This is a genomic window from Silvimonas sp. JCM 19000, assembly GCF_054652575.1.
The window spans coordinates 1-57,671 of sequence record NZ_BAAIHC010000009.1 but is presented as its reverse complement, the minus strand read 5'-3'; the positions used below and the strand labels follow the sequence as shown (position 1 = coordinate 57,671).

The following is a 57,671-nucleotide window of genomic DNA, read 5'->3' as shown; positions in this document are numbered from 1 at the left end:
TCTGACCACATGGCAGGCGGCGGGCAAAGGCAAGCTGGATGGCTGGGCCGTGGATGCACGCGGCACGCTGGCGTTGATATTGGTGCTGGACCAGTTCAGCCGCAATCTGCAACGCGGCAGCGCCGCCACCTATGCGCATGACGCCAGCGCCTTGCAGTGGGCGCTGCATGCCATTGCCCAAGGATGGGATCAGCAATTGCCGCTGTTGCAACGCGCCTTTTTATATCTGCCGCTGGAACATGCCGAAGACGTCGCCCTGCAACGTCAGGCGCTGGAATTGTTTACGCCCTATCGCGATGTAGCCGGGCTGGAAAACTTCTATACCTCGGCCGTTACGCATTGCGATGTGGTCACGCGCTTTGGCCGCTTTCCGCATCGCAACGCGCTCTTCGGCCGCAGCAGCACGCCAGAAGAACTGGCGTATCTGGCCGCAAACCCGCGCGGCTATTAACGGGCCGCCACCATCAATCGATGGCCAGGCCGCGTTGTTCGGCTTGCTGATGGCGCTGCTGTTCCTGCATCACCACCGCGCCCAGCTCGCGTTTCAGTTCGTTAAAACCGGCCGAGCTGCTATCGCGCGGGCGTGGCAAAGCGATGGGCAGATCCAGCTTGATAGTGCCGGGGCGATAAGTCAGCACCACCACGCGATCAGCCAGATAAATCGCCTCATCGATGCTGTGCGTGACAAACAGCACCGTCTTTTGCCATTGCGCCTGGATTTGCAGCAACTCGTCTTGCAGGCTGCGCCGCGTTAACGCATCCAGCGCGCCAAACGGTTCGTCCATCAACAGGATGGGTGAATCCAGCGCCAGAATGCGCGCGATGGCCACGCGCTGGCGCATGCCGCCGGACAGATCCTTGGGATAGCGCAGGCGGAATTCGCTCAGGCCCAGCGTCTGCAGCAAGCGCTCGACCGTGGCGGTGCGCTCGGCGACGGGCGTATGGCGAATCTTGAGGCCAAAGCCGATGTTGTCCTCCACCGTCATCCACGGAAACAAAGCGTATTCCTGAAACACCATGCCGCGATCCGGCCCCGCGCCTTGCACCGGCTGGCCCGCCACGCTGATGCGGCCGGACGTGGGCGGCGCAAACCCGGCCACGGCATTAAGCAGCGTTGATTTGCCGCAGCCCGACGGCCCCAGCAGACAGACAAACTGGCCCGGCGCGATGCTGAGATCTATACCTTGCAGTGCCACCACTTGCTGCGCGCCTTGGCCAAACACCTTGTGCACACCGGCGATGTCGATCTGGGCGGCGCTCATGCGTCGTTCTCCTGGCCACGATGCCACCGCAGCAGATGATTGTTGAGCGCGGCCATCACCATATCGATGGCCAGGCCGAGCAAACCGATGCTGAGCATGCCGGCGATGATTTTGTCGGACCAGAAATACTCGCGCGCTTCCAGAATGCGAAAACCGAGGCCGTTATTCACCGCGATCATCTCGGACACGATCACCACAATAAACGCCGTGCCCATGCCGATACGCGCGCCCGCCAGGATATACGGCATCGCGGCGGGCAACATCACCTGGGTAAACAGCACGCGTTGATTGGCGCCCAGGTTGAGCGCGGCGCGGATATAGATGCTGTCGACATTGCGCACACCCGCAATCGTATTCATCAACACCGGGAAAAACGCGCCCAATGCGATCAGGAAAATCGCGGGCGGATTGCCGAGGCCAAACCAGAGGATGGACAGCGGAATCCAGGCAATCGGCGGAATCGGCCGCAGCACTTGCAGCAGTGGATTAAACCACTCGTACACGCGCTGGCTGGCGCCCATCAGCAAACCCAGCGGCAAAGCCAGCACCGCGCCGATGGCAAAGCCCGCCAGCACGCGGCCCAGACTGCCCCAGGCATCGTGCACCAACTCGCCCGACAGCAACCACGTCAGCCGCGACTGGCTGGGGTCGTACGGATCGGGCGGCAACGCATACACCCACCAGCGTTGCAACACCTGCCACGGCGATGGCAATACCTGCGGATTTAGCCAGCCCAGCAGGGCCGCGCCTTGCCACGCCACCAGCAACGTCACCGGCAACCATAAACCGCGCAACAGCGTGCGCGTGGACCACCGCCGCGCCGCCACGGTTATTGCACGCCTGCGGCTTTGCGCGCGTCGTTGAGCAAATCCAGCTTGACCCAATCCTTGGCCACGGGCGGTTTGGCCATGCGGCCGACGCCATACTTGACCATCAAATCAGTGGTGGTCTGGATGTGCTCGATGGTCAGGTCATACGAAAACGGCGAATTGCCGATCGCATCCTGATAGTCATCCGAGGTGATCTGGCCCTTGAACATGCTGGTGCGCACATAGTTTTCGGCCAGCTTGGGGTCGTCGATAAACAACTTGGTCGATTGCACAAAACAGCGCATCAGTTTTTGCGCCAGCGCGTGATTGTTGTAGAGCTTTTCGGTCATCACCAGCGTGCGCACCGGCTCGCCCATCGGCGTGTCATACGGTTTGAGGACTTCCGTGCCGAAGCCTTTATTGAGCGCTTGCGATGCTTGCGGCTCGGATTGCGCCATCGCATCGATCTGCTTTTGCATCAAGGCCTGGTTGAGATCGGCAAACGGCAAATACACGATCAGCACATCCTTGCCCGGCTTGTCCGACCATGTCAGATTGACCTTGGCCAGTTCGGCCAGCAGCAACAATTCCTGCGCCCCACCGCGCGCCACGCCCACCTTCTTGCCTTTGAAGTCGGCCATCTTTTTGATATTGCTACCCTGCGCCGCCACAATCCGCGCCCCACCCTTGGCAAACCCCGCCACCGCATAAATCGGCACCCCACTGGCGCGCCCGGCAATCGCCGCATCGGCCGCGCTGGCGGCCACATCGATCTCACCCGCGGTAATGGCCGGCATGATATCGAGGCCCTTGGCAAACATGCGCTCCTCTACCTTGATGCCACACTTGGGCGCCAGCTCTTTCAGATAAGAAATCGCACCGTAATGCGCGAATTTGAGATTGCCGAGACGGATGGTGTCATCGTCGGCACAGGCATGCGCGGCGACCAGCGCCAGCGTGAGGCAGAGACAGTGGAACGGTGTTTTCATTTTTTGGCTTCTCGAGGTGCGGATGTAATTACCTTAGAAGCCGGGACGGAAAAGACAATGCCGGGATTGAGCCGGATAGTTTCAGGAGCGTACGAAAAAGTGGGATGGCGCGGGTGAAAGGCGCAGGGGCGTTCTGCTTGATGGCTTTGGGGGGTGGGACTGGGCGTCCCCGTCTAGACCCACCCTATGAGACCGCGAAACACGATGCCGCTGTTCATTGTCACGGCCCAGCATCCACGCCCACCCGATGTTGCGCAGCAACGAGGCCAGCAATCGTGGCTATGCCAAGCCATTTCCTGAGCGCGCGAAGGTAGGAGACCAGCTTTACCGGGCTCCGACTGAGCGTCGCGTCCGCGGAGCGGCAGCTATGCAACCCAAAGGATTTGCTTGAGGCTTTTGACCTACCCCCCGCATTGCGGGAGCTAAGGGGCGGCCTCTTTGGTTACTTTCTCGGCTGTAGGAGAAAGTGACGTGCTCCCGGGCACCCCCGGGTATCAAAAATGCGCCGCAGGCTAAGCGGTAAAGGTTTCAGGTCCGGCAAAGCCGGACCAACCCACCCGCTGAAAACCAAGTCAGCAAACCAAGGCTATCGATCGCGCAGGGTATGCAGATCGCGGTGGCGTAGCGGATGGCTTTGGATGGTGGGTCTAGACCCACCCTATGCGCGCGAAGGTAGGAGACCAGCCCTATCGGGCTCCGACTGAGCGTCGCGTCCGCGGAGCGGCAGCTGAGCCATAGAAGTGCAAGACGGTCCGTTGCGGTTTTTGACCTACCGGGCCCCCTGGCGAGCGAAGGATTCGCGAGTGGGGTCGCCTTTCTTTTGCTTACTTTTCTTTGGCGAAGCAAAGAAAAGTAAGGTGCTCCCGGGCACCCCCGGGTATCAAAACATGCGCCGCAGGCTCAAGCGGTTAAAGGGTTACCCCATCCAAGGCGCCCCCCCCAACCCACGCGCCGCAGGCCAATCAATGCACCTGATTCCCCGGCGCAATCGTCGTCGCCCCACCCGCAAACAACTGCGCCACATCCACCGCATCAAAGCCATATTCCTTGCCGCAGAACTCGCAAGTCACTTCCACCTTGCCGCGCTCCTCGATCACGCCCTCAACCTCTTCATGACCAACCATCTTCAACATGCCACCCACGCGTTCACGCGAACACGTGCAGGCAAAGCGCGGCGTCTGCGGGTCAAACACGCGCACCAGTTCCTGGTTGAACAGCCGGTACAACACATCGCGCGGGGCCAGGCCCAGCAATTCTTCACGCGTAATGGTCTCGGACAATTTCTGGATCCGGTCCCAGGCATCGGCATCGCCCTTGCCCGCCGGCATCTTCTGCACCAGCAGACCGGCCGCGCCACTGTTCTGGCTGGCCAACCAGATGCGCGTTTCCAGCTGCTCCGAATTACGCATGTAGTGCTCGATGATCTCGGCCACCGTCTGGCCCGGCTGATACGCCACGATGCCCTGATACGGCTCGCCTTCATCCGGGTCCAGCGTCATCACAAACTTGCCCTCGCCCAGCAGATCGGCCAGCGTGCCTTCCGGCACTTCGCCATCCCAACGAGCGGTGGCGCGCATGGTCATTTCGCTGGTGCACTCCACCACGATCAGTTTGACCGGGCCGCTGCCATGCAACTGCATGATCAAGGTGCCTTCAAACTTGAGCGTGGCCGACAGCAAGGATGCCGCTGCCATCAGCTCGCCTATCACCTTTTGCAGCACCGGCGGATAAGCATGGCGGTCGAGCACTTCGTGCAGGGTGTCGTGCAGTTGCACCAGTTCGCCGCGCACCGGGGCATCGTCAAATACAAAGCGTTCAAGAATATCTTGCATGGGTCTGATCCTGCGTTGCGTCAGCGCTTGGCGGCGCTGGTGGTGTAAAGCGTCATGGGCAGTGACGAATTGATGTCAAACACGCAACCGGCTTCCACGCCGGCGCGGGCGATATCTGCCGCGCTCAGTTTCGGATTGTCGTATACGGCCTGCATCGCGCCGAGGGCATAATCGGCGCCACTGCCGATGGCCCAGAAACGTTCGTATTCATAGACTTCGCGCAGACTGTAGACGCCAAAAATCCCGTTGGGATTGGCCAGCAAAGCGGTGATCTGGCTGGATTCATACGGGTCGTCTTCTTCTTCATCCGGCTTCATGAAAAATTCTTCTTTGAGCTTGGGATGCAACTTGCGAAAGCTCTCAAAGATGGCCGGACGGCTGCCAAAGCCCAGTTTGGGGTTTTTCTTGAGCGCGGCCTGCAACACCAGGTCATGCGCTGCACTGCCCGAAATCGAAAAATAACCGCCATGCGATTCAAAAATCTTGTCCCAGCGCGCATCCATGCTGGCCGCCAGGCGCGTATCGCCAAAGGTCGACTGGCTGTCGGCCGCGATGGCAATCTCGTTTTTTTTGCGTACTACCACCACCGTGGTCATGCAGTTTCCTTGATCAATTCAATCAGCCGTTGCAGCGCGCGCTGCACGGTCTGGGTACGGATGGCACTGCGGTCGCCGCCAAACAACTGGCGCTCGGTAAAGATGCCGTGCGGGCAGGCCCATGCCAGCCAGACGGTGCCGACCGGTTTCTCGGCACTCCCGCCCCCGGGCCCGGCGATGCCGGACACCGCCACTGCCCATTGCGCCTGCGCCGCCTCGGCCGCGCCTTGCGCCATCGCCGCCACCACGGGTTCACTCACCGCGCCCAGCGTCTGCAAAAATTCAGGCGGCACCGCCAACATATCGACCTTGGCCTGATTGGCGTAGGTAACAAACCCGCGCTCAAACCAGGTACTGGAGCCAGCCACTTCGGTAATCGCGCCGGCAATCAAGCCGCCGGTACACGATTCGGCCGTGGTCACCTGATGGCCGCGCGCAGCCAGCAACTGCCCCACCTGAGTGGCCAGCGTCAAAGTCAGCGTATCGGCATCAGCCAGCGCAGTGCTCGGGATAGACATGGTTCTCTTCATGTAAAAACCGGCCGTTGCCGGCCGGACTGCGTGTTGCTGCTGTTGAATTCAATCTACTTCAAGCGGGGCGGAAGGCACGCGCAAAAAGTGTTCGCGATAAAACTTGAGTTCGTCGATCGACTCGTGAATATCGGCCAGCGCAGTATGTTTGCCCTGCTTTTTAAACTGGCGATGAATCTCGGGCTGCCAGCGTTTGCACAGCTCTTTCAGCGTCGAGACATCCAGATTGCGGTAGTGGAACCAGGTTTCAAGCTCGGGCATCCAGCGCGCCATAAAGCGGCGGTCCTGACAGATGCTGTTGCCACACATGGGCGAAGCGCGTTGCGGCACCCACTCGGCCAGAAATTCCATGGCGGCTTTCTGCACATCGTCCACGCTCTGGGTGGAGGCTTTAACGCGGTCGATCAGGCCGGAGCGGCCGTGCGTGCCTTTGTTCCAGTCGTCCATGGCGTCGAGCACGGCGTCATCCTGATGCACGGCCCAGGCCGGGCTTTCGGCCACCACGTTGAGATGCCCGTCAGTGATGACCAGCGCCAGTTCGATGATGCGGTCATTTTGCGGGTCGAGGCCGGTCATTTCCATGTCCAGCCAGATAAGGTGATTCTGGTCTTGCGCCATTTGATAAGGCTCCTGCGCACACGCATTAAGTTTGTCAGCTCCGCATTATATGCCACGGGGGCTGGCGCGCGACGGCGGCGCGGCGACGGGCATGGCGCGGCGGCGCGCGCCAGAATCAGGCTCGGCTCAATTACGCGAAATCCGACAGCGGCACCGGTGGGCGTCCGCTAGCGACCGCGCGCGGCGCGGCCGTAGCATCGAGCACACCACCCCTTATCCCTGCCCACCCGACGTGATCCGCAACCCGGGCACGTCGCTCCACGGAGTTCATCACTATGAAGATACGCAGTCTGCTCGCCTCCGCACTGATCGGCGCTGTTGCCAGCGCCCGCTCCATGACGCCGATGGCCGCGCTTGCCGCCGCCCGCCTGTTGGGGCGCAACACACCGGGCAAACTGGCTTTGCTGGACCATCCGGTTTTTAAATACGGCGCGTTGGCGATGGGCGCGGGCGAACTGGCGGGCGACAAAATGAAATCCGCGCCTGATCGTACGGTGTTCCTCGGCTTGCTGGCCCGGGTTGCCAGTGCCGGGATCGCGGGTGCGGCGCTGGCCCCCAAAGGGCAGGAAAAAGAAGGCGCGGCCATCGCCGTCGCCACTGCGGTGCCGCTGGCGTATGCCACGCTGGATGGTCGCAAAAAGGCCATGGAACATATCGGCCAGACCCAAAGCGGCCTGATCGAAGATGTGCTGATCGTGGCCGCGGGCATTGCCGTGGTGGCGCTGGCTACACGTGCCCGAGCCGATTAAGCCTTGCTGACCCGCTACCCCGTCCGCCCGGCCAGCTTTGCGCTGACGCCGGGCGCGGGTGCTTTACCCTATACTCTGCACTTCTCCGCAATGACCGCTGCAGAATATCCCGTATGACTTCCCATCAGTTTTCCGCCCTGTTTGTGTTTGCGCTGGTGGCCAGCGTGCTGCTGCAATTGTGGTTAGCGCTGCGCCAGATCAACCATGTGCGCCGCCATCGCAATGCCGTGCCGGAGGCGTTTGCCGCCAATATCTCGCTGGCTTCGCATCAACGCGCCGCCGATTACACCGTGGTGAAAAGCCGTTTTGGCATGATCAACACCGTGTTCGAAGCCATGGTGTTGTTGGCATTCACCTTGGGCGGCGGTATCGATGCGTTGATGCGGCTGACCGAAGGCTGGTTTGGCCCCGGCATTCTGGCGGGCGTGGCGATGATTGCCTTGCTGGGCCTGATCCAGTTGATCATCGGCCTGCCGTTTTCGTGGCACAGCACCTTCAGCATTGAAGAGCGCTTTGGCTTTAATCAGATGTCGAAAAAGCTGTTTATCAGCGACACCGTGCGCCAGAGTCTGCTGATGGCCGTGATCGGCCTGCCGTTTGTGGCGCTGGTGCTCTGGCTGATGGGGCGCATGGGCAGCTATTGGTGGGCTTATGTCTGGGTGGCCACGGTCGCGTTCATGTTTTTCATCATGTGGGTGTTCCCGACCTGGATTGCCCCGCTGTTCAACAAGTTTGAACCGCTGGCGGACGAAAGCCTGCGCCAGCGCATCGAAGCCTTGTTGCAACGTTGCGGCTTTGTCTCGAACGGGATTTTCACCATGGATGGCTCCAAACGCTCCAGCCATGGCAACGCGTATTTCACCGGCATGGGCAACAACAAGCGCATCGTGTTTTTCGATACGCTGATCCAGCGCCTGGATGGTGATGAAATCGAAGCCGTGCTGGCGCACGAACTGGGGCATTTCAAGCGCAACCACATCGTCAAATCACGCATCTGGTCGTTTGGCTTGATGGCCGTGCTGTTGTTTGTACTGGGCCAGTTATTGCCCGCCGCATGGTTCTATCAAGGCCTGGGGGTACAGACGGCCAATACCGCCACCGCATTGACGCTATTCTTTATGGTGCTGCCGGTGTTCACCTTTTTGTTTGCACCGCTGGGTTCGTATATGTCGCGCAAACACGAATATGAAGCCGATGCCTTTGCTGCCCAGCAAGCCTCTGCCACCGATCTGATCCGCGCACTGGTCAAGCTGTATCGCGACAACGCATCGACGCTGACGCCCGACCCTTTGCACAGCGTGTATTACGATAGCCATCCCCCTGCCAGCTTGCGCGTTGCCGCGCTCAAACAGCAGGCTTGATCCCCGCATAAACAGGAGCCGCCCATGTCTGCCCTCAGTAAAGAGCACTGCCAGAACGATGCCTTGAAACTGGATACGACCGCAGCGGCCGCCCTGATCGAGCAATTACACGGCTGGAAGCAGGTTGAAGCCAGTCTGCAAAAAAGCTGGGATTTCAAGAATTTTTACCAGACGATGGCATTCGTAAATGCCGTCGCCTTTATTGCCGATACCGAAGATCACCATCCCGACATGAGCGTCAGCTACAACCACTGTGCGCTGGTGTGGTCGACGCATTCGGCTGGTGGCCTTACCCGTAACGATTTTATTTGTGCAGCCCGAGTTGATGCCCTGTTTGATTAAAACCATGCCCTCCCCCCTCCGCCCAGGCCAGGCCCGATGAGCCAGACCGCCCGTATCGTTGCCAGCCACGGCCGTAGTTATATGGTCGAACTGCCCGACCGCAGCCGCCTGAACGCCAGCGCCCGCGGCAAGAAATCTGATTTTGCTTGCGGCGATCTGGTGCAGATCAAGCCACTGAACGCCGAGCAGGCCGTCATCGAAAAAGCCCTGCCGCGCAAAACCTTGCTGTACCGCTCGGACCAATGGCGCTCCAAGATCATCGCCGCCAATGTCACGCAGATTGCGATTGTGGTGGCGCCAGTGCCCAGCTATCTGGATGAGCTGATCGGGCGCGCGCTGATTGCCGCCGAGGCCGAAGACATCGAACCGCTGATCGTGCTGAACAAATGTGATCTACCCCAGGCCGCCGCTGCGCGCGAAGCGCTGCGCTATTACGAAGCCTTGGGTTACCCGCTGTTGGCGCTGTCCGCCAAGGCGGATGTGGCACCGCTGCGCGAACGCTTGCAAGGGCATATCTCGGTGCTGGTGGGGCAATCGGGCATGGGTAAATCCACGCTGCTGAATGCACTGGTGCCCGAGGCCAATGCGCGCGTCAACGATATTTCGGAAGCGCTCGATTCGGGCAAGCACACCACCACCCATGCCACTTTCTACCATCTGGATGATCAGGTGGCAGGCACGGCGCTGATCGATTCGCCCGGCCTGCAGTCATTTGGCCTGGCCCACGTCAAAGAAGAACAATTGCCGGGTTTGATGCCGGATTTCCGCCCCCTGCAAGGCCAATGCCGGTTTCATAACTGCCGCCATCGCCAGGAGCCGTCCTGCGCGCTCAAGGCTGCGGTCGAGACGGGCAAGGTGCCTGCGTCGCGGCTGCAATTGCTGCATCGCCTGCAAGACGAACTGGCCCAGATCGATACTTATTAAGAGGCGACGGACCATCGCATGCCACTGTACTATTCTGGTCTTGAACACGTTGCGCACAGTGGCTCGGCGCGCGCCGTGAGGGGCAGGTTGGCGCCATGACCCTGCCGCCCTTGATTGATCGCACAGAGACCCGTAATCCTGGTATGCCTGCACAACGCGCATTGCATCTTTATCGTCAGACCCAGGCATCGAGCGACGACGACCGCGTCGCCCGGCATGCCCCGCTGGTCAAGCGCATCGCTTACCACCTGGTGTCACGGCTGCCTGCCAGCGTTGAAGTCGAAGATCTGATCCAGGTGGGCCTGATCGGCCTGATGGAAGCCGCGCGCAATTTTGATCCCAACGCCGGCGTGCAATTCGAAACCTTTGCCACCCAACGCATACGCGGCGCCATGCTGGACGAGCTGCGCAGTGCCGACTGGGCGCCGCGCCAGACGCGCAAGAACATGCGCGATATCGAAAAAGCCATCCACGCCCTTGAACACAAACTCGGCCGCGCGCCACACGAGGCCGAAGTCGCCACCTCGATGAGCATGCCGCTGGACGAATACCAGACCATGCTGGCCGACGCCCGTGGTCACCAGCTGGTGTATTACGAAGACTTTGAAGACGAAGACGAAAACGACCAGCTGGACCAGTTTACCGCCGACCATCACGCCAACCCGCTGGCGCAACTGGAAGACAGCGGTTTTAAAAAACTGTTGATTGAAGGCATAGGCTTGTTGCCCGAGCGCGAGCAACTGGTCATGGCCTTGTACTACGATGAGGAGCTGAACCTCAAAGAAATCGGCGCCGTACTGGGCGTCACTGAGTCCCGTGTTTCGCAGTTGCATAGTCAGGCCGTGGCGCGTTTGCGCAGTCGGGTGCAAGACTGGCTGCATCGCTGAACCTGACCAGCCTGCCCTCTAGAACAACATCAACCCGCTGACTCAATGGACAAAACAAGCGTAATCGGATTAGTGCTGGGCATCTCGGCCATCGTGCTGGGGCAATGGCTCGAGGGCGGGCATATTGCCTCGCTGCTGCAATTCACCGCCTTTCTGATCGTGATTGGCGGCACCATCGGCGCCGTCATGCTGCAAAGCCGGCTGCCGGACTTTCTGGCGGGCGTGCGCATGCTGAAGTGGGTGTTCATGCCGCCGCAACACGACTTTCGTCGCATTCTTACCACACTGATGGGCTGGAGCCAGCAAGCGCGCCGCGGCGGTCTGCTGGGGCTGGAGCAATATGCGCAGGCGGAGAAAGACGCTTATGTCAAACGCGGCATCCAGTTGCTGGTGGATGGCGCGGAACCCGACATGATCCGCAAAGCGCTTGAACTCGATATCGATGCGTGGGAACTGCGCGCCAAAGCGGCCGCGCGTATCTGGGAATCCGCCGGCGGCTATGCGCCCACCATCGGCATTCTGGGCGCGGTGCTCGGGCTGATCCACGTCATGGAAAACCTGACCGACCCCGGCAAGCTGGGCGCGGGCATTGCGGTGGCATTTGTGGCAACCATTTATGGCGTCGGCTCGGCCAACCTGATTTTTTTGCCGATTTACAGCAAGTTGCGCCAGCACATCGACACCGAAGTGCGTCGGCGCGAAATGATGATGGAAGGCATCGTCACCATTGCCAATGGCGAGAACCCGCGCATCATGGAAAACAAACTGGCGGGGTTTTTGACCTGAGCCACGCCAACCCGCTTGTCCACGCGCGCCGTTCTGGCGCGTTTTGCGTTGTGCGCCAGCGCCACTGGCGCATTCGGCTGGCGCAATCGGCCACGCCGCTGTGAACGCACCGACGTCCGTGGATGCGGCGCAGGCGCTGCTGTGGCAATCTCTCACTTTTAATCAGCGACTTGACGCGCCCGGTCGCCCGCGCCAGAGCCGTCGATGAACCGTCCGCAAGCATCCACTCAAAAGAACATGGCTTTATTCCGCAAGAAAAACGTCGCCAACGCCTCGGTCAAGGCGGCGCTACCGCCGCAACTGGCCAATCTGTTGCGAGAATCATGGTGGCTGTTGCTGGTGGCGGCCGTGCTGTATCTGGTGCTGGCCCTCGTCACCTGGGCGCCAGAAGATCCGGGCTGGTCACACAGTGCCACGCATGCCGACGTCCATAACCGTGGCGGCGTGGTCGGCGCGTGGCTGTCTGATATTTTTCTGTCGGTGTTCGGCTTCTCGGCCTGGTGGTGGGTGACGTTTCTGTTTGCCGCAATCTGGTGGGGCTATCGCCGCATCGATCGCATCAATGAATCTTCGCGCCCGGTGGTACTGCTGGCCTGCATCGGTTTCATGCTGATGATTGTGGCCAGTTGCAGCATGGAAGCCTTGCGGCTGCACAGCCTGCATATGCCCCTCCCCTTGTCTCCCGGTGGCGTGCTGGGCCTGGCCCTCGGCGGTTGGCTGTATCACGCGTTGGGTTTTACTGGCGCGACGCTGGCCCTGGCGATGGCTTGGGCAATTGGTATTTCTCTGTTTACCGGCTTGTCCTGGCTGGACTTGATGGAAAAACTGGGCGGCGCGCTGGAATGGGTGGCGCTCAAGCTGGTGGCCGCATGGCATGCCGCCCAGGACCGCCGCATCGGCCGGGTGGCCGCCGTGCAGCGCGAGGAACGCGTTAGCGTCGAGAAGAAAAAACAAGTCGATAAAGCGCCTTTGATTATCGAAGAGCCGGTGATGGAAGTGCCGCTGGCCAAGGCCGTGGTTAAAGCCGCAGAGAAAAAAGCCGAACAGGAACACAAAAAAGCGGTACAGCCTACCCTGTTCGAATTTGACGATCTGCCGCGTCAGCCCGGTGAGCCCAACGCGCTGCCGCCGCTGAATCTGCTGGCCCCGGCCCCGGTGGCGCAAGAAACCATCAGCCACGAAACGCTGGAATTCACCAGCCGTTTGATCGAACGCAAGCTGGGTGACTTTAACGTCGAAGTCAAAGTCATCGCGGCCTATCCCGGCCCGGTCATTACGCGTTACGAAATCGAACCGGCCGTGGGCGTTAAAGGCTCGCAGATCGTCAATCTGATGAAGGATTTGTCGCGCGCGCTGGGCCTGGTTTCTATCCGCGTGGTGGAAACCATCCCCGGCAAAACCTGTATGGGCCTGGAATTACCCAACCCGACGCGGCAAATGATCCGCCTGAGCGAAATCCTGTCGTCCGAACCGTTCCACGCCATGGGCTCGCGCCTGACCATGGCGCTGGGCAAAGACATCACCGGCAAACCCATCGTCACCGACCTCGGCCGCGCGCCGCATATGCTGGTGGCGGGCACGACCGGCTCGGGCAAATCGGTGGGCGTAAACGCGATGATTTTGTCGCTGCTGTACAAGGCCACGCCGGACGAAGTGCGCTTTATCATGGTCGACCCCAAAATGCTGGAATTGTCGATCTACGACGGCATCCCGCATTTGCTCGCGCCCGTGGTCACCGATATGAAACTGGCCGCCAACGCGCTGAACTGGTGTGTGGCCGAAATGGAAAAACGCTATCGCCTGATGAGCGCGATGGGCGTGCGCAATCTGGCCGGCTTTAACCAGAAAGTGAAAGACGCCGAGAAAGCCGGCAAACCGCTGACCAATCCGTTCTCGATTAACCCGGACGAGCCCGAACAGCTAGAGCATCTGCCGTTCGTGGTGGTGGTGGTCGACGAGTTTGCCGACCTGATGATGGTGGCAGGCAAGAAGATCGAAGAACTGATTGCCCGGCTGGCGCAGAAGGCGCGTGCGGCGGGCATCCATCTGATCCTGGCCACGCAACGGCCTAGCGTTGATGTGATTACCGGTCTGATCAAGGCCAATATCCCCACCCGGATGGCCTTCCAGGTTTCTTCAAAGATTGATAGCCGCACAATTCTGGACCAGATGGGCGCCGAAGCCTTGCTCGGCCAGGGCGATATGCTGTTCCTGCCGCCGGGCACCGGTTATCCGCAACGCGTACATGGCGCGTTTGTAGCGGATGAAGAAGTGCATAAGGTGGTGGCGTTTCTCAAATCAACCGGCGAGCCCGATTACATCGACGGCATCCTCAATGGCGGCTTCGAGGCCGAAGGCGCGGCCAGTGGCGGCGCGCCGTGGGCTGATGCAGGGGGCGCTGGTGGCGGTGCGAGCGAAGATTCCGATCCGCTGTATGACGACGCCGTGCAGTTTGTGCTGAAAAGCCGCCGCGCTTCGATTTCGTCCGTACAACGGCAACTGCGCATCGGCTATAACCGCGCCGCGCGCTTGATTGAACAAATGGAAGCGGCCGGACTGGTCAGCCCGATGGAAACCAACGGCAACCGCACGGTACTGGCGCCCGCAGCCTCGGCGGAGTGACAACACCGCTTGGGAACCCATAGTGTGGGTCATGCCCCCACCCGATGGGGCGTAAGAAACTCCCAGGCTAATCATCAACATAGCGATAAAAGCTTGTTGATCTAAGCGCCCGGCTCCGCTATTCTGCAACACCCCCGTCAGCCGATGGCATTTTGGCTTGAACGGATAACTTGAATCGTGATATAAACACGGTTTTTCCAGAAGTCAGGGAATCCTAAACCATGGCACGTGTATGCATCGTTACCGGCAAGCGTCCGGTAACCGGGAACAACGTTTCCCACGCCAACAACAAAACGAAACGTCGTTTTCTCCCGAACCTCCAATCCCGTCGTTTCTGGGTTGAGAGCGAAAACCGCTGGGTGCGCCTGCGCGTATCCAACGCTGCCCTGCGCACCATCGACAAGAACGGTATCGACACCGTCCTGGCCGACCTCCGCGCACGCGGCGAACTGTAATAGGTAAAGATCATGCGTGAAAAGATCAAGCTCGAATCCAGCGCTGGTACCGGTCACTTCTACACGACCACCAAGAACAAGCGCACCATGCCGGAAAAGATGGAAATCAAAAAGTTCGATCCGGTTGCCCGCAAGCACGTGATGTACAAGGAAACCAAGCTGAAGTAATTCAGCGCGTCGTTGGCTCCGCCCAACGGCAAACGGATTCCCTGGTCCTGTGCCGGACGGAAAACAAAAAACCCACCTATGCGTGGGTTTTTTGTTTTGCTGCGCCGGTTTCTATCAGGCTTCGGTCTGCGGCCAGATCTCGCGCAAAGAATCCAGCAGCAAAGCCAGCATCGGATCACTTTGCCGATCCGCCGAATAAATAAACTGCAGCGGCGCAGTGATCGCCACCTCACCGCCACGCCACAAGGCAATCGAACCCTCTGCTTCAAAGCGGCGCGCGGTACGTTCAGCCAACAAGGACACGCCTAGCCCGGCTTTGACCAACTCAGCCAGCGTGGCTTCGTCATCAAACTCCCCCACCCGCTTGGGCGCGATATTGTGGGTACGCCAAAGCTCGGCGGTAATCCCGCTCAGACTCATAAATTGAGACAGACCCAACCATGGCGCCTTGCCCAGGGTTTTCCAGTCGGCATGCTTGAGTTGTTCGGCCAGATTCAATGGCAGGGCAACGCAAAAACCCAGTTCTGATAACGGCAGCGAATTGACGTTCTGGAACGGATTGCGGCCAAAATAGAACCCGCCATCCAGCGTCTTTTTGCGCACATCATTGAGCACCGCGCCCGAAATCCCCTGCGTGGTCTGCACCGTAATCAGCGGGCATTTCTGCCGCAGCAAGGCCAGCCACGGACCAATACGCAAACGCGCCGCCACCCCCACCGTGCCGATGCGCACTTTGCCTTTAGGCTCGGCCACCATCGCCTTGGCGCGATAAAGCATTTCTCGCGATACCGCCAGAATATGCTCGGCATCCGGTAGGAAAGCCTTGCCGCCTTCAGTCAATTGCACGCCACCGGGAAAGCGCTCAAACAGCGCCATGCCCAGTTCTTCTTCTAACGCTTTGATCTGCGCCGTCACGGCGGGCTGAGATAAATGAAGTAATTCAGCGGCCTGAGTCAGATGCCCCTGTTGGGCCACGGCAACAAAAGTGCGTAATTGATAGATTTCCATGGGGGATGATTATTGCCCGAAACAAGCGCTGCGTGTTGCATCGCGCATTAAATGTGTAGTCTGCAAGCCAATGACTACGCCGTTCTACGTCAGTTTCTTGCAATGCAGCATAAGCGTTTTTGATTTCGCGCATCAAAAATTGCAATTAGCTTCCGCCCCTGGCGCTCCATACAGTGAGGCACGACCCGAACACACGGCACAGTACGACTCTGCACATAAACGCCCGCGTCGGTCTTACCGCATTGTTTTTTCAGGAGAGAGAGCATGGATGACCCCGTAATCCAGCGTATCCAGAACAACCCCAGGTTTCATGAACTGGTGCACAAAAAAAGCAGCCTGAGCTGGACGCTCGCCATCATCATCCTGGTGGCCTATATCGGTCTGATTCTGATGATTGCGCTGGCCCCGTCCGTGTTGGGTACGCCGCTGTTTGCGGGCGGTGTGACCACCATCGGCATTCCGCTGGGCATGCTGCTGATCGTGCTGGCGTTTGTACTGACCGGTATCTACGTGCGTCGCGCCAATGGCGAATTCGATACGCTTAATCAACAAGTGATCGCGGAGGCTCGCAATGCGCGCAACTGATCGCCTGACGCTGGCCAGCATGGCCCTGCTGTCCAGTTTGCCCACGTGGGCGGCCGGCGCGCTCGAAGGCCCGGTCAAGCAACGTGAGACCAACTGGCACGCCATTATCATCTTTCTGATTTTTGTCGCGTTTACCCTCGGCATCACTTACTGGGCGGCGCGGCGCACGCGTTCGGCCAAGGACTTTTACGCAGCGGGCGGTGGCATTACCGGGCTGCAGAACGGCCTGGCGATTGCGGGCGACTTCATGTCGGCCGCGTCGTTTCTGGGTATCTCGGCGCTGGTGTTTACCAAAGGCTATGACGGGCTGATCTACTCGCTGGGCTTTCTGGTGGGCTGGCCTATCATCACGTTTCTGGTGGCCGAACGCCTGCGTAACCTGGGCAAATTTACTTTTGCCGATGTCGCTTCGTATCGCCTTAAACAAACCCCGATCCGCAGCTTTGCCGCCACCGGCACGCTGATTGTGGTGACCTTGTATCTGATCGCGCAGATGGTGGGCGCAGGTCAGCTCATCCAGTTGCTGTTTGGCCTGCCCTACGCCACTGCCGTCATTATCGTCGGCGTGTTGATGGTGTTGTATGTGACCTTCGGCGGCATGCTGGCCACCACCTGGGTGCAGATCATCAAGGCGGTGATGTTGTTGTGTGGCGCCACGTTTATGGCGTTTATGGTGATGCAGGCTGCGGGCTTCAGCTTTGAAACGCTGTTCCAGACTGCGGTGTCGGTACACCCCAAGCATCTGGCCATCATGGCGCCGGGCAATACCTCGCCCATCGAAACCATTTCGCTGGGTATCGGGTTGATGTTCGGGACGGCCGGCCTGCCGCACATCCTGATGCGTTTCTTTACGGTTAAAGATGCCAAGGAAGCGCGCAAGTCGGTGTTTTATGCGACCGGGTTTATTGGCTACTTCTACATCCTGACTTTCATCATCGGCTTTGGCGCCATCATGCTGGTGATGGGCAAGCCGGAATACACCACCACGGTCATGGAGAAAGGCAAGCAGGTTACCCAGTTGATCGGTGGCGCCAATATGCCGGCCATCCACCTCGCCTACGCGGTCGGCGGCGATATGTTCCAGGGCTTTATCTCGGCGGTGGCCTTTGCCACCATCCTGGCGGTGGTGTCGGGCCTGACCCTGAGCGGTGCTTCGGCCATCTCGCATGACTTGTACGCCAACGTGTTTGCTCGCGGCCGGACCAACGAAGCGCACGAAATCCGCGTGTCGAAATACGCCACGCTGGGCCTGGGCGTGGTTGCCATCCTGCTCGGCATCGCGTTTCAGAAAACCAACGTCGCGTTTATGGTGGGCCTGGCGTTTTCGGTGGCGGCTTCGGCTAACTTTCCGGTGTTGTTCCTGGCCATGTTCTGGCGTGGCCTTACCACGCGCGGCGCGGTTGCCGGTGGTTCGCTGGGCCTGATCTGCGCGGTGGTCATGATCGTGACCGGCCCGACCGTGTGGGTGAAGATCCTTGGCAATGCCGCACCGATCTTCCCCTATGACAACCCGTCTATCTTCTCGATGCCGCTGGCGTTTATCGTGATCTGGGCGGTTTCAAAAATGGATACCAGTGCCGCTGCTGCGCAAGAAAAAGCAGCCTTCGACGCGCAGTTTGTGCGTTCGATGACGGGCGTGGGCGCGGAGGGGGCGGCAAGCCACTGAGGCGTAGCAGGATTGGAGACGAAGCAAAAAAAAACGAAGGTATGACCTGCAGCAAAAGAAAAACGGAGAAAAACCGTTGGAAAGCCCCGCCCTGTGCGGGGTTTTCCTTTTGGGGAACGCGCTGCGGCAACATGCGCGCGCAGGCTTTGGTGGTGCGCGGCTGCTTTATGCACCCGGCGGGTGGAGCAAGCCGCCACTGACGCGGCACGGTCTGCTTTTACGCAGGCAATGCCATGCGCCGTTGCCTTTTAGCGTGGGGCCGCCGTCGCTGCCTGATGCGCTGCCATGCTGCGGCGCAATATCAGCGTTACTGATTCGCCGCATCAAAAAACACGATTGGATTGCAGCCATAGTCAGCTTTAGAGTGCCATACACACTATTCCTTACTCCGCAGTGGAGCCCGCATGAGCACGATCGACTCGGTATTAAAAGAAAACCGCCTGTTTCCGCCCTCAGAGGACTTTCGCGTAAAGGCGAATGTATCGGGCATGGAGGGTTACAACGCCTTGTGCGACCAGGCCAATAGCGATTACGAAGGCTTCTGGGCCGATCTGGGCCGCGAGCTGGTGTCATGGAAGCAACCGTTTAGCAAAGTGCTGAACAGCACCGAGGCCCCGTTCTACAAATGGTTTGAAGACGGCACGCTGAACGTGTCGTACAACTGCCTGGACCGGCATCTGGCGGGCAGCGGCGACAAACCCGCCATCATCTTCGAAGCCGACGATGGCACCTCCACGCCGGTTACCTATCGCGAATTGCATCAACGCGTGTGCCAGTTTGCCAATGGCCTGCGCAGCCTGGGCGTCAAGAAAGGCGATCGCGTGGTGGTTTATATGCCGATGGGCGTCGAAGCGGTTGTGGCCATGCAAGCCTGCGCCCGCATAGGCGCGATTCATTCGGTGGTATTTGGTGGCTTCTCGGCCAAGTCGCTGCAAGAGCGCATCGGCGATGCGCGTGCCAGCCTGGTCATCACGGCTAACGAAGGTTTGCGTGGCGGCAAAGCGGTGCCGCTGCAAGCGGTGGTCGACGACGCGCTGGCCTTGGGCGGCTGCGAATCGATCAAGAACATCGTGGTGTACCAACGTACGCAAACTACGCCAGCCCGGTGGGATGAACGCAATGTCTGGTGGCACGAGCTGACGGCAGCACAGCCGACCGAGTGCGAACCGGAATGGATGAATGCCGAAGACCCGCTGTTTATTCTGTATACCAGTGGCTCTACCGGCAAACCCAAGGGTATCCAGCATTCCAGCGGCGGTTATTTGCTCGGCACCCTGGTGACAATGAAATGGGTATTCGATTACAAGCCGGACGATGTGTTCTGGTGCACCGCCGATGTGGGCTGGATTACCGGGCATTCGTATGTCTGCTACGGCCCGCTCGCCATCGGCGCAACGCAAGTGGTGTTTGAAGGCATCCCGACTTATCCGGATGCCAACCGTTTCTGGGCCATGATCGCCAGACACAAGGTCACCACCTTCTATACCGCGCCCACCGCCATCCGTTCGCTGATCAAACTGGGCGCCGATCTGCCCCGCCAGCACGACCTCAGCAGCTTGCGCTTACTCGGCACCGTCGGCGAACCGATCAATCCGGAAGCCTGGATCTGGTATCACGAAGTGGTCGGCGGCGGTCGTTGCCCGATTGTAGATACGTGGTGGCAGACCGAAACCGGCGCCAATATGATCGCGCCGCTGCCGGGCGCGGTGGCGACCAAACCGGGTTCTTGCACGCTGCCTTTACCTGGCATCCTGGCCGATATCGTCGATGAATCGGGCGCGCCGGTCGAGCCGGGCAAAGGCGGTGCGCTGGTGATCAAAAAGCCGTGGCCTTCGATGGTACGTACCATCTGGGGCGATCCGGATCGCTTCAAGAAAACGTATTTCCCTGAGGAATTCAACGGCCAGCTGTATCTGGCGGGGGATTCGGCGCATACCGACGAGAACGGCTACATCTGGATCATGGGCCGCATCGACGACGTGCTGAATGTCTCCGGCCACCGGCTGGGCACCATGGAAATTGAATCCGCGCTGGTGGCTAACCCGCTGGTCGCTGAAGCGGCCGTGGTGGGTCGCCCGCATGAAATCAAGGGTGAAGCCGTCGTGGCGTTTGTGGTGCTGAAGCAAAGCCGCCCCGAAGGCGAGGATGCCAAACGCATTGCACGCGAACTGCGCGAATGGGTGGCGCACGAGATCGGCAAAATTGCGCAGCCGGATGAAATCCGCTTTGGCGAAAACCTGCCCAAGACGCGCTCGGGCAAGATCATGCGCCGCCTGCTGCGCGTTATTGCCAAGGGCGAAGAGATTACTCAGGACGTTTCGACGCTAGAGAATCCGGCAATTCTGGAACAACTGCGGGTTAGTGCACTCTAATCCCGTGGCAGCACAGCATTACCCCGCGATTAAACCCGCGGGGTTTTTTTCTTTTGTGGAGAGGGGGGCGCTGCAGCACGGCCATTTTGCGTCCCGGCGGTACTCAGAATCCTCATGGCCTGCCTGGCCACTCCGGTTCTTCCGTTCCGGCGGTACGCAAACTGACCGCACTGCAGCGCCCCCGACACGGCTTTGTTGATTCTTGCAATGCGCTTCGCTGTTGCTGAGGCCAGGTCAAGGGCCAAAGCCGAAGCGACGGGATGCATAGGGTGGGTCAAGACCCACCGTCCAAAGTGGCCGGAGCGGGGCTTTACTAGCCCTCGACACGGCTTGGTTGATGCTGCGAGGCGCTTCGCTGTCGCGGGGCCAGGGCCAGGGCCAAGCTAAAACCCAAACCCAAGACGGAGCGCAAACCAATATCAAGGCCGGCGTAGGAAAACGCTGCCGTTTGGTCGCGACGGTGGCGATATTGAAATCTTTCCGGGGCAGCGCCACTTCTCATAGAACGTTCGTTTCATGAAGTGTTTTTTGCGCGTAGAATCCTTCGATTGCGCAAACGCCTTGAGGATAGTCCCGTGTTTGTAGAATTCCCGAATTCGCCGTACAAGCTGTTCCAGCCGTTTCCGCCTTCCGGAGATCAGCCGGTGGCGATCGACCAGTTGGTGGAAGGTCTGGACGATGGCTTGCAGTTTCAGACGCTATTGGGCGTAACCGGCTCGGGCAAGACCTACACGATGGCCAATGTCATCGCGCGCACGGGTCGGCCAGCCATTGTGATGGCGCCGAACAAAACGCTGGCAGCGCAGTTGTATTCCGAATTCCGTGAGTTCTTTCCGGAAAATGCCGTCGAATATTTTGTCTCGTATTACGACTACTACCAGCCGGAAGCCTACGTCCCGTCCAAAGACTTGTTTATCGAGAAGGATTCCTCGATCAACGAGCACATCGAGCAAATGCGGCTGTCCGCCACCAAAGCGATGCTGGAACGCCCTGATGTGATCATCGTGGCCACCGTCTCGGCCATCTACGGTATTGGCGACCCGAGCGATTATCACAAGATGATTCTGCACCTCAAAGAGGGCGAAACCCATCCGCAGCGCGACATCATCAAACGCCTGACCGTCATGCAGTACGAGCGCAACGAAATGGCATTTTCGCGCGGCACTTTCCGCGTGCGTGGCGACGTGATCGACATCTTTCCGGCCGAGAACGCCGAGCTGGCGGTGCGCATCAGCCTGTTTGACGACGAAATCGAAACCATCAACCTGTTCGATCCGCTCACCGGCCACATCAAACAACGCGTTGGCCGCTTTACCGTGTTTCCGTCCAGCCATTACGTCACCCCGCGTGAAACTGTGCTGCGCGCCGTCGAGACCATCAAGACCGAGCTCAAATCGCGGCTCGACTTCTATTACAAAGAAAACAAACTGGTCGAAGCGCAGCGGCTGGAACAGCGCACGCGGTTTGATCTGGAAATGCTCAATGAAATGGGCTTTTGCAAAGGCATCGAAAACTACTCGCGCCACTTCTCCGGCAAAAAAGCTGGTGAGCCGCCGCCGACGCTGATCGATTATCTGCCGCGCAACTCGTTGATGTTTCTGGATGAATCGCATGTGATGATCGGCCAGATTGGCGGCATGTACCGTGGCGACCGCGCGCGCAAAGAAAACCTGGTTGATTACGGTTTCCGTATGCCCAGCGCCATGGATAACCGGCCGCTCAAGTTTGAAGAATTTGAAGGCATGATGCCGCAGACGATTTTTGTCTCAGCCACGCCCGCCGATTACGAAGAGAAACACCAGGGCCAGGTGGTAGAGCAACTGGTGCGCCCCACCGGGCTGGTCGATCCGGAAATCGAAGTGCGCCCGGTCGGCACGCAGGTCGACGATGTGCTGTCCGAAATCAATAAACGCGCGGCCATCGGCGAGCGCGTGCTGGTCACCACGCTGACCAAGCGCATGGCCGAGCAGCTGACCGAATACCTCGGCGAGCACGGCGTTAAAGTGCGCTATCTGCACTCGGACATCGATACGGTGGAGCGCGTTGAGATTATTCGCGATCTGCGGCTGGGCGTATTCGATGTGCTGATCGGCATTAACTTGTTGCGCGAGGGTCTGGATATCCCCGAAGTGTCGTTGGTGGCCATCCTCGACGCCGACAAGGAAGGCTTTTTGCGCAGCGAACGCAGCTTGATCCAGACCATAGGCCGCGCCGCGCGTAACCTGAACGGCCGCGCCATACTATATGCCGACCGGGTTACTGATTCGATGCGTAAAGCCATCGACGAAACCCAACGCCGACGCGCCAAGCAGGTTCAGTTCAACCTCGACCACGGCATCGTGCCCAAGTCGATTACCAAGCGCATCAAGGACATTATCGACGGCGTGTATAACGCCGAAGAGGCCGCAGCCGATCGGCTCGAGGCCAAGAGCCAGCGTCTGGTGGAAGAAATGGACCAGAAAGACCTGGCACGAGAACTCAAGCGGCTGGAGAAAGAAATGCTGGCCGCCGCCAAGAATCTGGAATTCGAGAAAGCCGCGCAAATGCGCGACCAACTCAGAATCTTGCGCATGCGTGCGTTTGGCGCGGAATAAACAGCCTTGGCATTACCGATTGTGTTTATGGACGAGCAGATCGTCGCCATCCACAAGCCTTCGGGCTTGCTGGTGCATCGCTCCATGCTGGATCGCCACGAAACGCGCTTTGCCGTGCAATTGCTGCGCGATCAGTTGGGCCGCCGGGTGTATCCGGCACACCGGCTAGATAAAGGCACCTCCGGCTTGCTGTTGTTTGGCCTGAACCCGGAAGCGGGCCGCGCCTTGTCGTTGGCGTTTGAGCATCAGCAAGTGCACAAGCGCTATCACGCCATCGTGCGCGGTTGGCCCAGCGACGCGGGCGTCATCGACCATGCGCTGGCCAAGCAGCTGGATGAATCAGAAATCCGCGCAGGCGCGCCGCAAGGCCCGATCCAGGATGCGGTAACCGAATACAAGACCCTGGCCACCACCACCCAGCCGTGGCAAATCGATAAATATCCGGAAAGCCGCTACGCGCTGGTCGAACTAAACCCGATCACCGGACGACGCCATCAGTTACGCCGCCACCTCAAGCACATCAGCCATCCCATCATCGGCGACGCTACTTATGGCAAAGGTCAGCACAATCGCAAATTTGCCGAAGTATTTGGCCACGCGCGTTTGTTGCTGGCCTGCAGCGCCATGCAGTTTCCCCATCCGGTAACGGGCGCGGCCATCGCCCTCACCTGCCCACTGGCTGCTGACTTTGGCGATGTGGTGCGCGGGCTCGGTTGGAGCATCCCGGATGAGCTACAGGCGTAAAAAAACCCGCTGGCTAGCGGGTTTTTTTGTTTCAAGCGGCGGGCTTAAGACTTAAGCGCGCTTCTTGAATTCGAAGGTGCGGGTATCGATTTCGATGCGATCACCGATTTCGATAAACGCAGCCACCTGAATCTCGGTGGTGGTGCCTTTCAGACGAGCCGGCTTCATCACCTTGCCCGACGTGTCGCCACGGACGGCCGGTTCGGTGTATTCCACTTCGCGCACGATGGTGGTCGGCAGTTCAACCGAGATCGCCTTGCCGTCGTAGAACGTCACTTCGCACTGGTCTTCCATGCCATCAACGATAAAGCCAACTGCGTCGCCGACGTTTTCGGCTTCGACTTCGTACTGGTTGAATTCGGCATCCATAAATACGTACATCGGGTCAGCGAAATACGAGTAGGTGCAGTCTTTCTTGTCCAGAACCACGACGTCGAACTTGTCGTCTGCCTTGTAGATGGCCTCAGACGGGGCATCGGTCAGCAGGTTCTTCATCTTCATTTTTACAACAGCGGAGTTACGGCCCGACTTGTTGTATTCGGTCTTTTGCACAACCAGGGGTGCGCCGTCGACCATGATTACGTTACCCGAACGGACTTCCTGTGCGGTCTTCATCTCAAAATCTTCCTGTTGCAATAAGCTGAAACGTTGCTGTTCATAACCGGCACGCTGCAGCCGGTCGCTAAACGGGATTTTAAAAACCGGCTATTTTAGCCTGGCATTGGCGAATCTGGCCAGATTGGCGGCTAAATTCCCCAGGCCCTCCAGATGGGCGGCCCACTGGCGGGCATGTGTTTGCAAGGCGGGCCAGTGTGCGGCCACACCCTGCCACGCATTTGTGACAAGCGCGCCGTCATTCCATCCCTGCGTCAGCGCGCGTAAAGCCTGCGCCGCAGCAGGCTCGGCCGTGGCCAGGTACAAATCGAGGAATGCATCCAGCTTGATCTGATGCGCCGCGTCGTCTTGCGGATAAATGTGCCAGACCAGCGGGGCCGCCGCCCACTGGCCGCGCACAAAGCTGTCTTCGCCACGCACAAAGTTCAGATCGCAACTCCAGAGCAAGGCGTCGTATTCAGCTTGCGGGCTCATGGGCAGCGGATAAATCGTGGCCGCGCCATGCTGCAAACGTGCGCCCGCATGCACGGGCCCTGCCGTCGCGGCCAGCGAAGTCCAGATCCGTCCTTCCGGCACCAGAATATTCAAGGGCTGGGCACTGTCCGCCCACTGCTTTAACAAGGCAGGCAGCGCGGCGTTTTCATAGGCGAACAGGCTGATGCTGAAATCGTCCGGCGCCGTCACCCCGTGTGCGCTCAGCCAGGCGCGCCGCTGCGACGGGCCCCAGGCGGCACGGCGGGCGGGCAGATCATCTTCGCCCAACACCCCGCCCGTGCCGCTGCTAAAGCCAGGAAAAAAGAAATACTTGTTCAGTCCTCCCCCTTGCGGCGAGGGCAAAGCGTGGCAATCACTCACCCACGCTTCGGCGGACAGGTATTCCAGATTCAGCCACAACGGCGGTGGCTGCTGCTGGCGCATTGCGGCTACGACAGTGGCGGGCAACTCGCAGGCAAAGGCTTCGATAACCACATCTGCCTCGGGCGCACTGACCGTGGCCTCGGTCCAGTGGCACACGGTAACGCCCTCGACCGACTGCAGCGGCGCGTGTTGCACCGCCGAATGCAGTCGCGCAAAGGTAGCCAGATCATCCACCCACAGCGTCACCGCCGCGTTGTAGTTGTGATGTAGTTGACGTGCCAGCCGCCAACAAACGCCGATATCGCCAAAATTGTCGACGACTCGGCACCAGATTTGCCACCGTTTATCGGCCACGTGCTGTTGTCCTGTGTACTAAGAGGCGTGCACCACGCTGGCGCAGCCGAAATAATCGCGCGCACTGTAGTCGCAGAAACGCACTTACGAATACTGACGTTTTACTTTAATAAAGCCTGCAATCCAACGCAGCTTGGGCGTTGTAGCGCGGCGCGGGATTCTGACACGCGCCAGATCGGTGCGCCAGCAGCACCCGAAAAGCGCCGTTTTTCGCCTATTCTTTATCAGGATTTACTGTATTTCTTACAAATTCCTGCGTTTTACCGCCGAAAAGCAAAAAGTTATTGAAAGAATAGAGCTTACTTGGTAGCATGCAACAACTGAAATCAGGTGCAAAGCGCGCGGTGAGAAAGACCCTGCGTATTGCGATTTCAGCTGCACACAACAAGTCTCGATGCCCAAGCAGTATCGAGCAATCCCGCCGGGCCACGAACCGGAATGGGAGCTGCTGGTAAGCGTCCTTAAGGACGCACGCACAGCTTGATGTCACGGGGACCCCATAAGGGTATTACCAACGGCACAAAACCATCCGACTTGCCAAGGAGATCTACACATGAAACTTCGTACCGTTATCGCCAGCCTCGCGCTGGTCACCGCCTCTGCCGGCGCTTTCGCAACCGACCTGGGCACCATCGCTGAGGGTATTAACGTCTACACCGCAGCGGGCCCTGTCACCGGCGAATACACCGGTTCGTGGACGCTGGACACCGGCACCCTGGCTGGCGCACTGACCGCCTACTACTCCATCGCTGATGTGCCGAACGCGTTCTCTTTCCTGAACTCGTCGCTGTCGCTGTATGAAGGCTCCACCCTGCTGGGCACTGTGGGCGCCAACAGCTATCTGGGCGTGACCTTTGATCCGGGCGCGGTCTACACCTATGTGCTGAAAGGCACCGGTGCTGGCTACCTGAATCAAGGCAACTTCTCGCTGGGTATCTTCGCAGTCGGCGCTGGCCCGACCGCTCCGGTACCGGAACCTGAAACCTATGCCCTGATGGGTCTGGGCCTGGTTGCACTGGTTGCAGCACGCGCACGTCGCCGCAGCGTTTAATCCGCCGCAGCAACAACAAACGGCAGCTTCGGCTGCCGTTTTTTATTGTCCTGCCCAAAGATCAGCGCTGCGGGCAGGCGCGGGACCGCAAATACAGCGGGCGTTTTGATCATCGGCCATCGCCGCAATATCAAAACGCCCGCGATCCCGCCTTATGCCGCATCCACCAACTGCAAAATCCGCTCGGTCTGTTGCAGCATCAAGCCATGATCGCCACGGCTTTCCACGTTCAGCCGCAGCACCGGCTCGGTATTGGATGAACGCAGATTAAAGCGCCAGCTGCCATATTCCATGCTGATGCCATCAGTCTCGTCGATCAGACTTGCATGTCCTTCATATTCGCCACGCACGCGGGCAATGGCCGCAGCCGCGTCGGGCACTTTGCGATTGATCTCACCCGAGGACGGAAACTGGCTGATGCGCTCTGATACCAGTTGCGACAGCGCCTTGTCTTTCACGCTGATTAACTGCGCCACCAGCAGCCACGGGATCATTCCGCTATCGCAATAGGCAAAATCGCGGAAATAGTGGTGTGCGCTCATCTCGCCGCCATAAATCGCGTTTTCGGCGCGCATACGCTCCTTGATAAACGCATGGCCGGTTTTGCTCTGCACCGGCACGCCGCCGGTGGCTTTGACGATTTCCACAGTGTTCCAGGTCAACCGTGGGTCGTGGATGATCTTCTCGCCCGGATGGGTTTGCAGAAATGCTTCCGCCAGCAAGCCGACGATGTAATAGCCTTCGATAAACTCGCCGTGCTCATCAAACAGAAAGCAGCGGTCAAAGTCGCCGTCCCACGCGATGCCCATATCCGCCTTGTGTTCGCGCACCGCGTCCGAAGTGGCGGCACGGTTTTCCGGCAATAGCGGGTTGGGAATGCCATGCGGAAAGGTGCCGTCCGGCTCGTTGTACAGCTTGATCAACTGGATCGGCGCGCGCGCGCAGGCAAAGGCTTTTTCCAGCGCATCGATCACGTGGCCCGCGGCACCGTTGCCTGCGTTCACCACCAGCTTGAGCGGCCGCATTTTTTTCAGATCGATATAACCGAGCAGATGATAGATATAGTCGTCCAGCACCGACTGCTGCGTCAGCGTGCCGCGTTGTGCAACCGCCGCAAACTCATTGGCCTCGGCCAGTTTGCGCACCTCATGCAAGCCGCTGTCGCCGCTCACCGGAATCGCCCCGCCCAGCACCAGCTTCATGCCGTTGTAATCGATGGGATTGTGGCTGGCGGTCACTTCGATGGCACCGTCCACATCCAGGTGGAATGCGGCGAAATAAACTTCCTCGGTGCCGGTCAGGCCCAGGTCGATTACATCAACGCCGCCATCCATCAAGCCATTGGCCAGCGCCAGTTTGAGCGACTCGCTGGTCAGGCGCACATCGCCGCCCACTGCCACGCGTTTGGGTTTGAACTGTTCGGCAAAGGCGCGCCCGATGCGCCAGGCGATGTCTTCGTTCAACTCGTCGCCCAGCCGCCCGCGAATGTCATAGGCCTTGAAGCAGGTCAATGTGGTCATAGCAGCATCCCGTCATGAAAGCGCCAGCATGATGCTGGCGCGGTTGGTTCGATTGGATCGAGAGCCGTAGCCCTCAAAACACTTAGCCGCGGCCGTACACGTCCTGCAGCCGCACAATGTCGTCCTCGCCCAGATAGGCGCCGGATTGCACTTCAATCAACTCCAGCATCACCTTGCCCGGGTTTTCCAGCCGGTGTACCGCACCCAGCGGGATATAGGTGGACTGGTTTTCCGACAGCAGCAGTTCTTTGTCGCCATTCACCACCTTGGCGGTGCCGCGCACCACAATCCAGTGTTCGGCGCGATGGTGATGCATCTGCAGCGACAGCGATGCGCCCGGCTTGACCACAATGCGCTTCACCTGGAAGCGATCGCCCTGATCCAGGCCTTCATAGTTACCCCAAGGCCGATACACACGGCGATGCAGTAAGTGCTCGGTACGGCCCGCTTGTTGCAAGCGGTCGACGATCTTCTTCACGTCTTGCACATGGTCTTTATGCGCCACCAGCACGGCATCGGTGGTTTCTACAATCACCAGATCCTGCACCCCGATCGCGGCCACCATGCGGCCTTCGGTGCGGATATAGCTATTGCTGACGTTCTCGACCAGCACATCGCCGATCAGGTTGTTGCCGGCCGCATCGTGCTGCGCCACTTCCGACAGCGCCGCCCACGAGCCGATATCGTTCCAGCCCAGATCAGCGGCTTCCAGCACTGCGGCCTGCGCGGTGCGTTCCATCACGGCGTAATCGATCGAATCGCTGGGGCAAGCCTGGAAGGCTTCCGGGTCCAGCCGCAAGAAGTCCAGATCGCGCTGGCCCTTGTCGATGGCCAGTTTCACTTGCGCCAGCATCTCGGGCTGCAGCCGTTCCAGTTCAGCCAGATAGGTACTGGCCTTGAACAGGAACATGCCGCTGTTCCAGTAGTAATTGCCTTCATCGACAAACTGCTGTGCCGTCTCGGCATTCGGTTTTTCTACAAAGCGCTCCACCGAATACGCCCCGGCGGCGCCCGCCAGCGGCATGTTGCGGCGAATATAGCCATAGCCGGTGTGTGCGCGCGTGGGCTGGATGCCAAACGTCACCAGCTTGCCCTGCCCTGCGGCGGCACGCGCCTGGTCCACCAGCACGCGAAATTTTGCCGTGTCTTCAATCACGTGATCGGACGGCAGCACCAGCAGCAGGGCTTCCGGGTCCGATTGCGCGGCGATGACGGCGGCCACGGCGACGGCGGGCGCGGTATTGCGGCCCACCGGTTCCAGCACCAGCGATTGCGGCGCTACATGGATGGCACGCAGTTGCTCGGCTACCAGAAAGCGCTGGTCCTGATTGGTGATGATGATGGGCGCGGCCACATCGGCCAGGCCTTGCAAGCGCGTTGCGGTTTGCTGCAGCAAGCTGTGCTCGCCGTTCAGCGCCAGAAATTGTTTGGGATAGCCCGCGCGCGACAGCGGCCACATCCGGGTGCCGGAACCGCCCGACAGAATGACTGGAATAAGCGCCATGTTAGTAATCCTTGGTGACCGTATTACTGGAACGTATCCGCATCGCGCAACAAGGGCGCAGCGGCGTCTTTAGGCGACAACAGCGGCGTACCGCCGATGGCGGGCCACTCAATGCCCAGCGCCGGGTCATCCCAGCGCACGGCACGTTCGTGGTCTTTAAACCAGTAGTCAGTTGTTTTATAGAGGAATTCTGCGTAGTCCGAGGTCACGAAAAAACCATGGGCAAAGCCTTCTGGCACCCAGAACTGACGTTTGTTTTCGGCGCTGAGCAACACGCCCACGTGCTGGCCAAACGTAGGCGACGATTTGCGCATATCCACCGCCACGTCATACACCTCACCGGCCACGACGCGCACCAGTTTGCCCTGCGTATGTTCAATCTGATAATGCAGCCCGCGCAGTACACCGCGCGCCGAACGCGAATGGTTGTCCTGCACAAACTGCACCTCGCGGCCCACGGCCTCGTTAAAGTGCGTCTGGTTAAAACTCTCAAAGAAAAAGCCGCGGTCGTCGCCAAACACGGTGGGCTCGATGATCTTCAGATCAGCAATGGCGGTATCGATCACTTTCATCAGAACACCCGATCGTGAATCAGATTAAGCAGATAACGGCCATAGCCGTTTTTCTTCAGCGGCTGCGCCAGCTTTTCCAGATCGCCCGCGTTAATCCAGCCCTGGCGATACGCGATTTCTTCGGGGCAGCACACCTTCAGGCCCTGGCGCGATTCGATGGTCTGAATAAACTGGCTGGCTTCCAGCATCGATTCATGCGTGCCGGTATCCAGCCACGCGTAGCCGCGGCCCATGGTTTTAACGGTCAGCGTCTGCTCGTGCAGATACACGCTGTTGACGTCGGTAATTTCCAGCTCGCCGCGCGGCGACGGCTTGATGTTTTTGGCCACGCGTACCACGTCGTTGTCGTAGAAATACAGACCGGTGACGGCATAGCTGGAACGCGGTTGCGTCGGCTTTTCTTCGATGCTGATGGCGCGGCCATCTTCGTTGAATTCCACCACGCCATAACGCTCGGGGTCCTGCACGCGATAGGCAAACACGGTGGCGCCGCTTTCCTGCGCCGAGGCCTCTTGCAGCAGCTCGTGGAAATCGTGGCCGTAGAAAATATTGTCGCCCAGCACCAGCGCCACGTTGTCATCGCCAATAAATTCTTCGCCGATGATAAAGGCCTGCGCCAGACCATCCGGGCTCGGTTGCACCGCGTATTGCAGATTGATGCCCCACTGGCTGCCATCGCCCAACAGTTGCTCAAAGCGCGGCGTGTCTTGCGGCGTCGAGATAATCAGGATGTCTTTGATGCCCGCCAGCAGCAGCGTCGACAGCGGGTAATAGATCATCGGCTTGTCGTAGATCGGCAGCAGTTGCTTGGATACCGACAAGGTGGCCGGGTACAGGCGCGTGCCCGAACCGCCGGCCAGGATAATGCCCTTACGATTTTTCATTTTTGTCGCTCCTGGCGGATTGCGGCCCGCCCAGTGATTTTGAAATCGGATTTGCCGCTGGCTGCTTCAGCCACGCCCGGCGGACAACAGCGCCAGCGTATGGCGCACGCCGTGTTGCCAATCGGGCAGGCTCAGGCCAAAGGTTTCGCGCAGCAGCGTGGTATCCAGCCGCGAATTGGACGGCCGTGGCGCGGGCACCGGGTAATCGCTGGCCGGGATCGGCTTGATCGCCTCCGGTTTCACCTGCAGATTCCAGCCCAGCTCGGCCGCGTGTTCGATCACATATTTGGCGTAGCCGTGCCAGTTGGTTTCGCCACCCGCCACCAGGTGATAGGTGCCCCACGGATATTCACCGTCGACATCATCCAGATAGCGCGCCACCAGTTGTGCCGTCACATCGGCCAGCAGATTGGCCGAAGTGGGCGCGCCGTACTGGTCCGCCACCACATTCAGCGCATCACGATCTTTGGCCAGGCGCAGCATGGTCTTGAGAAAGTTGCCACCCCACGGCCCAAATACCCAGCTGGTGCGCAGCGTAACGTGCTTGGGTTGCGCCGCGGCCAAGGCCACTTCGCCCGCCAGTTTGGTTTTGCCATACACCGACAAGGGGCCGGTGGCATCCGATTCCTGATACCAGCCGTCTTTGTCGCCGGGGTAGACGTAGTCCGTGGAAAAGGTGAATACCGGCGCGCCAATCTGCGCCGCCACTTCGCCGATCACGCCCGACGCCACCGCGTTGATGGCATAGGCCAGTTCCTGTTCGCTCTCGGCCTTGTCCACTGCGGTATACGCGGCCGGATGCACGATCACGTCCGGGCGATGCGTCAGGATCAGATCGCGGATGGCGTCCGGTTTGGTCAGATCGCACTCGTGCACGTCAACCGCGGTCACGTCGCCGAGTACCGCCAGCGTCTGGTTCAGGGCAAAGCCCACCTGGCCGTTTTTGCCAGTCAACAGAATGCGCGGCATCTCAAGCTCCGTATTGCTGGTTGATCCACTCGCGGTAGCTACCGCTGGTGACATTGCCAACCCACTGTTCGTTATCCAGATACCACTGCACCGTTTTGCGGATGCCGGTCTCAAAGGTCTCAGCCGGTTTCCAGCCCAGTTCGCGTTCCAGCTTGCGCGCGTCGATGGCGTAGCGGCGGTCGTGGCCAGGGCGATCCTGCACATAGGTAATCTGGCTGGCATAAGCGGCGCCGTCGGCGCGCGGTTTGATGTCATCCAGAATGCCGCAGATGGTGTTCACCACATCCAGGTTGGCTTTTTCGTTCCAGCCGCCCACGTTGTAGGTCTCGCCCACTTTGCCGTCGGCCAGTACGCGGCGGATGGCCGAGCAATGGTCTTTGACGTACAGCCAGTCGCGGATCTGTTGGCCATCGCCATAAATCGGCAGCGGCTTGCCGGCCAGCGCGTTCAGGATCACCAGCGGAATCAGTTTTTCCGGAAAGTGATACGGGCCGTAGTTGTTGGAGCAATTGGTGGTCAGCACCGGCAAACCGTAGGTGTGATGCCAGGCGCGCACCAGATGGTCCGACGCGGCTTTCGAGGCCGAATACGGGCTGTTCGGTTCGTAGCGGTTGGTTTCAGCAAACGGCGCATCGGTGGCGCTGAGCGTGCCGTACACCTCATCGGTGGACACATGCAGAAAGCGGAACGCGGCTTTCTTGTCGGCGGGCAGATCGCCCCAGTAATGGCGCACCACATCCAGCAGATTGAACGTGCCCACCACATTGGTCTGGATAAACTCACCCGGCCCGGTAATCGAACGATCTACATGCGATTCGGCGGCAAAGTTAACCACGGCGCGCACATCGTGTTCGGCCAGCAGTTTGCCGATGACTTCGCGATCACCAATCCCGGCATGGACAAAAATATGGCGCGGATCGTCTTTCAGGCTGGACAGCGTGTCCAGGTTGCCGGCGTAGGTCAGTTTGTCGACGTTAATCACCGGCTCATCGCTCTGCGCGAGCCAGTCCAGCACGAAATTGCCGCCTATAAAGCCGGCACCACCGGTTACGAGTATCATGCTTTTGCTCCTGAGGCTTGTTCTGATTTGAGCGCAGCGCCTTGCGGCAGCCATTCGGCCAGCAAGGTTTCGTATTGCGCCAGCACGTCGGTCCATTCAAAGCGACTATGGAATTGCGCCAGCGCCTGCACTTGCAGTTGCGCCACCAGCTTGTCGTCGTGGACCAGTTCTTCGATGCGTTCGGCGCATTCGGCTTCGTTGGCAAAATAAACGCCCGAGCCCGCTGCCACCCAACGGTTAAAACGGTTGTCGTGGCCCAGCACGGCATTGCCCGCGCCCAACGCTTCTACCAGCGACGGATTGGTGCCGCCCACCTGGTGGCCGTGCACATAAAAGCGGCAACCGGCACGCAGACTGCTGACCACGTTCTTGTCGTAAATCGCGCCGACAAAGCGCACTTCCGGCCCCGCTGCGGCTTTGACTTCGCGGTGATAAGCGTGCTCATCCGGCTTGTAGTTGCCCAGCACCACCAGCGGCATGCCGCGTTGCTGCCGCGACCACGCGCGCACCACTTCCAGAATCGAGTTTTCCGGCTCTGCCCGCGCAATCAACAGGCCGTATTGGCCCGGCTGCAGATCGTATTTGGCCAGCACGTCATCGCTATAACTTGCCACCCGGTCCGCGCCGTACGGAATCATGGTGATGCGGCTTTCCGAGGTGCCACGCGCCAGATGCTTTTTGATTTCGGGATGGTCAGCCACCAGATGGTTGCCGAGGAAGGAGCCAGCCCATTCATTCATCCAGAACCAGGTTTTGGCGACGATGCCCCACTTAGCGCGCTTCCACTCAATGCCATCCATATTGATGACATTGTTGACGCCACGCAGACGCAACCAGGCGCAGAAAATGGCGGTGTTATAGCCCAGCGTCAGGCACAGATCGCCCACCTTGGCGGCATGTCTGGTGGAGATCCAGTCAAAGATGATGGTGGATTTGGCGCCATCGCCCGCTACCGGGATATTGATGCGGCGCACGCCGCGCCATTCGTCCTCGGTGATCGGGCCATTGCCTTCGTGCTGGCAATACACAGTCACTTTCCAGCCTTGCGCGGTCAGGTACAGCGCCAGAAATTCGGCAAAGGTTTCAAAGCCGCCATGCGCGGCGGGGACGCCGCGAATACCAAGGATGCTGATCTTCTTGTCCATCAATGCACTCCCAGACGGGCGTACACATCGCGCACGCCTTCCATATATCGTTGTTTGCTGAATTCACGCTCGACCAGTTGCCGCGCCTGGCGGCCCATATCGTTGAGCGTGGCGTCGGGCAGCGCAGAGACTTCCTCAATCCGGGCGGCCAGTGCATCGACGTCGGCGCTGGGGAAACTCCAGCCCGTGCTGTCGGCGCGCAGCAGTTCCGGGATGCCGCCGATGTCGGCGCCGATCACCGTTTTGCCGAGGGCAAACGATTCCAGCACGCTCATCGGGGCGTTTTCATACCATTCGGACGGCAGCACCACGGCGCGCGCGCCCTTGATCAGGTTGTGCAGTTTTTCGCCAGCGCAAAAGCCCATGAATTCGACATCGGCGCCCAGATCAGCCGCCAGTTGCTTCAGCTGCGCATCTTCCGGGCCGGTACCAGCCAGCTTGAGCTTGACGCCCGCTTTGGCGGCAGCGCGGATCAGCGTGGGCACGCCTTTTTCCCAGCTCAGCCGGCCAAAGTAGAGAAAGTAATCGCCCACCTGATAGTTGGGCTCAAACAGCCCGGCTTCGACAAAGTTGGGCACATAGTGGAAGCGCTCGCGCGGCATGCCCCATTGCACAAACTTCTCGATATAAAACTTGCTCGGCACCACCACCGCATCCAGGTTGTCGTGCCAGGTATTCAGTTGCTGGTTTACCCACGCTTCGGCGCCGACAATTGCGCTGGCCAGGGTCGAGCCTTTAATGCATTTGTGCTTGATCACATTCAGCACATTGCCATCGCTGCATTTTTCGCAGATGCCGGTTTTGTTCAGCATCAGATAGGCCGGGCAGGCCAGCTTGAGATCATGCGCCGTCATCACCACCGGAATACCGCGTGACTTCAGCACTGGCAGAATCGCAGGCGAAAGATGGTGATAAATGCAGTGCAGATGCGCCACGTCGGGCTGGAACTGGTCCAGCAGCTTGTTAAGCTTGCGTTGCGCCTCAAACGAGTACACCACCTTGCCCGCCATCAGCACTTTCTTCCACAGCGCGTACTGATGGCCCAGCTCCAGCTCATCCACAAAATACTGCGACCATTCGGACTGCACGTTCTTGGGGTGATGCATCGAGAAATAAGCGTTGTTCCAGCCCATCTCGCCAAAGATTTCGGCGTGGCGGAAATACACCACGTCCGAGCCACCGCGTGGGTAGTGATAGTTATTGATATTAAGCAGCTTGCTCATCGGGGCAGGCTTCCCAGAAAGGTCAGATATTGGTCGGCAATGCGCGACCACGCGCAGCGATCGGCCGCCGTGGCCATCTGCGCGGCGTATTGAGCATGGTTGGCCAGCACGGTTTCGATGGCCACGCGCGAACGTTCGGCGATGTCGTTGGCTTCAAACAATTCACCCGCCCCGGCCGGGATTTCTTCGGCAAAGTCGCCCACGCGGGTGGCGATGACGGGAATACCAAATGCCAGCGCCAGCTTCAGCACACCGCTGGTGGTGCCTTCGAGGTAGGGCAGCGCCACCACGTCGGAGGCGGCAAAGTAGTTTTCGACTTCTTCAAACGGAATACGCCGGTCGTGCATCAGCACATTGGGCATATGGCGCGCGGCCTCAAACGCGGCGGCAGCAGCCGCGCCGTGTTTGCTCATGTCGCTGCCACCGGCCAACAAGAACTTCACGTCAGGCCGGGTCTGCGCCATCAGTAGCGCGGTCTTGATAAATTCGAGCAAGCCTTTGCGCGGCTCCAGATGGCCAAAAAACAGCACCACCTTGTCGGTGGGCGCAATGCCACCAATGGCGGCGCGCGCGGCGGCTTTGCTCGGGTTGGTCTGGTTGAACAAGTCGTACACGCCATGCGGCACGCACAACATCGGGCGCTGTACGCCCATAGCCAGCACGGCTTTGCGCGCGGCTTCGGAATGCACGATCAAACCGTCGAACTGACGATAAAACCAGGTGTAGAGCGATTTGCTCCACGGTTTGGGGTAGTGCGGCAGCACGTCATGCACCGTCAGCGCCACGCGGATACCGGCACCGCGCAGGGCGGCCACGGCCAGACCTTCCAGCGCCGGATATTTGAGCGGCGCCTGGAACAGCACCACATCCGGCCGCCGCTTGAGCACGCCGCTCAGGTAGCGCGGTACGTCAGCAAAATACTGACGCGTGCGTCTGAACACTTGTTCAACGCGGAAACCCATCTTGCCAAACTGCGGGTTGATGCTTTGCGCGGTATACAGGGCCACCGGATTGTGTTTGGCGACTTCGCGGCACAAGGAAACGGAATAATCGGTGAGGCCAGAATTACCGGTAAAGCAAACCACTTCCAGCGCCAGCTTGTGCGCGGGCGCTTCTGCTCTTGATTCCGGCACCGCCTGTGCAAGCCCGGCTGCGCCCGAAACGGGTAATTCAACATTCGACACGTGATGCTCCGTTGACCAGATTCAAAACAAGCGCATCGCTGCAGCGATCCGCACGGCCTCTATCTTGTATTGCTTTACCTGAATAAAAACTTAAATGATGCGTCAACAAGCCGTAGTCGTGAGCTGCGCCACGATTTCAGAAGCCGGCGCCTTTGCGGCCCATCAGCCCGTCGACCATGGCCCGGCGCGTGGCTTTGAACAGGTTCCAGTCGCGTGATTTAACGGTGTTGCTCATTTCGCGCAGCACGCGCGCCACGGCCACCGGAAAAAACCAGCGTTTGCGCAGCCAGTAAAACCGGATGATGTTGCGATAGAGGTAGTACTGCGAAAGCGGCGAGCGCGCGCTCAGCGATTTGGTGCCGATGCTGCCGCCTTCCTTGTGATAAATGACGCTGTCGCGCGCGATGGCCAGCTTCCAGTCGCGGCCGCGCACGGCCCAGTCGACTTCTTCGTAATACAGAAAGTAGCTTTCTTCCATCAGGCCGACTTCGTCGAGAAAAGCGCGCGTCAGCATCAGCGATGCGCCCGAGATATAGGTCAGATCGCTGTCCTTGATCTCGCCCAGGCGCACATCACCCACCGGCGCGCCCTGCCCCAGCTGTCGGCCCATCGCCAGCTTGAAATTGAAGTACACGCCGCCATAAGCCTGCACCTGGCTGCGGTTGTGGTAGTACACCAGCACCGAGCCGCACATGCCGATATCGGGGCTGCGCTGGGTTTCGCGCACCAGCGCGGTCAGGGCATCGGGCGCGGCCACGGTATCGTTGTTGAGCAACCAGACCAGGCCGGCGTTTTGCTGCATCGAATAACGGATGCCATGGTTGTTGCCCTTGGCAAAGCCGCCGTTGTCGGGCGCGTCGATCAGATGCAGCGATTTGTGGCGAAAGCCGGTTTCGGCCGGGGTGCCGGCGTTGCAACGGGTCAGCCCGCCCTCGATCAAGGCGCGGCCGCGTTCCGATTGCGCCCACGCTTCGATCTGGTTCATCGAATCATCGCTGGAATGGTTATCCACCAACACTACATTGAACGCCGGGTAATCCAGCGCATACACGCTTTCCAGGCATTCGATGGTGTCGCGCCAACCATTCCAGTTCAGGATGACGATGCCGACGGCGGGCGTTTTCATGATCGCGCTCACGCCTGCTGCAACGACTGTGCCGCCACGGCGCTGCGCTTGGCCGCCGGTTGCACCTGGTTGAACAGATCGACCAGAAAGTCTTCGTAATCATCCAGCCGGGCTGCGGCGCGCGCATTGCCACGCGCCACTTGCGCGGCCAGTTCTTCGCGTTGCTCAAAGCCCTTGAGCGTGATCGCCACCGCTTCGGCCGTGGTCATTGCCTTGCCGTCGGCCAGCCAGGTGTAACCCAGCGTGGCCATCAGGCCATTGAATTTGCGGCTGTACGCCAGCGGTACCACCGGCACGCCGGACGAGAACGCGGCAATACACGCATGCATGCGCGCGCCGGTCATGAAGTCCATGCCCGAGATAAACGATTTGGCTTCGGCCGGGGAGCGGAATTCCGGCGCTTTGAATGCCGTGGGGAATTCCTTCAGCAACTGGGTGATGGCCACACGGTCATCTTCTTCCGGCATGTTGTCCGGGATAACGTGGGCAATCAGATGTACTTCGGTATTGGGCAGCGCCGTCCACGTGCGCAACAGCGAGCGCATGTATTCGGCGTAATCGATGGTCAGGCCAAACTGGTTGTTGCCGGTGTAGCCGCCCGCAAACAACAGACCGGATACGTTGATGCCGATCTTTGTTTTGCCGCCCGCTGCACGCACCGGCTTGGTAAACGGCAGGCGGAACGCCACATCGATCACTTCGCGCACATTGCCACGCACGCCCAGTTTTTCCAGATAGGCGCTCGACATCTCATCACGCGCAAACACGCATTCGGCTTTGCGCATGACGGCGGAGGCGGCCCAACGTTGCAGCGGCTTGTCAAACGGCCCGATGGTTTGCGGCGACAACACCAGCGGTTTGTTTTTGGCCAGCACACCCAGCTTGGACGCCAGCAAAAACAGATAGCGCTTGGTGCCGTAGATATCGGCAAAGCTGTCGCCCTCGCCGATATCCAGTACCAGATCACAGCGCTCCACTTCGCGCAGGTAATCCGAATTGCCGGTCAGCATGCGCTTGATGGACACGCGCGGGCCTTGTTCGATGCGCACGCCAGCCGGGGCGTAGCTGCTGCCGCCCGAGGTGCCAAACAGAATGTAATTCACGCTGACGCCGGCGCGTTGCGCGGCTTTTTCGCAGATGGCGATTTGCGATTCAGTCAGCGCGCCCACGCCCAGGTTATCGGACGAGATGGAATGCCACAGCAGGCCGACCGTGAGGGTGGCCGGGGCGCGGCTGCTGTCAGAGGTTCTGGTTTTCAACTGGTTTCTCCCAATGCGCGCTTGTAGGTCCCGACCAGGCTACGCAGCCATGGCACGAATGAGGTTTGTCGAGCCGCAGTCATCAGGCCGACATTGATATAACGGGGCGCAACGCCCTGGCGAAAGCGCGTACCCAGCAAGCGCGCCAGCACCATTTGCTTGCGATTGACCTGATACGGCTGCATGCCGCTGATTTCTTTAACGTCGAGCGGTTCGCGTACCAGGTAACCGGCCGCGATCGCGTCCTTGACCATGCTTTCGCCCGCTGTCGTGCGGGTCAGCATCAGGCTGCGGCCTTCGCGTTCTTCAAAGTCCGGATAGCCGTCTTTGCCATACCAGGCATCGGCGCACACCACATCGGCAAACTCGCCGGTGCCATCCGGGCAGATCTTGCAGCGGAACTGCAGATGCCTATTAAGGATGGTGCCCCACGAGGCGTTGTAATCCATTTCACGCACGTCACCGGCATGTGTCACCACGCGCGCCTTGCCGGGCCAGCCATCGCCGCGATAACGGAAGGTCTTGACCTGGTTGGGCGTTACCCCCAGCGTTTGCAGCAGTTCCAGCGTGCCGCGGTGGCTGGGTATGCCAGCGCACATAAACGACAACATATAAGGCACTTGCTGGGCCACGCGCGGATCGGTGCGGCCATACTGGCGCAGCGCGGCCACATCACAGGGCTTGCCCACAAAAGCAAAGCGCGCCCCGCTGTCGAGCAATTCAACAATCCGCGCCAGCGGTGCCGACGGCGCATAGCGTGAGCCAGCGGCATGCAGCACATCGGCGCGGGTCCGGCTCAGTTGCAGCTCGTTCTTGAGCGGGTCAGTCATGCTGGTGGCAATTTGCGCGATGAACTCGACCTTGCCGGTTTCAAGCAAATACAAGGACAGCGCCGAAATGCCGCCGCCCGACGAACCCTTATGCCGTACTTCAGCATCGGTGGAATAACCGGTTGCCACGCCCACCAGCGGGCCCCAGATCGGGTGATACGGTTCGGTAACCGCATCGTGCTCGATCCGCATTCCCGGGCAGGAGGCGGCCACTTGCTGGTGTTGCGACGGGGTCAGCGGCGACTGCACCATGGGCCGCAGATAGCCGGCTTCGGTCATGCGCATCTGCACCTGTGGCGCGGCCACGGAACTGCACAGGCCGCAGCCTGAGCACAGCCCCGATTTCACCACGGTTGAGATGTCAGTTGCTTTCTTCATGTTTACACCATGCCTCTGTTTGTGACGATTATAACGATAAACTTCGTTCAGGTAGAGAAAGTTTTATGTAGTGAATGTAACACCACTACAGGGCGATTTTTGCCCGCCAAGGCGCGGTAAATAAGGATTTGCTGCAATGCGTCAATCAGAATTCGTCTGACACGCGGGCGGCCGAGTGGGCGCTGTCACAGGCCATGGCTTTCAGCGCCGTATTTTTTATGCTGACAATCAATGTACCCAGACGAAAGGTACAAAACTGGTGGCGAGCAGTACCGACGCCGCAATCACCGAATACGGGTGGGTGGTCTGCTCCCGCACGGACCAGAAATAACCGAGCGCCAGAAAGCCGTTACCCACGGTCAGCGCCATAATCCAGCCGGGAATGCCATAGCGAGGAATCAGCACCACCGCGGCGATGGCAATCACCACCCAATGCACCGCCGTGAGCGCCACCCGGCGTTTCTGCCGCCCGGCTGCCGTCATCAAAATGCCCCAGGCCGAGGCGGAGAAGCGAACCAGAAACAACAAACCAAACCACGGCAGCAAATTCTGCAGCGGCAAGAAGGCCTGGCCGAAAAACAGCAGGGTGATCGGTTTGGCAAAAATCGCTAGCGCCAGCCCGAACAGCGCGCCAAAGCCGATAAAGGCGTACTGGATGCGTTTGGCTTCCTGCGCAAATTCCTGCGCGTTGTGGCTGCGCGCCGCAGCGCGCGGCAAAAACACATTGGCCAGAATCTGTATCCCCTGCGCGCCACCCATAAACAGCTTCAGGCCAGCCTGATACAAGCCGACGGCGGCCGGGCCGATGGTGTGATTCAGCACCACCCCGTCGACCTGACCAAATGCCATCTGGAAACCCGCGTCCAGCGCGTAGGCCACCGCAGGCCGAATGCGGCTGGCGCCCTGGCGCAACGGCACCAGATGAATCCGGCCAATCAGCTTTTGCACTTGATAGAAGGTGATGGCAAAGCCGGTGCTGCGCGCCAGCACAAAGGCCACTGCGCCGGCCACCGGCGTGCGCCAGAAAAACAGCACGCCCACCATGCAGATCAGATTGATCATGACCAGCAGGGTGGCATTGCGTGCCTCGGCGTCATAACGATTTACGCCGCGAAAGCCGGCGTTGAGCATGTCGAGATAGGTTTCCAGCGTCATGCCGATGACCAGACAGACAAAGATGATGCGGCTGTCCATATCGTGCAAAAACGGCAGGGCCAGGCCGCAGCCCAGTAACAGCAGCACGGTAAGGATGAACTTGCTGGTCCACATCTCGTTGAGCAGCGCGGAGGGATGGCCAGGCTGGGCACCCATTTCGCGTAATAGATAAGTGGTCAGACCAAAGTTGCTGACCAGCGACAACAAGGCCGCCACCGACAGCCAGTACATCAGCACGCCAAACGGTTCCGGCCCCAGAAAGCGCGCCATCACCGTAAACGTAAGCAGGCCGGCGGCCAGGCGGGCGGCGGTGGAGCCGCTCATAAAGAAGAGATTTTTAACAACAGACATGGCAGGTTCCAGGCGAGCAGCGGCCGCACCCGCAGGTACTGGCCGCCACGACGTTCAGGGTTACACCAGCGGTGGCCGGATCAGGCGCGCTGCAAACTGCGCGCGTAGATCTGGTGCCACTGGGCACTGATGAGATTGGCTTCAAAGCGCTGCTCGATCTTTTTGATCGCATGGGCTGACAGCGCGCGGTAGTCGATCTCGCCATTCACCACACGGCGCACGATGTCGAACATCTGCGCCGCCAGATCGCTATAAGTGGCATCGAGCTGGCGCTGGAATGCGGCGCTGCTGCGTTGCTCGGCGGGGGTATAAATATGTTGCCAACGACCGCCCTCGTCCACCGGCAACTTCAGCAAAAAGCCGTCCAGCCCGTTGTCGATGATTTCGGGGATGGCGCAAATGCCGGAGGCAATCACCGGCACGCCGTAGCTCATGCTTTCGATGATGTTGAATCCGAACGAATCATCCAGCGTGGGCAGCAGGCACAGATCGCTTTGCGCCAGGATCTCAAGGACCTGTTTATTGGGCAGCCCGTTCATGACGCGGATACCCTCGGTCTTGAGCGCAGCCACGTCGTTGGCATAGAACTCGGCGTTGGTGTCGGTATAAACGTGCAGGCCGTAGTTCATGCCGGAAATCATGTTCAGCACAAACGGGATATCCGCCGCCTTGAGCAACTGCGCCAGCCGGGTGCACACCACCCCGCCCTTGCGCGCCCATTCGGCACCAATAAACGTCAGCGTGATCGGATTGGTATGCAGCGTACGCGGCTCGGTCACATGCAAAGGAATGCTGGGATAAACCACCTGGCATTTGGCCAGCGCCTGCTCGAACTCGGGCCAGTCACGTGCCGACCGCTCAAACAGATGGCGCGCAAATTTGCTGATCGGAAACAAACCACGGCAGCGACGGCTGAGCAATTGCGGCCGCAGCAGCTTGCGCATGGCCAGGCGGCCAGGGCCGGACATCGAGCGTGGCAGTTCGCCTTCAAAGCCCAGCACAAACGGCTTGAGATCCAGCGGAATGCTGTTGAAGGCGTGGATCAGATCCGGGCCGCCGATGCGTTTCTGCACTGATACCGCCTGCAGCGGACCCCAGAAGCGATGCCCGCTGTACACCTTGGAGCGCACCACGTTATCAAACTGGTTGCTGCGCGGCGTATTGAAAATAAAGGGATAGGATTTCCCGGTCAGTATGGTTGCCATGTCGGTCACCGCTCAAAAATAAACCTGCGCCCGCCCGGCACCAGGCCAGGCGGGCAGAATCGGGTGTGGGCCTGGCGGCGTGCTGGCCTTACTGGCCGGCCTTGCTGGCCAGCGAAAATACGGTCATGCCAGGCACGCAAACCATGGCGGGCTGATTGGCCGTCAGCGTCAGCTGGCTTTGCTTTTGCGTAATCGCGTTGGGCGCTTCCGGCGTGTTTTCCGCCAGACGTTGGCCCGCTTCGGTGCTCAGCATATTCAGCTTGCCCGCCGCGCCCGGCCACTTGATCTGCAACAGCACCGGCTGGGTGCTGCGGTTTACCCCGAGCAGACTGGTCTGGCTGCGGTCATTGCTGCGCATGGCGGCCAGGCGCAAACCGTAGGCGTAATTGGCGACGCGGCCGGTGCGGATGGGCGTGACCTTGACCAGATCATCCAGCCAGGCGTCGCGCAGCGTGCGCTGCGCCCAATACACCGGCATCGGGAACACCTGCGCCGCTTTGCCATTGGCCGGCGGCACATAGCGGAACAAACGCCAGGCCGCGCCGACTTCGATGGCGTGCCAGTTCATGCCTTCAATAAAGGGCGTACCCGCCGCCGCCAGGATCCAGTCGGCGGTCGACACCGCGCCCTGGCCACCGCTGGCCAGCGCCAGCGCTTGATCCCAGTTGCCATTGGCCGGTGTACCCGGCCACAAGGCGTGTTCGGTGACCACGATGTGATTGCCCGGATTGGCCGCGTCATTGCTGCGCGTACCCGCCTCATGGCCTTGTTGCAGCCACTGGTTATGCAGCCGCCCGGCCCAGCTCATCGAGGTTGGCACGTCCTGGCCGTCGTAATACACATGAAAAGCCACGCCGTAGATATTCGGATTGATCTCGGCCGGTTGGTCGGCCAGGGCACGCGCCTTGAGCTTTTGCCGGGCATCGCTGCCCACCATCTGCCGCACCACTTGCTGGTCGAAATCTTTTTCCTGATTGGGGTTGCGCCCCCACGGCGAGGTTTGCGACCCCACCAGCATGCGCGCCTCCGGAAACTTGTCTTGCGCCGCGTTCAGCACCGCCTGCACCCGGGCACCGTAGGACTTGGATTGCCAGCGTCCGGACATATCCAGCTCATTGCCCATTTCCCAGTACGCAACGCGGCAGTCGGCGCTGGCCATGTTCTGGCAGTGCGCCAGCTTGCTGTCCTTGACGTGCTGCATCCAGCTCATGCTGTTCTGCACCACCCAGTCGTCATCCAGATTCTGTTTGTGCGGGCCTTGCAGATTAAAGGTGAAGATGGCGCGGCCATTCACTTCATTCATGAAGGCCAGCATTTCGTCGATGCCAAACGTGGCTTGATAGGCCTGGTCGTAATCGAAAACCTGTTTGGGCCGGTCTTTGCCCACCGACTTTTGCCATTCAAACCAGTTGGAAGGTGTACCGCCGGGATAACGATACAAGGCACCGGCAAAAGGTTTGAGCCACGCCAGCACATCAGCGCGTACTTTACCGTCTTCGGTAAAGCCTTTCTGAAAATCCGCCCACGGCAAATTAAAACCAAATAGCGCACGCGGTACGTTATCGCGCACCACCTGATTGGGGTCGATGCTGACTGCCAGCGGATCAATGCCATTGCAGTTGGCCTCGGCCGCCCATGCGCTGGCCTGCGCCAGCGCCAGTGCCAGTAACACGGCGCTTTGCTGCAGGCGCTTCATCGTGTCACCCGCGCGGCGGCATAAGCAGAGCGCATACCAAAGCGTGCCGGCTTTTGCGGTTGCGGGCCCACGGCGGTGACGGCCTTGGCTTCACGCTCACGCGTGGCCGCCCAGCCCAGCGTCATCGAGGTCAGCAAGAACAGACGCGGATCGGTAAAACCAGGGTGGGTGGCGGTCAACTGCAATACCGACAAGAACGAACCCGAAGCCAGCAGCCAGTAAAAGCGCAAGCCGGGTCTGGCCTTGTAGGCCTTGACCACCATAAAGGCCAGCATGAACAAATAGAAGGACATCAGGCTTGCCGCGCCGAACATACCGGTTTCGGCAATCGGATTGGGCCAGTAGGTATCCATCAAGAAATTCTCTTTGCGCTGGAACCACCACAGCTGGTTAAAGCCGCTATCCCAGTACAAGGTATCGTCGTATTTGGCCGCACCGGCGCCGCCATAAGTGCCCAGACCCGCGCCCAGCGGAAAGTAGTTCTGCGCGATCTCGACGCTGGTTTGATAAATCTGTGCTCGCGGTGCCGTGACCGCACCGGTCCGGGTATTACCCCACTGCTGCAGATCGTTGACGATATATTTGGAATAAATGCTGCCCACCACGCTCAGGATCAGCGCGCCACCCATCAATGCCATGGTGCCGCGCTTGACCAGCGCACGCGGATTAGACAGCAGCATGATCATGAAGCAGGCCGCCATGGCACCAATCAATGCCTGGCGTTGCACCGCAAACAGCAGGATCAGCGCATGCCCGGCCGCAGCCACCGCCCAGCCCCGCCAGTTTTTTTCGGTGACCATGCGGGCAAAACAATAGATGCCAAAGAAGGTGGCGGTCGCCGCCAGATAGGCCGGATGTTCATACGGGCCATTGGCGCGCCCCGGAAAGATACCCGTCGGATCGGGGCCACCGGGCATGCCGTGGAACACCTTGTAATACGCCGACGGCGCGCCCCACTCCAGCGCCACCATCGCCCCGGCAAACAGCCAGTAATAACGCGCAAAGCGATCCAGAATGCGCTCGGTGCGTGCGGTCCACAGGGCGAGGAAACCGCCACACAGCATCAGTATGCCCTTGAGATCACTGAAGCTCTGATTGATAAAGGCCATGGTTTGCGAACGGCCAAAGTAGGTCGACAACAGCGCAAACGTGATGAACAACAAGAACGACAACATGGCCAGCACCAGCAGCCGGCTCTGACCGCAGTAGCGCAAAAACGCGGGCAAGCCCAACAGGCCCAGCGTAAACAACAAGATTTGCGGCGGGCTTTGCAGGCCTTCAAACGTCATCTTGACCGCCATCGGCAGCAGCACGATATAGCCGAGATAGACATACACCGTGCCTTCACGCAGCAGACGGTTCTGCTGGGTGACCACCAGCGGCAGCAGCAGCATGGCGGCGATGCCGCACCAGAAAATGGCGCCGAACATCCCCATCACGGCCACGGTCAGGCCAATGAACAGACACAAGAAAATCAGCGAGGTCCAGCGCAGAACGGGCGGAACCCAGCGCGCCAGAAAATCGTAGACGCGATAGGCCCACGGGGGCAGCTGGATATGAGGCAGGTTAAGAGCGAGGCGCACGGTTTTTTTCTCCAGGTAGCGAGCTACCGTGTTCTGGTCAGGCAAGCGTTACAGCGCGGTGCTCTCGCGGCCCACGCCGAGTACGGCGGCGGCTTGCGGACTGGAGGACACCATTTGATCGATAAACTGGTTTTCGAGGGCATAAGCACGCGGCTCATCGGCCGAGATGGTCGACACGCGCACGATGGAGCCATCCGGAATCAGGCCTCTGAAGCCGTAGCCCCACAGACGCTTTTTAAAATCAGTCGGGTCTGCGCCGATCTGATCACCGATGGTGGTCCAGAACGACACCGGTTCGATGCGACGACCATTAACGCCAGTCAGACGCGTTAGCGGTACCGGGCCACTGCCGGTGCGTACCACGGTTTGTTCAACGCCATGAATGGCAAAGCCTTGTGCCGGATAGCAGATGTCCGGCCGATGCAACTGGCGGCCGCCGTTATCACGCTGGTCTTCGCCGTACGCAATCATCAGCATGATGCGTTCGCCCTGCGGATTGATGTAGGTGCGCGACAGGATCTGGCTGTAGAGCTTGGCCAGCACCGCTTGTGACTCGGCCGACTGCACCACCGGCGCGGTATCGACCACGGTTTTCCAGGTGCCGAATTGCGCCGGGATCGCGGTTTCCAGGTCGACCTTGCGTTGTTGCGCCATAAACTGCGTGGGAGTCAGCGCCTGCGCCACCACGGCGCCCGATACCATGATCGCGCAAACGATCAGACCTTTAGTTAACGGTTTCATACAGCGGCTCCTTTATGACGCGGCCGGAACAGGCCCATCAGACTATCCAGCGAGAACAACAGCGCCAGTGCGACGGCAAAGATCATGATCCCGGCAAAGCCGTGGATAAAACCCTGCCCGGCCGCATCGCCAAAGTAATACGTCACCAGCACCAGGATCATGACCCGCACCACATTGGCGAGGAAGGCAATCGGTGCGATGGCCAGAAAAATCAGCAGGTTGCGCGAGATCGATTTGTATTGCGCCAGGTAGAGATACAACAGGCCCATGGCATACAGACTGAACATGGAATGCAGGCCCGAGCAGGCATCGGCCACCAGTAGTTCATACGGTCCGATGGTCAGCATGACGCCGGTGCGGGCAATCGGATAACCCAGGGCATACAAGGCGTTTTCGGCCAGCACCGACACATATTGCTTGAGCGTACCGGTGAGCATATCCACCACCGAACCCGGCAGCGGAATCATGAACAGGATAAAGAACACGGCAAAGCGGTAAGTCTTGAGCATGGCCCAACCGCCGTAGACCAGCAGCACGCCGGCAATCAGCGGAATGAATGCGCCAATTTCAAACAGATAGATCTGCTGCGAGCGGCCCATGATGTACATCAGCGCGCCCACCACCAACAGCGGCCAACCCCACATCGAGGGCGCGCTGAATTTGACCTCGTCGCGGCGCGACCAGAACAGCCACAGCACGATCAGCAATACGATCGGACCATGCGCTTGCTCATCGGAATCCCACAGTGTGCTGGCCAGCCGCAACACCGTCGGCACCAGCAATACCAGCAGCCCAACCAGCGGCAGCGCAATGCGGCTGAGCAGCGTGCTGAGTTCACTGGCGGTGTTTTTTGACATGGTCGAGCCACTATCCATCACGATCTCTCTTTAAATCAGTGGGGGTGCGCCAGTGCTTGCACCGGCGCACGCCTTGTTTGCATCCGGCCCTCAGGCCATGACACAACCCAGAACTTCCGCGCCCGAGCCGACAATTTCATCGCGAGCCCGGTTCAGGCTCTTGACCGGGGTGATGTCGGTCTGTGCCACCATCACCACGCCACGCGCCCGCGCTGCCACCAGTTGACCATCGGCCGCGGCATCCAGCGCCGGGGTATCGACGATCACCACATCAAACTCGCTGATGGCTTGCAGCATCAGCTCATCAAAATGCATGCGGGTCAGCAGTTCTTGCGGGTTGGGCGGCACGGTGCCGGCCGGCAACACATGCAGGGCACGCAAACCGTCGACGGCACGGGCCGCGCTCAGGTTGGCGCGACCGGCCAGGATGTCGGACAGACCGGGGCGTTGATCAATCTTGAACAGGGCGTGCTGTTGCGGATTACGCATATTGGCGTCGATCAGCAGCGTGCGTTCACCCAGTTGCGAAAACACGATGGCCAGGTTGGCCGCCAGCAAATGGCTTTTGAGCGTTTCTTCGCACGAGGTAATCGCCAGCGACTTATTGCCCGGCGTAATCCACTTGAGCATCAGCTTGCTGCGCAAACCGCGGATGGCTTCGACTTCGTGGCCAAACGGTTGATGCGCGGCCACCAGCGCCTGGTCCAGATCGGTGTCTTGCCCGGCCAGATGCGAGTAGGAAAACTGGTGCGACAAGGCCGACTGGATATCGCGTTCGGTGACGTAACCGAGCTTGATGGCCGCTTCGCCGAACAGGATGTTCTGTTCTTTTTGCAGGCGCAGCACGTTCTCGGCCTGTTGCAGCGTCAGCTTGCCCTGGTCCAGCAGCAGCTGGCCCATATTGCCGGTGGGCAGGCCTTGATGCTGGTTATGAATAATGATTTCTTGTTTCATGGCGTCTTCCTCACGCGGCCTTCGGGCCATTCAACAGCGGCGGGCGCGGACGGCGCAGACGGCGCGTCTTGCGCAGATCTGCCAGTACCGGCACATCCAGCAGCAGCTCTACATCCATGGCCGAACGGACGCGGCGGTTCATGACTTCAGCCAGCCAGGCAAAGCTGATACCCAGCAACAAGCCAACGATGATGGACATCAGCACATTCATGGTGGTGCGCGGGCCCGACGGTGCATTGGGTTCCGGCGCCGACTTCAGGATGGCGTAGTCGGTGGACGAGTTGCGGCTTTGCAGCATGGTCTCAAACGAACGTTGCTGCGCCTGGGCATAGGCTTTTTGCGCGTTGTCGACGTCGGCAGTCAGTGCATCCATGGTGGCGCGACGTTTTTTCATGTCCATCACGCGGGCCTTCTGTTCAGCCAGTGCGGCTTCAACCGCAGCCTGGCGCGAGGCCGAGTTGGATGCCACGCTGCTCACGCTGCCCGAGTACTGCCGCAGCAACTGGTTGAGCTGATCACGCGTGGCCTGCACCTGGGCTTCCATTTCCTTGTACTTCGGATAATTGGGGCCGTTGCTGGCTTGCATCTGTTTGAACTGCGCTTCTTGCGACGCGAGCGTGCCTTTGAGGTTCTGGATCAGACCATTGTTGAGCACGTCCGGCGAAGCCACACCGCCACGAGCACGCGATTGCGCTTCCAGCGTGGACGATTGCGCTGCGCCCAGTTGGGCCGCCAGATCGTTCAGGCGCTGTGTTTCGATGTCCATGCGCTCGTCGGTGGCACTGATGCCTTCTTTTTGCTGGAACTCGGTCAGACGTTGTTGCGCCCGATCCATATCGGCTTTAAGGCCTTTGAGCTGCTGCTGGAAGAAGTCATTGTTCTGCTGCGCATTGGACGAGCGGATATCGATCAACATCTTCTGGTAAGCCGCACCGAAGGCGTTGGCGATGACCGATGCGTAATGCGGGTCGGGCGAGGTGTACGAGATCGTGATCATATTGCTGTCACGGCTGGGCTTGACCTCGAGCTTGGCGCGGATCGAATCCGCCATAAAGTCGCGGTAGTTGCCTTCACCACCGGCGTCTTCCCACTTCTGCCGCGCTTCCGGCGAATTGGCCAGGCCCAACTGATCCACCACCTTGAGTGCCACGTTATGGCTGGTAATGGTGTCTACCTGGGTGGCCAGATAAGCCGGCGTCAGAAAGTTGACCATGGACTGGCCGGTGACGGCATCCTGGCCACGGGCGTCGATCGACATCACCAGCTCGGCGGTATAGCGCTTGGGCAACATCAGCGTCACCACCGTGGTTGCGCCCACGACCACAAAGAACACCGTCAGAACGATGGCTTTGCGCGCCCGGAGCACCTGGAGAAACTGGGTAAAGTTCATGTGGATCTCCCGCTTAGAACAGGCTTTCTTTGACGTAGATAACGTCGTTGGCCTGGACTAGATCGTTAGGTTGAACGTCGATGACTTTGACGCTGCCATCGGGCTGGGGACGGTTGATGGTGATCGAGGTATGCGACGCGCGCTGGTTAAAGCCACCCGCCACGGCCAGGGCCTGCATCACGGTCTGGTTGAGCTCCAGGCGGAAATTGCCCGGGCGCCCCACTTCGCCGTACACGTAGTACTGCGCCATACGCGGCACGTAGATCACGTCGTCGTTTTGCATGCGCAGGGTAGTGTTCTCGCTCTTGCCGTTATTGATATCGCGCGGCAGATTGATTTCGGTTTTCTTGCCATCACGCAGCAACTGCACCACGTCGCCACCGTTACCGGTCAGGCCGCCGGCAATGGCCAGCAGATCAAGCAGATTGGTGGCCGAGTCGAGCGAATAGCGGCCCGGCTTGGCAATCTCGCCAATGATGGAAACGCGCTGGCTGCGATATTGCGAAATCAGCACATTGACTTGCGGGTTCTTGATGAAACCGCCTTTGGACAAACGTTGTGCGATGGCTTGTTCCGCTTCGGCAAACGACACGCCGTTGAGCTTGACCATGCCGACCAGCGGAAACGACAGTTCGCCGTCTTTGGTCAGTTGCAGTTCGAGTTGCAGATCAGGATGGTCATACACGCTGACCTTGATCACATCGCCGGGTCCGAGTTTGTATTCGCCTGCATTTTCGGCGCGTGCCGCCAGCGGCAGGGCAAACATACACGCCATGCACAGGGTAAGTAGCCACTTCATCATGTTAATTCAGCCCCTTGATACCGGATTTGAGGTGTTCTTCGTCTGCTGACCCGCCTGCGGCCACCGAGGCCGGCTCTGAGGCAAAGCGCTTGACGTATTCGATTTTGGCGCCGCCGCGCAGATTTTTCAGATGGTCAGCCGCGGTGGTGCGGGCGGCATCGCTCTGCAGATAACGCGCGATGATTTTGGCGGCGTCTTTTTCTGCCACCGGCGCGGGGGTGGCTTGTTTCAGTTGCAACAGCATGGTGGCGTCACCTTGCGGCAGCACCGAGATGTCGCCCGGATTCATGGCCGCGAATTGCGGCAATGCAGCCAGCGGCAACTGGTCAGCCGCACGTTGCGCGGTCGAATGCTGGAACTGGATATTGTGGGTTTGCAGAATCTGCTGAGTGTCAGCGCCAGTCTTACTGGCATCCAGCTCTTTGCGCAGGCCTTCGTTGACGTCGGACGACTTGACCGCAAACACGTCCAGGTCATACACCTTGCGCTGGGCAAACAGGTTGGGGTTCTTGGCGTAGAAGTCATCGATCTGTGCCTGGCTAGGCTCGGCCGGGCGACCGAATTCGCGCTCGGCGGCGGCCTGAGCCAACACCTGGCGGCGCGAGGCCTCGATCGATTGCAGCACCGTCGGATCACGGTCCAGCTTGAGTTTCTCGGCCTTCTGCACCAGCAATTCCTGGTCGATCAGCTTGTCGAGCACGGCTTGCTTCTGGTCATCCGAAGCATTGGGTTGCCGTGCCAACACATAGTTGAGTTGATGCACGGTGATTTCAGCGTCGTTGACACGGGCCAATACCTGGCTGGGGCTGGCTGCCTTGGGTTTCTTGTCGCAACCGGCCAACAAGCCCACCGCGAGAACCACCGCCAACGGGTATACAAGTTTATTGTTTTTCATCATTAAGCTTTCCGATTGAGACAGTAATGGACCAACATTAACTTACGTAGCTTAAGGCAAACTTATCAGAATGCATTCCGGTCATTGATCATCGAAGTCACCGTTTTCAGGACGATCTTGATGTCCATCCAGACCGTCCAGTTGCGCAAATACTCCAGATCGAAGTCGATCCGGCGACGCATTTTGTCCAGCGTATCGGTCTCACCCCGATAGCCATTCACCTGAGCCCAACCGGTAATCCCCGGCTTGACCTTGTGACGAATCATGTAGCCCTTGATCAGCTTGCGATAAAGCTCGTTGTGCGCATTGGCATGCGGCCGTGGGCCTACCACGCTCATGCGCCCTTGCAGCACATTGATGAACTGCGGCAATTCGTCGAGCGAGGCCTTACGCAAGAAACCGCCGATGGGTGTGAGGCGTTGATCGTTGCGGGTGGCCTGGGTGACCTTGTCGCCGTCCTCCATCACCGTCATCGAGCGGAATTTATATACGGTGATGGATTGCCCATCCGCGCCATAGCGGCGTTGGCGGAACAACACCGGGCCGGGCGAAGTCACCTTCACCGCAATCGCCACGCCCAGCATGATCGGCCAGATCAGCGCGAGGATGGCCAGCGCCAGCGCGATGTCGATCAGCCGCTTGACCACGCCTGGCACGCCCACAAACGGGCTTTCGCACACGGCGACGACCGGCACGCCGGCAATCTGGTCAAAGCGCGCCTGGATCAGATCAAAAATGAACAGATCGGGAACGAAATAGATGGAAGCGGTGGTGTCTTTGGTTTCGTCCAGCAACTGCAGCACACGCGGCTGCGAGGTCATGGGCAGCGAGATATACAACTCGTGGATATCGTGTTCTTTGCAATATCGGGTGAGCGAGCTGATCGGACCGAGGATTTCTTCTGGTTTGACGTCGTCCAGCCGATCCATGCTGCGGTCATCAAAGAAACCGACAAATTCAATATTGTGGATGGGGCTGCTCTTGACGCGCCGCGCCAGCAAACGACCCACATGATTGGCGCCGACGATCGCCACCCGTTTGGCCTTGCTGGGCGAATGCCCCGGATGCACCACCACCGAGCGGATAATCCAGTGCGTTAACACCAGCGTGACCGGTGCCACCGCCATCCACGTCAGCACAAACCGCGGATCAAAATAGTCGCCAAAATGGGTGGCGCTGCCTAATAGATAAAGAAACATGCAGATCAGCAACCAGCTGACCGCCATCTTGCCCAAGCCCTGCCACGGCCGCGAATTGCCCGGCACAAACAGCACCGTGCCTTCGAGCACCAGTGCCGACAACAGAAAAGCAATCACCGCCAGCACTGTGGTGTAGCCGCTGATGGCCACATCAAACAGCCACGCCAGCAACACCATCGTGCCCACCACCAACACGGGATCAATCACCAGTTTGAATACGCTGGCCACCGGGGCAACTTTGGAAAACTCACCAAAGCGGTCACCCAGCAAATAATTCGGCAGCGTATCGACATCCTCACGCGCGGCATCGACGCTGAGGGCGGCACTGGTTTCCAGCGTATTTACGGTGTTCATGGCTTCACCCATCCTGTTGCCTGGTTTACTGCTTTGAGGAGCGCTTGCGACGGGCCAGCAGCAGCGGCACGCCGAGTGTCAACAACAACCAGTTTTCGGGCTCGGGGACCACCGAGGCGCGACGGTCTTCATCGCTGCTCCCTGCCCCTACTCCACTGGTATTCCCTGACGAACCGCCGAGATGCCCCTCCGACATCGCGCCGCCCATCACCGAGCCCGCGCGCGTCAGGCCAACTTCTGACATCCGGAAGAACGGCAGCGCGTTGAGCACCTGGGCTGCTTCGCCATCGGTCTGGCGGCCGTCATCGTGGCTATCAGCCGAAACCACAGCGTCTTGCCAGGTGGCGGTTTCGACCGATGACGTTGTAATCGTTGCCTGCGCGTGGGCCCAAAGCGGTAGGGAGACCAAGGCGCAAGCCGCTGCAAAGTGTTTCAGTGAGCGTGGTTTCATATTGTTTTTGGTGCTTTCGCAGAACAAGTTAATAATTTTTGGTAGTCAACAACTCAAGCCACCGTTGCGGCGGCGGCTGGCTAGAACCAGAACTTGGCGTTCGCACCCAGCAAATGGTCGCCATAGGCATTGCCCGGAATATCCGAGTTACGCACCGCGTATTGCGCATAAATCGAGGTCTGGATGGCCGTTGTGGGCGCCCAGTCCGCGCCCAGCCTGAAGGTGCGCGTGTTTTCGTTGTATTCCGCCGCGTTCAGCGAAGCGGGGTAACGGCGTTTGTCATAGGTGCCCGAGGCATGCAATTTGATCTTGGCGGTCCACTGGTAATACGCATCCAGCCCCAGGTGGTCGGTGAACGACTGCCCGGACGTGGCACCCGGTGAATCCAGCGAATGCGCGTAATTCAGCGCGAACGATGTTTTGCCGGTGGCGGCCCAATTCACATTGGCCCCGCCCTGCCAACTGGTGGCCGAGCCACCCATATCCTGATCAACGTGCAGGCGGCCGATATTGCCGCTGAAACTCAGCTTGCTGCTGTAAGGCCAGCTCAGGCTCAGCCCCAGGGTTTTCTCTTTGTAATCCGCGTTCAACAACTGCGACAACAAGGAGTCTTTGTCGTACAACACACGGATGTACTGATAATTAAGACCCAGCGTGCTGCCCCAGTCCGTCGAATACAGCAGGCTCAGCCCTGCCTGTTTGTTCTTCACGTCCAGCCAGGTTTCGTCAGTGTGCGTAATGCGCGACTCGCTGGCGGTGCCCTGTAAATCCAGGTTGCTGGTCACGTGCATGCCAAACATGCCGCTGCCCGCGTTGGTCTTGTTGTAATCGATCAAGGCGGCCGCGACGTCTTCAAACGCCGACAGCGACTTGCTGCTGTTTGCCGAAGCCGAACCATAAAACTGTTTGCCGATTTCACCGTGCCAGCTCAGCCCGCCGTTCCAGCCCACATAGTCGATATCGCTGTAGGTCTGATAAAACGGCGCCACCACATTTACATCCAGCGCAAACACCTGCCGCGACGGCCGGATCTCTGCATGCCCGCCCACATTGGCGGTAAACACCATGTCGCTGCGCTTGTCCTTACCCAACTCCGCAATGGTGTCGGAGCCATCGCTAAGCCGAAAAATATTGCTGTCGTACAAGTACGCCGCGCTCGCATAGGCGTATTGCGCGTCGGTCGGGTCATAGGCGGCCCAACTGGTTGTGGACATCAGTGCGATGCTCAATGACAGCGCTTTATAGATGCATTTCACTACTACGCCCTCCCGCAGCGCCGTCCGGCACTGCGCGCATTTATCAGATTTATTGGTCAGTTCATTACTGCGATTGGACGGAAAACACACACCAAACTAACGGCGCTATCATATCACCAGAACAATTACTTACGTCTGCTATATATCCATGCTTGCACGTGCAGCCATAATCATTCTTACGTGTTCATATTTCTGAATCGCGATTTCTCTTTAATTAACAGCGCCTTGCGTCAAACATGTGATGCAGGTCACGAGAATATCAGCACACAGATTACGCCGGACATTCAGTTGCTTTCTACACGATGTCATAGAGGGTCGCATCAGGCGGCTTAAAGCTACCTTCGGAAAGACAGCCGTTTATCTCGCATTACGCGCATCTTGCTGTCAGTGCATGCCTACTTCGTGGCTCACTGGCCCTATTTGCTGCCGACATTGCCCGGTCTGTCCGGATATAAAATACACGTTTGCTTATTTGTAGCTTTCTTGGCGATGTCGATTACCGCATACAGCGCACACCAAATCAAAAGAATTTGCTCAGCGGCGACTACATCTCAAGAAAGCAAGCCCGTATCGATCACAAGGAGACCGGAATGACGCAGCCCCCCACCGATATCGCGCTTAGCGGTACGCGCTGCCACGACGTAAGCGGGGCAGAAGGCCTGCAATGGCGGATATTTGTGTCGCGTCCCAGCGACGCCGCCACGCCCTGCCCCGCCCTATTCTTGCTTGATGGCAACGCCGCCTTTCCTGCAGCCGTGGCCGCGCAGCGTTGCAATCCGGCCTTGGGGTCACTGGCGGTGATCGGCATCGGCTACCCAGGCGAGGGCGCCTACTTTCCGGAGCGACGCTTTATGGACATGACACCGGCGACCGACCTGGCGACCCTGCCCCACCAATATGGCCCGATGCATCCCGGCGGCGGCCAGGAACGGTTTGCGGATCTGATCGAACAGCAACTACTCCCGCAACTGATCGAGCAAGAAGGATTGGATGCCGAGCGGCTGACCTTGTTCGGACACTCGCTGGGGGGCTTGTTCGCGGTACACCTGGCGCTGCGTCGGCCGGGCTTGTTTGCACGTTACTTCGCCTCCAGCCCTTCGCTATGGTTTAACCGCGAGGCCGTAAATGCAGATGTCGCGGCCTATCGCGCTGCGATGGCGGAGGGGTCCGGTATGCGCGGGATTCTGAATATCACCACCGGTGGCAAAGAAGCAGACTATATGCAGCGCGAGGCCGCGCATCTGGCCGCCACATTGGAAACACTGGATGGCAGCAGCACGGTCAAGAGCATGGTCTTTGCGGGCGAGGATCATATTTCGGTACACGCGGTGGCGGTAAACCGGGCACTGCAGCTCGCAGCCGGACGCGGTTAAGCCTTTACTGTTGAGCAAAAAGGCGGCTTACTGCAGTTTTATTTGCGGCGGGGTCAACAATGGCTTTGAGCACGGAAGCGCTGCGTAACTTTGTGGCAGTCGCAGATGCCGGTTCACTCACCGGCGCAGCACATAGCCTGGGCCAGACCACATCGGGCGTGAGCCGCGCTTTGGGTAAGCTGGAACAACATCTGGGCGTAACTTTGCTCAACCGCACTACGCGCCGACTGGATCTGACTGAAGAAGGCGCACTGTTTTTGTTACACGCACGCAGCATCCTCGCGGCGCTCGATGAAGCCGAAGAGGCGCTGCTGATCCGGCACCAATCCCCCGCCGGCAAGCTACGCGTCAATGCAGCAGCGCCATTTATGCTGCATGTAATCGTGCCGCTAGTGAGCGCGTTCCGGCAGGCGTATCCGCAAGTCGAGCTCGAATTAAATACCAGCGATCAGATCATCGACCTGCTGGAACAGCGTACGGATATCGCAATCCGCATTGGGGAATTGCAGGATTCGACGCTACATGCGCGCCCGCTCGGGAGTAATCCACTACGCATCCTTGCGTCGCCGGAATATCTGCAACGCCATGGCACGCCGCAGACGCCGGACGCGTTGCGCGACCACCAGTTGATCGCTTTTACCCGCACCGCAACGCTGAATACATGGCCGCTGCGGCACGCTGGCGGAAACGCGTTTGAAATTACCCCCTCGCTTTCCGCTTCCAGCGGCGAAACGATCCGGCATTTGGCACTGGCAGGCCAAGGTATCGTATGTCTAGCAGACTTTATGACGACCGCAGATCGGCAGGCCGGGAGATTGGTGCAGATACTGGCTGAGCATACCGAGACGGTTATGCAGCCGGTGCATGCGGTGTATTACCGCAATACTCAGCTGGCCGCGCGGATCAGCTGCTTTCTCGATTTTCTGGCGGCACGGCTTTAAGAACTTAAGCGGAGAGGAATTCGGAGAGAAGTTTTCT

52 protein-coding genes and 1 pseudogene (1 of these 53 running past the window's edge) are annotated in these 57,671 nt (G+C 59.4%); 18 read left to right on the top strand and 35 right to left on the bottom strand.

Annotated elements, in window-relative coordinates; genetic code table 11:
* On the top strand, positions 1-451 hold the 3' portion of the coding sequence (locus ACYQ1A_RS10300) for a DUF924 family protein (RefSeq protein WP_499361952.1). Its footprint begins 203 nt before the window's first position; 451 of the gene's 654 nt are visible here — the last part of the coding sequence; the start codon falls outside the window, past its left edge; it ends in the stop codon at positions 449-451.
* Positions 452-464: 13 nt separating this feature from the next.
* Here ACYQ1A_RS10300 and ACYQ1A_RS10295 read toward each other — a convergent pair whose 3' ends face one another.
* From ACYQ1A_RS10295 to orn, 7 genes are all read right to left on the bottom strand, one after another.
* A complete protein-coding gene (locus tag ACYQ1A_RS10295; RefSeq protein ID WP_499361951.1) occupies positions 465-1,262 on the bottom strand; it encodes an ABC transporter ATP-binding protein in 798 nt (265 codons plus the stop codon).
* Entirely contained in the window at positions 1,259-2,089 is an 831-nt protein-coding gene (locus ACYQ1A_RS10290) for an ABC transporter permease (protein WP_499361950.1), read from the bottom strand. Before ACYQ1A_RS10290 ends, ACYQ1A_RS10295 begins: the two co-directional genes overlap by 4 nt.
* Before the next feature lie 2 nt (positions 2,090-2,091).
* A complete protein-coding gene (locus ACYQ1A_RS10285) occupies positions 2,092-3,060 on the bottom strand; it encodes an ABC transporter substrate-binding protein (protein ID WP_499361949.1) in 969 nt (322 codons plus the stop codon).
* Between the two features lie 962 nt (positions 3,061-4,022).
* Complete coding sequence (gene hslO / locus ACYQ1A_RS10280; RefSeq protein WP_499361948.1) at positions 4,023-4,892, bottom strand: Hsp33 family molecular chaperone HslO; 870 nt, start codon at positions 4,890-4,892, stop codon at positions 4,023-4,025.
* Positions 4,893-4,912: 20 nt separating this feature from the next.
* Positions 4,913-5,488 carry an MFS transporter gene (locus ACYQ1A_RS10275; protein WP_499361947.1) on the bottom strand — a complete coding sequence of 192 codons (576 nt, stop codon included), beginning with the start codon at positions 5,486-5,488 and terminating at the stop codon, positions 4,913-4,915.
* Positions 5,485-6,006, bottom strand: coding sequence for a CinA family protein (locus tag ACYQ1A_RS10270; RefSeq protein ID WP_499361946.1), 522 nt, complete (start codon positions 6,004-6,006; stop codon positions 5,485-5,487). The genes ACYQ1A_RS10275 and ACYQ1A_RS10270 overlap by 4 nt, the downstream gene beginning before the upstream one ends.
* Before the next feature lie 60 nt (positions 6,007-6,066).
* Complete coding sequence (gene orn / locus ACYQ1A_RS10265) at positions 6,067-6,636, bottom strand: oligoribonuclease (protein ID WP_053937309.1); 570 nt, start codon at positions 6,634-6,636, stop codon at positions 6,067-6,069.
* A gap of 275 nt (positions 6,637-6,911) precedes the next feature.
* Between orn and ACYQ1A_RS10260 the strand changes: the two genes are divergently transcribed.
* The 9 genes from ACYQ1A_RS10260 to rpmG all read left to right on the top strand — a co-directional run bounded on the left by ACYQ1A_RS10260 (position 6,912) and on the right by rpmG (position 14,930).
* Positions 6,912-7,385, top strand: a complete 474-nt coding sequence (locus tag ACYQ1A_RS10260) for a hypothetical protein (RefSeq protein ID WP_499361945.1) — start codon at positions 6,912-6,914, stop codon at positions 7,383-7,385.
* A gap of 113 nt (positions 7,386-7,498) precedes the next feature.
* A complete protein-coding gene (locus ACYQ1A_RS10255) occupies positions 7,499-8,746 on the top strand; it encodes a M48 family metallopeptidase (protein ID WP_499361944.1) in 1,248 nt (415 codons plus the stop codon).
* A gap of 24 nt (positions 8,747-8,770) precedes the next feature.
* Positions 8,771-9,088: a 4a-hydroxytetrahydrobiopterin dehydratase gene (locus ACYQ1A_RS10250; RefSeq protein ID WP_499361943.1), complete on the top strand. Its 318-nt coding sequence runs from the start codon at positions 8,771-8,773 to the stop codon at positions 9,086-9,088.
* Between the two features lie 36 nt (positions 9,089-9,124).
* The gene (gene rsgA, locus ACYQ1A_RS10245; protein ID WP_499361942.1) at positions 9,125-10,012 is read left to right on the top strand and encodes a ribosome small subunit-dependent GTPase A; all 888 of its coding nucleotides are present in this window, start codon (positions 9,125-9,127) and stop codon (positions 10,010-10,012) included.
* 95 nt (positions 10,013-10,107) lie between these two features.
* On the top strand, positions 10,108-10,899 hold the full coding sequence (locus ACYQ1A_RS10240; protein WP_499361941.1) for an RNA polymerase sigma factor FliA: 792 nt from the start codon (positions 10,108-10,110) through the stop codon (positions 10,897-10,899).
* A gap of 45 nt (positions 10,900-10,944) precedes the next feature.
* Positions 10,945-11,685, top strand: a complete 741-nt coding sequence (locus ACYQ1A_RS10235) for a flagellar motor protein (protein WP_499361940.1) — start codon at positions 10,945-10,947, stop codon at positions 11,683-11,685.
* Positions 11,686-11,889: 204 nt separating this feature from the next.
* Positions 11,890-14,307, top strand: coding sequence for a DNA translocase FtsK (locus ACYQ1A_RS10230; protein WP_499361939.1), 2,418 nt, complete (start codon positions 11,890-11,892; stop codon positions 14,305-14,307).
* A gap of 221 nt (positions 14,308-14,528) precedes the next feature.
* Complete coding sequence (gene rpmB, locus ACYQ1A_RS10225) at positions 14,529-14,762, top strand: 50S ribosomal protein L28 (RefSeq protein ID WP_499361938.1); 234 nt, start codon at positions 14,529-14,531, stop codon at positions 14,760-14,762.
* Positions 14,763-14,774: 12 nt separating this feature from the next.
* A complete protein-coding gene (rpmG, locus tag ACYQ1A_RS10220; protein ID WP_013441158.1) occupies positions 14,775-14,930 on the top strand; it encodes a 50S ribosomal protein L33 in 156 nt (51 codons plus the stop codon).
* A gap of 114 nt (positions 14,931-15,044) precedes the next feature.
* Here the strand turns inward: rpmG and ACYQ1A_RS10215 are convergent, their stop codons facing one another.
* Entirely contained in the window at positions 15,045-15,938 is an 894-nt protein-coding gene (locus ACYQ1A_RS10215) for a LysR family transcriptional regulator (RefSeq protein ID WP_499361937.1), read from the bottom strand.
* Between the two features lie 264 nt (positions 15,939-16,202).
* Here ACYQ1A_RS10215 and ACYQ1A_RS10210 point away from each other — a divergent pair, with 264 nt between their 5' ends.
* The 5 genes from ACYQ1A_RS10210 to ACYQ1A_RS10190 all read left to right on the top strand — a co-directional run bounded on the left by ACYQ1A_RS10210 (position 16,203) and on the right by ACYQ1A_RS10190 (position 23,899).
* The gene (locus ACYQ1A_RS10210; RefSeq protein WP_499361936.1) at positions 16,203-16,523 is read left to right on the top strand and encodes a DUF485 domain-containing protein; all 321 of its coding nucleotides are present in this window, start codon (positions 16,203-16,205) and stop codon (positions 16,521-16,523) included.
* On the top strand, positions 16,510-18,189 hold the full coding sequence (locus ACYQ1A_RS10205; protein ID WP_499361935.1) for a cation acetate symporter: 1,680 nt from the start codon (positions 16,510-16,512) through the stop codon (positions 18,187-18,189). Before ACYQ1A_RS10210 ends, ACYQ1A_RS10205 begins: the two co-directional genes overlap by 14 nt.
* A gap of 404 nt (positions 18,190-18,593) precedes the next feature.
* Positions 18,594-20,561, top strand: a complete 1,968-nt coding sequence (gene acs, locus ACYQ1A_RS10200; RefSeq protein WP_499361934.1) for an acetate--CoA ligase — start codon at positions 18,594-18,596, stop codon at positions 20,559-20,561.
* A 575-nt stretch (positions 20,562-21,136) separates the two neighbouring features.
* Positions 21,137-23,155 carry an excinuclease ABC subunit UvrB gene (gene uvrB, locus ACYQ1A_RS10195; RefSeq protein WP_499361933.1) on the top strand — a complete coding sequence of 673 codons (2,019 nt, stop codon included), beginning with the start codon at positions 21,137-21,139 and terminating at the stop codon, positions 23,153-23,155.
* A gap of 6 nt (positions 23,156-23,161) precedes the next feature.
* Positions 23,162-23,899 carry a pseudouridine synthase gene (locus tag ACYQ1A_RS10190; protein ID WP_499361932.1) on the top strand — a complete coding sequence of 246 codons (738 nt, stop codon included), beginning with the start codon at positions 23,162-23,164 and terminating at the stop codon, positions 23,897-23,899.
* A gap of 51 nt (positions 23,900-23,950) precedes the next feature.
* Here the strand turns inward: ACYQ1A_RS10190 and efp are convergent, their stop codons facing one another.
* Together efp and earP are read right to left on the bottom strand one after the other, a co-directional pair.
* Positions 23,951-24,514: an elongation factor P gene (efp, locus tag ACYQ1A_RS10185; protein ID WP_053937294.1), complete on the bottom strand. Its 564-nt coding sequence runs from the start codon at positions 24,512-24,514 to the stop codon at positions 23,951-23,953.
* Between the two features lie 90 nt (positions 24,515-24,604).
* A complete protein-coding gene (gene earP / locus ACYQ1A_RS10180; protein ID WP_499361931.1) occupies positions 24,605-25,726 on the bottom strand; it encodes an elongation factor P maturation arginine rhamnosyltransferase EarP in 1,122 nt (373 codons plus the stop codon).
* Positions 25,727-26,687: 961 nt separating this feature from the next.
* Here earP and ACYQ1A_RS10175 point away from each other — a divergent pair.
* Positions 26,688-26,777 (top strand): annotated as a pseudogene (locus ACYQ1A_RS10175) (PEP-CTERM sorting domain-containing protein); the annotation flags it as partial.
* Between the two features lie 152 nt (positions 26,778-26,929).
* Here the strand turns inward: ACYQ1A_RS10175 and ACYQ1A_RS10170 are convergent.
* From ACYQ1A_RS10170 to ACYQ1A_RS10050, 25 genes are all read right to left on the bottom strand, one after another.
* Complete coding sequence (locus tag ACYQ1A_RS10170) at positions 26,930-28,297, bottom strand: phosphohexomutase domain-containing protein (RefSeq protein WP_499361930.1); 1,368 nt, start codon at positions 28,295-28,297, stop codon at positions 26,930-26,932.
* Positions 28,298-28,379: 82 nt separating this feature from the next.
* Positions 28,380-29,801 carry a mannose-1-phosphate guanylyltransferase/mannose-6-phosphate isomerase gene (locus tag ACYQ1A_RS10165; RefSeq protein ID WP_499361929.1) on the bottom strand — a complete coding sequence of 474 codons (1,422 nt, stop codon included), beginning with the start codon at positions 29,799-29,801 and terminating at the stop codon, positions 28,380-28,382.
* Between the two features lie 23 nt (positions 29,802-29,824).
* Positions 29,825-30,373, bottom strand: a complete 549-nt coding sequence (gene rfbC, locus ACYQ1A_RS10160; RefSeq protein ID WP_053938684.1) for a dTDP-4-dehydrorhamnose 3,5-epimerase — start codon at positions 30,371-30,373, stop codon at positions 29,825-29,827.
* Positions 30,373-31,257, bottom strand: coding sequence for a glucose-1-phosphate thymidylyltransferase RfbA (gene rfbA / locus ACYQ1A_RS10155; protein WP_499361928.1), 885 nt, complete (start codon positions 31,255-31,257; stop codon positions 30,373-30,375). The genes rfbC and rfbA overlap by 1 nt, the downstream gene beginning before the upstream one ends.
* Before the next feature lie 66 nt (positions 31,258-31,323).
* On the bottom strand, positions 31,324-32,226 hold the full coding sequence (gene rfbD, locus ACYQ1A_RS10150) for a dTDP-4-dehydrorhamnose reductase (protein WP_499361927.1): 903 nt from the start codon (positions 32,224-32,226) through the stop codon (positions 31,324-31,326).
* Position 32,227: 1 nt separating this feature from the next.
* Complete coding sequence (rfbB, locus tag ACYQ1A_RS10145) at positions 32,228-33,286, bottom strand: dTDP-glucose 4,6-dehydratase (RefSeq protein WP_499361926.1); 1,059 nt, start codon at positions 33,284-33,286, stop codon at positions 32,228-32,230.
* Positions 33,283-34,431 (bottom strand): DUF1972 domain-containing protein, encoded by a 1,149-nt coding sequence (locus tag ACYQ1A_RS10140; protein ID WP_499361925.1) that lies wholly within the window; start codon positions 34,429-34,431, stop codon positions 33,283-33,285. The genes rfbB and ACYQ1A_RS10140 overlap by 4 nt, the downstream gene beginning before the upstream one ends.
* Positions 34,431-35,654, bottom strand: coding sequence for a glycosyltransferase family 4 protein (locus ACYQ1A_RS10135; protein WP_499361924.1), 1,224 nt, complete (start codon positions 35,652-35,654; stop codon positions 34,431-34,433). Before ACYQ1A_RS10135 ends, ACYQ1A_RS10140 begins: the two co-directional genes overlap by 1 nt.
* Entirely contained in the window at positions 35,651-36,838 is a 1,188-nt protein-coding gene (locus ACYQ1A_RS10130; protein WP_499361923.1) for a glycosyltransferase, read from the bottom strand. Before ACYQ1A_RS10130 ends, ACYQ1A_RS10135 begins: the two co-directional genes overlap by 4 nt.
* 136 nt (positions 36,839-36,974) lie before the next feature.
* Positions 36,975-37,964, bottom strand: a complete 990-nt coding sequence (locus tag ACYQ1A_RS10125; protein WP_499361922.1) for a glycosyltransferase family 2 protein — start codon at positions 37,962-37,964, stop codon at positions 36,975-36,977.
* An 8-nt stretch (positions 37,965-37,972) separates the two neighbouring features.
* The gene (locus ACYQ1A_RS10120) at positions 37,973-39,223 is read right to left on the bottom strand and encodes a polysaccharide pyruvyl transferase family protein (RefSeq protein ID WP_499361921.1); all 1,251 of its coding nucleotides are present in this window, start codon (positions 39,221-39,223) and stop codon (positions 37,973-37,975) included.
* Positions 39,220-40,431, bottom strand: a complete 1,212-nt coding sequence (locus ACYQ1A_RS10115) for a Coenzyme F420 hydrogenase/dehydrogenase, beta subunit C-terminal domain (RefSeq protein ID WP_499361920.1) — start codon at positions 40,429-40,431, stop codon at positions 39,220-39,222. The genes ACYQ1A_RS10120 and ACYQ1A_RS10115 overlap by 4 nt, the downstream gene beginning before the upstream one ends.
* Before the next feature lie 228 nt (positions 40,432-40,659).
* Positions 40,660-41,937: a lipopolysaccharide biosynthesis protein gene (locus ACYQ1A_RS10110; protein ID WP_499361919.1), complete on the bottom strand. Its 1,278-nt coding sequence runs from the start codon at positions 41,935-41,937 to the stop codon at positions 40,660-40,662.
* A gap of 80 nt (positions 41,938-42,017) precedes the next feature.
* Positions 42,018-43,142, bottom strand: coding sequence for a glycosyltransferase family 4 protein (locus ACYQ1A_RS10105; RefSeq protein WP_499361918.1), 1,125 nt, complete (start codon positions 43,140-43,142; stop codon positions 42,018-42,020).
* A gap of 88 nt (positions 43,143-43,230) precedes the next feature.
* Complete coding sequence (locus ACYQ1A_RS10100; RefSeq protein WP_499361917.1) at positions 43,231-44,838, bottom strand: alpha-L-arabinofuranosidase family protein; 1,608 nt, start codon at positions 44,836-44,838, stop codon at positions 43,231-43,233.
* Positions 44,835-46,421 (bottom strand): O-antigen ligase family protein, encoded by a 1,587-nt coding sequence (locus ACYQ1A_RS10095; protein WP_499361916.1) that lies wholly within the window; start codon positions 46,419-46,421, stop codon positions 44,835-44,837. Before ACYQ1A_RS10095 ends, ACYQ1A_RS10100 begins: the two co-directional genes overlap by 4 nt.
* A gap of 48 nt (positions 46,422-46,469) precedes the next feature.
* Positions 46,470-47,162, bottom strand: a complete 693-nt coding sequence (epsI, locus tag ACYQ1A_RS10090) for an exosortase-associated protein EpsI, B-type (RefSeq protein WP_499361915.1) — start codon at positions 47,160-47,162, stop codon at positions 46,470-46,472.
* Positions 47,159-48,019, bottom strand: a complete 861-nt coding sequence (gene xrtB / locus ACYQ1A_RS10085; protein WP_499361914.1) for an exosortase B — start codon at positions 48,017-48,019, stop codon at positions 47,159-47,161. The genes epsI and xrtB overlap by 4 nt, the downstream gene beginning before the upstream one ends.
* 90 nt (positions 48,020-48,109) lie before the next feature.
* The gene (epsG, locus tag ACYQ1A_RS10080; protein ID WP_499361913.1) at positions 48,110-48,973 is read right to left on the bottom strand and encodes a chain length determinant protein tyrosine kinase EpsG; all 864 of its coding nucleotides are present in this window, start codon (positions 48,971-48,973) and stop codon (positions 48,110-48,112) included.
* Between the two features lie 10 nt (positions 48,974-48,983).
* On the bottom strand, positions 48,984-50,363 hold the full coding sequence (epsF, locus tag ACYQ1A_RS10075) for a chain length determinant protein EpsF (protein WP_499361912.1): 1,380 nt from the start codon (positions 50,361-50,363) through the stop codon (positions 48,984-48,986).
* Between the two features lie 13 nt (positions 50,364-50,376).
* The gene (epsE, locus tag ACYQ1A_RS10070) at positions 50,377-51,165 is read right to left on the bottom strand and encodes a polysaccharide export protein EpsE (protein ID WP_062221294.1); all 789 of its coding nucleotides are present in this window, start codon (positions 51,163-51,165) and stop codon (positions 50,377-50,379) included.
* Position 51,166: 1 nt separating this feature from the next.
* Positions 51,167-52,063 (bottom strand): EpsD family peptidyl-prolyl cis-trans isomerase, encoded by an 897-nt coding sequence (locus tag ACYQ1A_RS10065; protein WP_499361911.1) that lies wholly within the window; start codon positions 52,061-52,063, stop codon positions 51,167-51,169.
* A gap of 62 nt (positions 52,064-52,125) precedes the next feature.
* Positions 52,126-53,613 (bottom strand): undecaprenyl-phosphate glucose phosphotransferase, encoded by a 1,488-nt coding sequence (locus ACYQ1A_RS10060; protein WP_499361910.1) that lies wholly within the window; start codon positions 53,611-53,613, stop codon positions 52,126-52,128.
* Between the two features lie 25 nt (positions 53,614-53,638).
* Positions 53,639-54,064: a PEP-CTERM sorting domain-containing protein gene (locus ACYQ1A_RS10055; protein WP_499361909.1), complete on the bottom strand. Its 426-nt coding sequence runs from the start codon at positions 54,062-54,064 to the stop codon at positions 53,639-53,641.
* A gap of 80 nt (positions 54,065-54,144) precedes the next feature.
* Positions 54,145-55,278, bottom strand: coding sequence for an outer membrane beta-barrel protein (locus ACYQ1A_RS10050; RefSeq protein WP_499361908.1), 1,134 nt, complete (start codon positions 55,276-55,278; stop codon positions 54,145-54,147).
* A 632-nt stretch (positions 55,279-55,910) separates the two neighbouring features.
* On the opposite strand from ACYQ1A_RS10050, the gene ACYQ1A_RS10045 reads away from it, so the two are divergent.
* Entirely contained in the window at positions 55,911-56,693 is a 783-nt protein-coding gene (locus tag ACYQ1A_RS10045; RefSeq protein ID WP_499361907.1) for an alpha/beta hydrolase, read from the top strand.
* Positions 56,694-56,752: 59 nt separating this feature from the next.
* Positions 56,753-57,634, top strand: a complete 882-nt coding sequence (locus ACYQ1A_RS10040) for a LysR substrate-binding domain-containing protein (RefSeq protein WP_499361906.1) — start codon at positions 56,753-56,755, stop codon at positions 57,632-57,634.
* Positions 57,635-57,671 lie beyond the last annotated feature (37 nt).

Coding starts and splice junctions, on each gene's coding strand:
- ACYQ1A_RS10295 (WP_499361951.1), bottom strand. CDS start 1,262: ATGAGCGCCGCCCAGATCGACATCGCCGGTGTGCACAAGGTGTTTGGC.
- ACYQ1A_RS10285 (WP_499361949.1), bottom strand. CDS start 3,060: ATGAAAACACCGTTCCACTGTCTCTGCCTCACGCTGGCGCTGGTCGCC.
- hslO (WP_499361948.1), bottom strand. CDS start 4,892: ATGCAAGATATTCTTGAACGCTTTGTATTTGACGATGCCCCGGTGCGC.
- ACYQ1A_RS10275 (WP_499361947.1), bottom strand. CDS start 5,488: ATGACCACGGTGGTGGTAGTACGCAAAAAAAACGAGATTGCCATCGCG.
- ACYQ1A_RS10270 (WP_499361946.1), bottom strand. CDS start 6,006: ATGTCTATCCCGAGCACTGCGCTGGCTGATGCCGATACGCTGACTTTG.
- orn (WP_053937309.1), bottom strand. CDS start 6,636: ATGGCGCAAGACCAGAATCACCTTATCTGGCTGGACATGGAAATGACC.
- ACYQ1A_RS10260 (WP_499361945.1), top strand. CDS start 6,912: ATGAAGATACGCAGTCTGCTCGCCTCCGCACTGATCGGCGCTGTTGCC.
- ACYQ1A_RS10255 (WP_499361944.1), top strand. CDS start 7,499: ATGACTTCCCATCAGTTTTCCGCCCTGTTTGTGTTTGCGCTGGTGGCC.
- ACYQ1A_RS10250 (WP_499361943.1), top strand. CDS start 8,771: ATGTCTGCCCTCAGTAAAGAGCACTGCCAGAACGATGCCTTGAAACTG.
- rsgA (WP_499361942.1), top strand. CDS start 9,125: ATGAGCCAGACCGCCCGTATCGTTGCCAGCCACGGCCGTAGTTATATG.
- ACYQ1A_RS10240 (WP_499361941.1), top strand. CDS start 10,108: ATGACCCTGCCGCCCTTGATTGATCGCACAGAGACCCGTAATCCTGGT.
- ACYQ1A_RS10235 (WP_499361940.1), top strand. CDS start 10,945: ATGGACAAAACAAGCGTAATCGGATTAGTGCTGGGCATCTCGGCCATC.
- ACYQ1A_RS10230 (WP_499361939.1), top strand. CDS start 11,890: ATGAACCGTCCGCAAGCATCCACTCAAAAGAACATGGCTTTATTCCGC.
- rpmB (WP_499361938.1), top strand. CDS start 14,529: ATGGCACGTGTATGCATCGTTACCGGCAAGCGTCCGGTAACCGGGAAC.
- rpmG (WP_013441158.1), top strand. CDS start 14,775: ATGCGTGAAAAGATCAAGCTCGAATCCAGCGCTGGTACCGGTCACTTC.
- ACYQ1A_RS10215 (WP_499361937.1), bottom strand. CDS start 15,938: ATGGAAATCTATCAATTACGCACTTTTGTTGCCGTGGCCCAACAGGGG.
- ACYQ1A_RS10210 (WP_499361936.1), top strand. CDS start 16,203: ATGGATGACCCCGTAATCCAGCGTATCCAGAACAACCCCAGGTTTCAT.
- ACYQ1A_RS10205 (WP_499361935.1), top strand. CDS start 16,510: ATGCGCGCAACTGATCGCCTGACGCTGGCCAGCATGGCCCTGCTGTCC.
- acs (WP_499361934.1), top strand. CDS start 18,594: ATGAGCACGATCGACTCGGTATTAAAAGAAAACCGCCTGTTTCCGCCC.
- efp (WP_053937294.1), bottom strand. CDS start 24,514: ATGAAGACCGCACAGGAAGTCCGTTCGGGTAACGTAATCATGGTCGAC.
- ACYQ1A_RS10170 (WP_499361930.1), bottom strand. CDS start 28,297: ATGACCACATTGACCTGCTTCAAGGCCTATGACATTCGCGGGCGGCTG.
- ACYQ1A_RS10165 (WP_499361929.1), bottom strand. CDS start 29,801: ATGGCGCTTATTCCAGTCATTCTGTCGGGCGGTTCCGGCACCCGGATG.
- rfbC (WP_053938684.1), bottom strand. CDS start 30,373: ATGAAAGTGATCGATACCGCCATTGCTGATCTGAAGATCATCGAGCCC.
- rfbA (WP_499361928.1), bottom strand. CDS start 31,257: ATGAAAAATCGTAAGGGCATTATCCTGGCCGGCGGTTCGGGCACGCGC.
- rfbD (WP_499361927.1), bottom strand. CDS start 32,226: ATGCCGCGCATTCTGTTGACTGGCAAAAACGGCCAGGTGGGCTTTGCC.
- rfbB (WP_499361926.1), bottom strand. CDS start 33,286: ATGATACTCGTAACCGGTGGTGCCGGCTTTATAGGCGGCAATTTCGTG.
- ACYQ1A_RS10140 (WP_499361925.1), bottom strand. CDS start 34,431: ATGGACAAGAAGATCAGCATCCTTGGTATTCGCGGCGTCCCCGCCGCG.
- ACYQ1A_RS10135 (WP_499361924.1), bottom strand. CDS start 35,654: ATGAGCAAGCTGCTTAATATCAATAACTATCACTACCCACGCGGTGGC.
- ACYQ1A_RS10125 (WP_499361922.1), bottom strand. CDS start 37,964: ATGAAAACGCCCGCCGTCGGCATCGTCATCCTGAACTGGAATGGTTGG.
- ACYQ1A_RS10115 (WP_499361920.1), bottom strand. CDS start 40,431: ATGAAGAAAGCAACTGACATCTCAACCGTGGTGAAATCGGGGCTGTGC.
- ACYQ1A_RS10110 (WP_499361919.1), bottom strand. CDS start 41,937: ATGTCTGTTGTTAAAAATCTCTTCTTTATGAGCGGCTCCACCGCCGCC.
- ACYQ1A_RS10105 (WP_499361918.1), bottom strand. CDS start 43,142: ATGGCAACCATACTGACCGGGAAATCCTATCCCTTTATTTTCAATACG.
- ACYQ1A_RS10100 (WP_499361917.1), bottom strand. CDS start 44,838: ATGAAGCGCCTGCAGCAAAGCGCCGTGTTACTGGCACTGGCGCTGGCG.
- epsI (WP_499361915.1), bottom strand. CDS start 47,162: ATGAAACCGTTAACTAAAGGTCTGATCGTTTGCGCGATCATGGTATCG.
- xrtB (WP_499361914.1), bottom strand. CDS start 48,019: ATGTCAAAAAACACCGCCAGTGAACTCAGCACGCTGCTCAGCCGCATT.
- epsG (WP_499361913.1), bottom strand. CDS start 48,973: ATGAAACAAGAAATCATTATTCATAACCAGCATCAAGGCCTGCCCACC.
- epsF (WP_499361912.1), bottom strand. CDS start 50,363: ATGAACTTTACCCAGTTTCTCCAGGTGCTCCGGGCGCGCAAAGCCATC.
- epsE (WP_062221294.1), bottom strand. CDS start 51,165: ATGATGAAGTGGCTACTTACCCTGTGCATGGCGTGTATGTTTGCCCTG.
- ACYQ1A_RS10065 (WP_499361911.1), bottom strand. CDS start 52,063: ATGATGAAAAACAATAAACTTGTATACCCGTTGGCGGTGGTTCTCGCG.
- ACYQ1A_RS10060 (WP_499361910.1), bottom strand. CDS start 53,613: ATGAACACCGTAAATACGCTGGAAACCAGTGCCGCCCTCAGCGTCGAT.
- ACYQ1A_RS10055 (WP_499361909.1), bottom strand. CDS start 54,064: ATGAAACCACGCTCACTGAAACACTTTGCAGCGGCTTGCGCCTTGGTC.
- ACYQ1A_RS10050 (WP_499361908.1), bottom strand. CDS start 55,278: ATGTCCACAACCAGTTGGGCCGCCTATGACCCGACCGACGCGCAATAC.
- ACYQ1A_RS10045 (WP_499361907.1), top strand. CDS start 55,911: ATGACGCAGCCCCCCACCGATATCGCGCTTAGCGGTACGCGCTGCCAC.
- ACYQ1A_RS10040 (WP_499361906.1), top strand. CDS start 56,753: ATGGCTTTGAGCACGGAAGCGCTGCGTAACTTTGTGGCAGTCGCAGAT.